This is a genomic window from Rhodopirellula sp. UH5, from assembly GCF_056839225.1.
The window spans coordinates 4381100-4438770 of sequence record NZ_CM166390.1 but is presented as its reverse complement, the minus strand read 5'-3'; the positions used below and the strand labels follow the sequence as shown (position 1 = coordinate 4438770).

Below are 57671 nucleotides of genomic sequence, written 5' to 3'. Positions count from 1 at the left end.
CACGTCGTACAAAATCGACGTGGTGGATGTGGATCATTTCCGTTTGTTGAACGCGGCGACGGACAGCGTGATCAACCTGACTGGAGCGGGAACGGCGACGTATCACGGGTTTCAACGCACAAGCTTTTTGACGAAAGCAGATTCCGCGATCAGTGGTCTGCGCAATGGCGGGACCTACTTCGTCAGTAAGATCGATGCGAATCGTTTTCGATTGACCGAAACTCAGTTGGAGGCGTTCAACGCGCAACCAGTTGCTTTTGGTGATCCTGATTCAACCAGTGATACCAAACATTACCTGGGGCAGTTTGCCGGTTCCGGCATCAGCATCACAGCCGACCTCGCAGCGAGCAACGTGGTCGATTCGGGCGCCGCTCTCGGTGGAGATGATCCCGCCTTTCGGCGTTTTTTGAGTGTGCCATCGGCAGGCGGATCAGGGATTGGTGCTGGCTTGAAGGGTTTTGCGGGAAGTTTCCTTGAAAACATGCCTTTCAAGGGAACGACAAGTGATCAGACCAACGACACGTTTTCGTTGGCTGGCACGGTGGCTGTGAACCAGGTGGATCACGATGTGATTGCTGCGACCGGCACGGGATCCACGTTGCAGTCCCCATACGACATCGTGGTGCAAGCGAGCATCGAGCAAGATGTTCAAGTGCTGTCGCGCGGCGGCACGGAATCAGCGGGTGGATCGGATACCGAAACCGGGCCATTGAAATCAAATGAGTTGCGCAAGCGTAGCTCGGACAAGAAGTTTGCCGGGAGTGCGACCGTTGGGATCGGTCTGATCGATAACAATGTGCAAGCCACGATTGGCAAGGACAGTCAGTTGGACGCCGGCCAAGCGATCGACGTCTTGGCCAGCCTCAGCTATCCCATTCGAATCGATCCGTTGGCAGCGTTGCCATTTGGCACGTCAACCATCGCGACCATTGATGATCCGCTGAGTTTCTACCAGCAAGATTGGCTCGGCGAGGTGGAGAAGCTGCAGGAAGGCAATCTTGGGATGAGCGAAATCCTGAATGTCTGGTCGGCTTCGACGACCGGTGGTGACGGCACAACCGAAGGAGATGGCGAGGCAGCGGAATATTCCGTAGCGGGAACGGTTGCTTATGTCGACTACACCAATCGAACCATCGCCAGTGTCGGCGAAGGAGCGAAGCTGAATCAGAACAGCCTCTACAGCGGAGCGGATCGACGCGTCAACGTGGAGGCCGAAACTGAAATGACGCTGCTGAGCCTTTCAGGCATGATCAGCGTGGATGCCAGCGCCAGCAATGTGAAGGACATGGTCAAAGAAGGCAAGTTCAGCAGCCCTGTTCAGCCGATCGGGAACACCGCTGGAAAGTTGGGGATCGGCGGCAGCGCACTGATCCAGGTGTTTGATCACCAGACACAAGCGATCATTCATCCATCCGCCAGCATTGAAACGGGCGTTGATGCGCCCTTGACCGTTTCTGCCATCGAAGATGTCTTCACGATCGACATTGCGCAGGCCGGTGGTGAAAGCGGCAAGGTGGGCGTGAGTGGGACGGTCAATGTTCTGCTTCAAGAGAACCAAACTCAGGCTCACATTCGAGATGGATTGACCTACACCGGCGGCGGCATTGATGTTGATGCGGACGACCAAACCACACACATCGGAATTGGCGGGTCGGTTCAGAAGGCTGGCGTGGCTGCGATTGGCGTGACCGTCAATGTGCGAGATATCGAGAAACAAACTGCGGCAACGATTGGGGACACGCGGCGAACGATCACCGACGCAGATGTCAATTTGGGATCCAACGCGATCACATTGGATGGGCACGGTCTCAGCACCGGTGACACGCTGCGCTATGTTCCTCGATCGGGAGCCAGCATCACCGGGCTAACCGCTGGTGCGATGTACTATGTGATCCGCGATAGCGGCGACCAGTTCCGGTTGGCGAGTTCGGCTGTGAACGCGACCAACGCGGTGGCCATTAACCTCACTGCCGCCACTGGGACGATTGACTTTGATTGGGGAGCAGGCCTGTCCATTGCGGCTGGATCGTTTGGCGTCTCGGTCGATGCCAACAGCGGCGGAAACCTTTGGTCCTTCGGCGTGGCGGGCACGTTTGCGGAGAACAAGAGTGCGACGCCAACCGAACCCACCGTGCCAACCCAAGAAGAGGCGGCTGCGCAGAATTCTTTCAAAACCGGTGTCGGGCTGGCGGGTGATGCAACCTGGAATGATCTTGATTCCAGCGTGGAAGCGTATGTCAGTTCGATTGGAACGCTGACAACGACCGCAGGTGGCGATCTGATGGTTCACGCCATCGAAGCGAGCAGCGTGGTTGCGGTCTCGGCTGGGATTGCAATCGCAAATTCCGACAATGCGGGCGTGGCATTGGCCGGGTCGTTCAATCGCAATTTGTTGAATCTTCGCACGTCAGCCTGGGTGGATCGCTTGGATGCGGACATTGCCGGCGCGACCACCATCCGTGCCGAAAATGATTCGGACATCGTTGCCATCGCCGCGGGCGTCTCGGGCAGCAAAGCCGGTGGGGGAATGAACGAAAAGGCAGCCATTGGTGCGGCCGTGGCGGGGTCATTCGCGTGGAACACGATCGAATCGGAAACAACTGCTGAACTGATTGACGTTACGTTGACCACCGCGGGTGCGTTGTCGATTGCAGGCGAAGACAAGAACCGAATCATCGCTGTGACGACGTCCTTGGCAGCTTCACTGGCAACGGCAACGAGCAGCATTGGTTTGGGATTGGCTGCCAGTGGCACTGGATCTTTGAACACAATCGATCGACAGCTGGTCGCTCAAATTCGCGATGGGTCGGACGTCGTGGCTGGTTCCGTCCAAGTGGCCACCGTGGATCAAGCCATCGTGCGTTCCTATTCCGTCGGCGCCAGCCTGGCGATTGGAACCAGTTCTTCCAGCACCGGGATCGCTGTTGGAATTGGTGTTTCGGTATCGGAAAATCAACTCTCGGGACAATCCCTTGCTCAGGTCATCGATTCGACGATCGAGGCGTCGGGTGCGGTCAGCGTCACCGCTGATTCTTTTGGTGCCCACTACAAGACATTGGAACAGACTGGCGGCAATGCCATCACGGCAGCAGATCTGGATGACGCTGTCGCAAAGGATTCGGACCTGGAGAACACTCCGGCAGATGAATACACCCTCGACGAAGCCGCAGACCTTTCGATCCTGGGGCGTTTGTATCGTCAATTGGAAGGGGATGAGGCAGCCGACGCGCTGGGTGGATCCGCCGCACCGATCACGTTGACGCAATTGGGCACCGAAACATCAGTGGATCCGGATGACGCTGATTCCACGGTGCAGACAGGTACCAGTTGGTTGCTGGTCAACCAAGACAAAGGGATCAGCTATGTGATTCGTTTGGTCGACGGGGAGCTTGAATTGTATCACGGCGGTGTGACAGCGATCTCCATTGCGGCGTCCGTGTCCATCGCTGCCGGACAAAACGCAGCGGCCTTTGCTGGTGGAGGTGCGGTGACGCTGAACACGATCACCAACACCGTTGATGCGCACATCATCGATTCGGATGTCACATCCAGGGTCGCAGGTTTTGGTGTCGCCGGTGTTCAGGTCACAGCGACCAACACCACTGGAATCAGTTCCGTGGTGGTTTCGGCCACGGGATCGGTTGGAATCGGATCCAACAACGGTGGCGCCGCGGCGCTGGGTGCGGCGGTGGCCAGGAACCGGATCGGGTATGAGGGAACGACTCGTAAGGCATCCAGTGCAACCGCTACGATCAACGGCGGTTCGATCGATACCGATGGCGATGTCATTGTGGCTGCAACCAGCGGGCAAGGGATCAGCGCGGCCGTTATTTCGGCATCCGTCGCGGTCAGTGCCACGGGATCCAACGGGTTGGGGCTTTCCGGTTCGGGAGCCTACGCCGAAAACAAAATCGCGGCGGATGCCATTGCCACGATTCGCAACATTGACGCGCCGACCAGCACGATCGATCACAACTTCTCGGCTCGTGATGTGAGCGTTCTGGCGTCAGACAACTCCAGCATCTTCGCCCTCGCCGGTGCCGCCAGTCTGGCTGGCGCGGCCGCCGGCAGCAACGCTGTCGCCGTGTCTGTCGGTGTCGGGTTGGCAAACAATGCGATCGATACTCAGACGGAAGCCACGATCGAAGATGCCTACTTCGAACAAATCGTCAATGGCGCGGTTGCCTTCGAATCCATCGGGGAACACGCGGGCAGCACTGAGACGATCAACTACCGAAGCATCGGCGTTGACGACGTCTTGGTGCGTGCGGTCTCGAACGGTTCAATCGATGCGATCGCGTTTGCGGCGTCGGCCAGTGTCGCCCTTTCCGGTTCCAACTCGGTCGCGCTGGGCGGTGCGGGCGCCGATGCTCGCAATCAAATCACTTCGGACACGTTGGCGACAATCGTTGACAGTCGGATCGTGGCAACGGGCGATGTGGATGTGCTGGCAACCAGTTCCGCCGACATCGACGCGATCGTGCTGGCTCTTTCGGTCAGCCTGGCGATTGGTGGCAGCAACGGCGTCGGGGCTTCGGTTGGTGTGGCGGTGACCAGCAACTTGATTGGCATCAAGACGGACGATGCGGTCACGGCGAATTATTCCACCGCGAGCGCCGAGACGATCACGATTTCGCAGAACCAGACCGTTGAAATCGTCGCCGGACCGCGTGCGGGTTACATCTATCAGTACTTGGGTGCCACGCCTTTGTCGGATCCCAACGCCAGTGATCCAGCCAATTGGCTCACGCAGCAGGATTACGGCAATTCGGAGCTTTGGAAGTGGGTTGGTTTGTCGAGTGACGGTGGTCAAACGCATGCGACTGTGATCGACAGTGGCATCGCCGCTCAAGGTGCGTTGCAGGTGCAGGCCAACTCGACCAACGAAATTCAGTCGATTGTTGAATCCGCGTCCATGGCCGCCAGTGGTGGCGGAACCGCTGGCGTGGCCTTGTCCGGTGCGGGTGTCGGCGTGACCAACCGCATTGAAATGGATGTTCGATCCACCATGGATGGCGATGGGCCCGTCGCGAGCGTGCCAGCGTACGTTGGACCTGCGGGGACTGTGATTGCCACGTTTGCCCGCACCAGTCCGGTCGCCACGGCGCAATCTTCCAATAGCCACTTGGACGCCTTCACCGGCAGTGACCTGCCAAGCATTCATGCCCAGTCGATTCGTGTCGCCGCCACTGACAACAGCGCCATTGAAGCTGTTGCTGGTGCCACATCATTGGCAGCGTCTTTCGCGGGAACCGCTGCCGTTTCGCTGGCAGTGAGTGCTTCGGTTGCTCGGAACCAGATCAACAACGACGTCCTTGCCACGATCTCTGATTCCGGCGTCTTCTCCACCGGCAGCAGCACGGTCACCGAAGATTTGCCGGCAACTCCGCCATACCAGATCACATCCACAGCGGGAAACATTGACGTCCTCGCGACCGAGAATGCCCGGATCGATGCGGTTTCGCACGCCGCCGCGATGGCGATCAGTGGCGGTCTCGTGGGCGTGGCGTTGTCGGGGGCAGGGGCATCGGCGTTCAACGACATCGATTCCAAATCGCTGGCCAGTATCGAAGACTCCAGCGTCGCCTCTTTGGGATTGTTGGCAACGTATCAAGACGCGGCGGTTGGGGTCACGCCTGCGAATCTGTCGGTCTTGGCCAGCAATGTGTCTGACATCGACGCCACCGTGGTCGCCATTTCGGCGGCGGTTGCAGGAGGCAAGTTTGCGGGAGCAGGGTCGATCGGTGTGGCCATCGCACGCAATCGCATCGGCAGTCTAGCGAGTGGTACTGCACATCAGACTCACGCGTCGATCACGGATTCGAATGTCAGCAGCGGCGACACCGCGACGATCAAGGCGACTTCTGCTGAAACCGTGGCTTCCACGTCGGCCGCGGGAAGTGTGGCCATTGCGATTGGAATCGGTGCTGGCGTTTCCGCCAGTGGAACCAGCACGCTCAACGTGGTTCAAGGATCCGTCCGTGCCATGGTCGAAGATTCTGACTTGGTTGCTCGCGACGCAATCATCCAGGCCGAAAGCGCCACCCAGATTGAACGGGCGACTGCGGTTGGGGCGTCGTTGTCGGCGGGTGTGGGTGCAGTCAGCGTGGCGATCACGGTCGTTGACAACTCGATCGCGAAAAGCGTTTACGCTGGGATCGAAGGCGAACGCACTGACCAAGTCACTGCGCTCAATGACATCACCATTGAAGCGACGACCAACGACCGCATCGAAGACGTTGCCGGTGTCACGACCAGTGTCTCGGCGGGACTCGGTGTTGCTGTTGCGGGCGGTGGTTTGGGGATCACGAACAAGATCGCCAATTCGGTGGAAGCCAAAATCGACGGTGGTTTGACCGTCACGGCGGGAGGGGATGTGAGCGTCGAAGCGATGGAGACATCTTACGTGGAAGCCACCGCCGCCAACGCCAGTCTGGCGTACAGTCCCACGGGAATTGGCGCCGCACTCGGTGTCTCGGTGATCAAAAATGAAATCAGCAGTGCCGTTCGCAGCACCATCATGGATGCCAATGTCTACGCCGCGAACGTGGACGTGCTGGCAGACACGGATGCGACCATCGAGGAGACATTCAGTGTCGCGATTTCAGCCGGTTCGAGTTATGCGGCGAGCACCAACTTGGCAACGGCCGTGCTGAAAACGCTGACTGCGGTGAGTGTCGATGCGGCAACCATCCAAGCGACGGAAAGCGTGCAGATTGTAGCGGACAGCAAAACCAAGGCTCGCAGCCAAGCGGACGGTGGTGCGCTCAGTCTCGGTGCCGCGGTGGGCATCATGAAATCCCAACTGACGGCAGGGCGGGGCACTGGTGTTGACGAAGTGGCTGCGTTGATTGAATCGGGAACGACGATCACGGCACCCAACGTCACGATTGCTGCGCGTTCGTATGACGATCTGCTTAGTAAAACGATTGCCGCTGGTGGCGGCGTTGTGGCCATCAACGCATCCCTGGCCAAGTTGGACACGGATCAGTCCGTGTCGACGTTGTTGGCCAATGGAGCCACGATCGACGGAGGCAACGTTCGCATGGAAGCGACTGCCAATCAACATGGTGATATCTCCTCGGATTCCTTCACGGTCGGTCTGGGGACCGGGGCGGGCGCGGTGGGAGATCTGAATTTTTGGGGTGACGCCAAGCTGCAAGTTGCGGGCGGTGCCGAGGTCTACGGCGACAAAGTTGTTTTGGAATCAAACAACTCGGTGACCAAGAATGGAATCAATGGAGGCCAGAACTTGCTCAGTGGTTCAGCGGGGTTGGGGTCGGCGGTGATCTTGGCGTCGACGACGAGCATCGGTTCGGGATCGGACCAAACGGGAGCCTACCTGGACATTGCCGATGGGGCCCTGATCGATGTTGCCGGCAGTGCGTCGTCCCCGGGCGTGTTGCAGATTTCTTCGAGCATGTCGACGGACGCTCGTGACCGAGTTCGGATTGAATCTGTGGCGGGTTTCGCCGCAACGACTGGCGTCAGCACGATCCATTCCAACACCGATTCGAATGTCACCATTGGTCAGGCCAAGCTGATCAATCGCAGTGGCGACATTGATATCAACACGTTCAGCGACATTGGATTGTTGCCAAGCAGCAATCTGTTTGTTGCCGCGGCCGGTCATGCGGCCGCAGGTGCGGGAGCGAGTGCCATTTCGTACGTTGACAATTCGATTGAAATCAGCGGTTCCGACATTCGTGGCGGCGAAGTGCGTGTTCAGTCCGGACGCAACTCCGACCAAGTGCCCAACCTGCTCAGCAATTCTGCGAATATCGAAGTCACGACCATTTCGCTTGGACCTTCCGTGGCGATTGGTGTTCCAGTTTCGGAAATGCACTTCACCAATGACGTGACCATCCATGAGAGCGCCAATGTCGCTGGTTTTCAAGACGTCATTTTGCTGTCCGAACGCAGTGAAGATATCCCTGCCCGCGCCGAAACGGACGGCACTGTCATTTCGCTTTCGGGCGTTCCTTATGGGTACAGCGTCTCGGACGCTGGGGAAGAGACCAGTGGAACGTCTCGTGTGAACGTGGCGTCTGGTTCCAGCGTGATCGCGGGTCTCTACAACCAAACGGCTGTGTTGGTGCGAAGCGTCAGTCTCGATGAGCTGGATGTCAGTCGATTGGCTCTGACGGATCCGAGTTTGGCAGGGTCCAGCAGCGATCCTGGGCTCTTTAAAACGGCTGACTACACGTGGTTGAAAAATCAAAGTGCTGGCGGAGTGGAGTTGGACACCGATGTTCCGTACCACTTTTCGCCGCTGAACATCGCTGGCATTCCGGTCGATTTGACCTATGGAACCTATGTGGAAGTTGCCAGCGACCACAGTGCGGGTGGAACGCAGGGAAGCACCTATCAGTTCAAACCGTCGGGCGACCGAGATCAAACGCACTCGGTCGTGATGCAGAACGAGGACTACACGGATTCCTCACGTTGGACACTGGTCGCCGGAAGTGTTGATTCGGATGCGGATGACACAATCGTTTATCAAAGCGATTTTACGAAGGCATTCGAAAGCAATCTGAACAACAAATTCTATGTCGTGAAGAATCCCAATCTTCCCAGTCCAACCATTGCGTATCGGGACGTCGGGAACTTGCTGGTGCAGCAACGGGAGACGATTTTGGGTTGGATGGGAGCTCACTCCAACAACAAAGAAGCCCTCGCCCGCTATCAGGTGCAGTTGGATGAAATCGATCGCACGATGAGTGACTTGGGACTGACCGAGACGATCGAAATCGATGGCAACACGATCACGGTGGCTCGGCAAGATCTTGATGCGTTCTTCGTTGAAATTCCTGATCTGATTGCTGCGCCGGGTTCCATCTTCATCGAAGGGGACTCAAGTGAGGTTTCGCTTGATGGGGAATTGAATGCGCGTGCGGGAGCCAACATCACCGTCCACAACATGACGCCCTTCATTCCAATCGTGAATGACGTCGAAATCCGTGACAATCGGCGTGTGGCGGTGGTGGATGGTGAGTTGACACAGTTCACGCCGGGGAATGTGTTTGTCAATTGGACGCAGCGGGCTGGCGGTAACAACAGCAGTTCCCAGGGCGACGCATCGGTCAACATCACTTCGGATGCACTTCCCAACAGTCAGTTCTCGCAGTACGGGTTGTCGGCGTCGCCGTCCAGCGCGCCGCAAGACCTGTACATCAATGGCGACGTGATCAATGAAAATGGAAGCATCACGATTTCCAATCCCGATGGAAGTGTCAGTGTCAGCGGTCAAATCCGTGGGGCGACGGTCACGATCAACGCCGGGCGTGATTTCAACCTGAACGCGCCTGACTGGCTGCACGTGAACCGTGATCCGCGTCAATACGTCAACTACCAATATCTCCGCAGCCAAGTGTTCAATGACGAAGGCAACACGACATTGCAGGAATATGACAACGCCTCCGACGTCAGTGTTCAAGACGCTGTGTATGTGAGGGTCGGGGGAACGGGGATATGGATTCCAACCGGCGCAACAGTGAATCTCGAAGAGTCGATTGAAGATGATCTTTCAGAAATTGTTGCTCAAGGAACCATCTCGGTCACGGCACGCTATCTCAATGTCAACGGGTTGATTCAGTCCGGCGTTCAAACCGTCCGGGTTTCCATTGACGAAAATTTCCGGCCTTCTGGGACAACGACCTCATTGGTAGATGCCAACGGCACGCCTTTGCAAGGAGTGAGTTTTGATCTGGCGGGGCAACCTTCGATTCCGGTCAGTGGCTACTTTGACGCTGAAAAGAAAGCGATCGTGATCGATGAGCTGGAACCTGCCGGTGGGCGAATCACTTTGGCGGGGCAGATCTTCTCGACGGGCAATGGTCGTTTGGTGGCTGCCTATGGTGTGGCAAACGTCGACATTGACAACACCAGTGAATACCCGGTCATCATCAGCGGCATTGATACCACGACGAATCGCGAAGGCATCATCACGGTGGTCGATACCGTGGCGGTCACCAAAACGGTTTACACACGCACATCCAGTGGAGTGCAAGAAAAGTTCTATGTGGAGAACACCGATGACGGCGATGCCAATCGCATCTCCTACACGGAAGCCGATACGGAAACGGACGATGAGTATCACCCTGGCGCGGGGGATCAAACCGACGCGGAGGATGGTGATGGGCAGTTGCACTATGTTTGGGTGGAAGGTCAGGAAAAGACCAAGGTCGAAGTCAAGAAATTTGAAAAGAAGAGCTTCAACCTGTTCGGTGACAATGGGCTCGCCGACGCGCTGGTCAAGGACAATTCCTACAAATGGAAGTCGGTGAATTACCGTGACTCTCAGCCGATCCTGGAATCGGAGTTCCTCTATCGCTTGGACGCTAGTGCATCGAGTGAGGGGTTGGATTACCTCGGAGATTCGCCGGAGGTCAATCCTGAATATAGCATTCGCTATCATCAGGCGAATGACACCGATGTGGAGTTGGACACAGGCGATATCATTGAACTGGTCAACGATTTTCCGGCCGCGCGTGGTGCCGGCGGTCATTTCTATCGATACACCGGAACTGCAACGCTGACGGTCGTGCTCAGCGATGCGGACTACACCGACACGGATCGTTGGCAGGACCTGGGTAGTTCGGGGCAGACCGCGCGCTATCGCAGCGACTTTGAAAACTACAGCTATCGGATCAAACAATGGTCCAGCGGCGGTGGTTGGTTGCGCAAAAAGACGCAGCACACTGAGATCACAATCACTCAAGGGATCACGGACTACTACACGCACACGCTTCGTGCGGACTATCCGATTTCAATTGAGTTCGTTGGACATGACACCGGAGTGTCAACGGTCGACGTGGATAGCAAGGCCGGCATTCTGATCAACGGAGACATTTCCGTTCCAGCCAACAGTTCAGTCAACTTCGATTCCAGTGCCGGGGACGTCAACGCGTCTGGAACAGCCGGTTTCTATGGTGTTACCCCAGCCCTGGTGGTTTCTGGTGACATCAACATCAATGTTGAAACGGGCAATGAGCCGATCAACATCACCGCGGGCGGAACCGTGACGATTGATGGGATCACGAACAACACCAGTGCTGCTCCTGCAGTCGCTGCGATGTTCTTCGGTCCCATGCTGGCATCCGTTGAATCTCCTTCCATCATTGAAGTGGAGCAAATTGATGCCGATGGGGACGTCTTCATCAATGCCGGCGATGGAATTGTTGCTGTCGATGCGAATTCGTTCATTCGCGGCAATCGGATTGAGCTTTCGACACGGCGGGGATCCATTGGAACGGCGTTGTTGCCAATCAAAGTGGACAGTGCCTACAACGCCGCGGGCGGTTTGTCTGCCTACGCGCCCGGCGACATTTATGTCACCGAAACCGCTGGCAATCTGAATCTGCTGGCCCCACTCAACTATTCCAGCGTCTCGGACGAACTGGACACCACTTCCATCGATGTGGCGGTGCACTCGGTGACAGGCGATGTGTACCTCACAACCATCGATGGTGACATCATCGATGGCACGCAGGAAAGCACGTCCGCGCCGACTCCTGAAGAAGTGGAAGAGCTGAATCAGCAGCTTGGGTTGTATGGCGAAGAGGCGACGCGGGCGGCGGAAACTTCGATGCGCAGCGAAGAGTCCGTCGCGACGAAGAAGTATCACGACTACTGGAACGAAGTCCGCAACGCGACGCGTGATTCCGTGACAAGCACATTGGCACTGGATGAGATCAATTTCGCCAGTGACACCATCACGACCACCTCGGCTCATGGTTTGGTTGGTGGTGAAGAACTGTTTCTGACGGCTGGTCAAATCGGTTTGGCGGAAGATTTTCGCTACTTCGTCGTCAAGGTCAGTTCGACGGAGTTTCAATTGCTGACCGATCAGCGTGACGCTGCTTTCGCGTCTCAAGACACGGATCGTCTGGCGGATGTCACGCCCGTGGATTTGGTCGCCGGGTTCGACTTTAGTCTGGCAGCCGTTGAGGTGCAGCGATTCACCTACACCGTCGATGATTCCACGCCAGGTGAAGACACGATGGATCTGAGCGAGACGCTGCGGAGCGGATCGTATGACCCTGATTATGCGTTCTTGTATACCTCCGTCGAACGCCAAGCTCGGATCGACCAACGGGTCCAGCAGGCGTCGTCGTTGGCTAGCCCCATCTCGGAGAACCTACGACGTTACCTGTATCCCGAAACCTTCTCGGTGAATCCTGAGCCGGCTGATACGCAAGAAAGGCTGAACATCATTGGAAGTGATGTGACGCTGATCGCGGGTGACACAAATACAGAGGTCAACCCTCCCAGCGGACGCATCGGTTCCATCGGCGAACGATTGACGATCGACATGGAATCGGGGTTGGATGGATTGTCACCCACTCAGCAAGCGACGCTTTCGCAGGCAACGGTGAACGACGTGCTGGGGATTCACTACGCGACGTACCGTTATGTGGGTGTGGACGCCGAAGCCGCGTTCAATTTTCAAACGACCGATTTGTCGGACACGTCGCTATGGACGCGTGTTTCGGCTGATTTCAACACCACCGACGACACAGCAAGCTTCGCGATCGCGACCGGGCAATCCGTGTTGGTGGAATACGACGCGGATCAATTCGGATGGTTTGAATACGTCGGAAGCAACGAAACGATCACGTTGTCGGCTCAAGACTTTTCCGACGGGTCGCGATGGTTGGAAATCACCGTGGATCATGACACGAAGGACACGGTCGATCCATCCGGCAACGGTTCCCATGACCGGACGGTCGACTTGCAGTCCGGACAATTGGTTGCGGACACCACGACGCCAAGCCGCGTGGCGATTCAAGTGGTCGAGGACGTGAACATTCGCGTGACGGGAACCTTGCAAGGAACCGCCAAGGATGACATCGCCATTCGCAGCGAAGGGGCCTTGGCGGTCAAGAGATTGGTGACTCCTGGTGAAGCACGTTTGATTTCGACGGGTGTGCTCTCGGATGCCGCTGCGACCGGCGCGAGTGCGGAAGCGGCAATCGTCGCTCTCGCGGGAGCTCATTTGGAAGGGACCGTGGTTCAGGGAGCGTCCAATGGAACACCGTTCCGGATCATGATCCATGCGGACGCGCCGTTGACGGGGGCCGCCACAGGCGACTTCCGCGTGCAGCAGTTCGGCGGCACTGTTGACCTGGGCGGAACGCAAACGATTGATGACTTGAACGTTCTGCGTTTGTCCTCGGGTGGGACTTTGGCGTTGGATGTCACCGCCGGCAACTTGACGGTCGGGCGTTTGCAGTCATCGACGAGCATTGAGCTTCATGCCTCCGCGAATATCGTGGACGGTTTGTCCGGATCGGCAGCAGAAGATTGGAACTTGAACGCGCCCGCTCTGCGAATTGATGCGGGTGGTTCGGTCGGGACTTTGGCCAACCCGATGGACTTGCTGTCCGTCGGTCCAGTCAGTGGCACGATCGAAGGCGATTTGTTTGCCAAGAGCCAAACAGGCACGTCGGTTGGCGAGTGGACTGTCAACGGAACAACAGTCAATTTTGATGTCCAAGGCGGTTTGTCGTTGGAGCGATTCTTCGCGAACAACGCCACCGTCACCATCAACACGACGGACGACATTGTTGATGGTCGCGAAACAACGACGGATGGATCCGTGGATGCATTCGCGAATTTGTCCGCCCAAGATCTGCGACTGAACGCCATCAGTGAAACCGGCGATCAGGCGCGGATTGGTACCGCACTGAATCCTTTGGAAATCAATGTTGGGGCGTCGGACAGCAGCACGGGAACTCTGACCGTGAAGGCTGACTTGTCGGTTTGGTTGGCGGAAACCAGTGCGGACATGTTGCTTGGGAAAGTGGACTCTTGGCGGGGCGATGTGACCTTGTTCGCCGATCGCAGCATCTTGGATGTGTCGCCGGATGAGGAGACTCTGGTCTTCGGTCGGCATGTCGTGTTGCGTGCTGGCTTGGGACAGCAACCGGCGTCGATCGGGACGGCTAGCAATCCGTTGGAAATCAACACCGGCAGCAGCGTGGGGGATGGTGCGGATCTGTCTTCCGGGAACCCGATTCGCGGAGCATCGGTGCCCGTTGGCCGTTTGTCAGCCGTGGCACCTGGTGCCATCGAGATCATTGAAACGGAAGGCAGTGTGACGGTTGGCGAAATCGGATCCAACGCCGATGGCCGCATTCGCATCAGCCTGCCTGACACGTGGGCGGGAACCGAGGACTTGATCATTGACGCGACCTCCGTGATCACCAACAGTTCTGGGACCACGGTCCTGCGAGTCGGCGACAATGTGCAGGTGTTGGCGGGAGCGACCGTTTCAGCGTCGGTGGAAATGCAGTTTGAACTGGATTGGGGCAACGCTGACCCAGACGTCGGTGCCACATTCACGCTTTCCCAGGACATCCTTGCTCCGATCACTCGCGTGTTAGGCGAAGCCGATCGCGACACGATGCTGTTGAGCAATCTTGCCAGCGGTCACTACTTCTTGGACGGTGCGGGCGCCACCGACTTGACCGAGATTGATCTCGATGGGATTGGCGATGAACGTGTCACGATCACTGACACCGGGGCGGCCGATGACGGCGTCGACCAAGTCACGGTGCTTGGCACGACGGCGGACGATCTGTTTCTGATTCGCAAGCACTTCTTGGCTCGATTGCAAACCGCGGTGGAGCCTGAGGGTGAAGACGGCTTGGCCGATACCTTGGAACGCATCGACTATGACGCGACGCTGAACGGTGGAATCCTGATTCGATCTGGCAACGGCAATGACCAATTCCTGACCGATGATTCTTCCACGCCGATCACGATTGAATCGGGCGATGGCGATGATGTTTTCCAGATCGGTCAAGTGTATTCGACTGATCCGAATCCCACGGGATCGGCTGATGGAGTCACGCAGACTTATGCCAGTGGCGTGGCGGTTGGCGATGAAATTCAAACCACCCAGATCACAGAAGGCTACCTGAGTGCGGGGATCCACTCGCCGTTGACCATCCGTGCTGGCGAAGGATCGGATTCGTTTCATGTGTTCGCGAACGCGGCCAGTTTGACGATCGATGGCCAAGCCGGCGACGACTCCTTCCAGCTCCGCAGCTTTGTCAAGGCCGTCGACGATACCGCCTCGGACAACTACGTGGTTCATCGTCCGATGCAATTGAGCGGCGGAGCCGGATCGGACTACGTCACCGTTGTCGGATCGCATGCGGATGACAACCTGCGTTTGACGCCAGCTTCGATTGACGGTGGCGGTCTGACCACGGTCCTCGACGGCAGCCAAGAATTGGTGACCGTTAGCACTTTGGCGGGCGACGATCACGTGTTTGTCGAAGGCACCGCGGCAGGCGTGGGCTATCGCGTCGAAGGCAATTCGGGCAGCGACGAGTTCACGCTGGGCGGCGACGTGACCGAACGGATCATCTCGGCAGCAGGGCCTGGCCAGGCGGCGACGATCCAGCACACGGTCGATGCCATCAGCGATCCGGCTTATGATGGTTTGTTGGTCCCGGCGATGTCGGCCAACGTGATTGATGCACGCAGTCGCCTCGGGGTGGCAGGAGATGTGGTCGTGATTCGTCAGACCGATGGCGAAACACGTGTGGCCGAGCAAGTTGCCGGTTACGCAGCAACCGACCAATACAGCGTCGCGATGGCGGTGGACCGTGCTAGCTACACAGGGCACATGGCTCATCTGACGTTGTCAGGTTTGGGGACGGGGTTGGAGCTGTCAGTTGATGGAGGCTTGACTTGGGCATCCGCTGCGACGATCGCCTTTGATCCGTCCAGCAACGCCACTTGGTACGAGGCCAGAACCGTCCAGTTGCGAGCCATTGGGGACACCGTTGCCTCCGGCGACCTTGTCTCAGGGATCCAACACAGCCTTGTCTCCACACACGCGGGTTTGGATGGAGCCTTCGTTCCTGGTGTGGATGTGCAGGTGGTGGATGACGATCAGGCCGGGCTCATCATCGAACGCGCTCCTGGTCAAGATTTGCTGATCGAAGGACGCAGCGATTCGCTTGACCCGACCGAAAACGGAAACGCTTCAGCCAGCTACAGCGTCCGTCTCAATCGAGCGCCCACGTCGAACGTCACAGTCATGCTCACGCACGACGCGCAAGTCAGCTTGTCACAAACGACTCTGACCTTCACCCCTGCCAACTGGGATCAAGTTCAAGCCGTCACGGTGTCAGCGGTCAACGATGTTGCTTTGGAAAGCGAAATGTCCAGCGTCGTGGGGCATACGCTCAGCAGTGCCGACGTGGACTTTCAGTCTGCTCAGCCAATGCAGTTGAGCTTCACGGTGGTCGACGACGACACGCCGCAGGTGGTTGTGCAGGCGAGTGTTACCGGCAATGCGGTGTTTGCAGGGATTGGTGGTGCCGGAGCCTTCGAGGATACCTACACGGTTCGTTTGAGCCAGCAGCCCACGGGCACCGTCGAAGTCGGCTTGAAGACCGATGGTGCGACCTCGTTCTCGGGTGGTCGCGTGATGTCAGCAGGCGGTGACCATGCGACGCCCTATGTGGTTTTTGATGCATCGAATTGGAATCAGCCGGTGACGATCACGCTGTCAGCGGTGGCTGAGTTCACGACCTCGGAAGACATTTCTGTTTCGTCACACCAAGTGGCTGGTTTTGATGGACCGCTTCAGATCGATGCGTCGGCGGTCGCGGACACGGGCCTGATCAGTTTCACCGAAGCAGTGATGTTGCCAGCGGAACAGACGCAGGCCGCTTCGCCGGTTGCCGACACAGCGGATGAAAGTCAGCAGACCGATCGGATCGAAGTCTTCCAAGACGGTAGCCAAGCGGATGACTCTCTGTGGCTGACCGCCAGCCAAATGACTGGCTTGGGAATGACCAGCGACAGCCTGAGCGTTCCGGGCCAAGGGAGCGATCCGGCGATCAGTTTCAACGCCGGTGTGGCGTACGCTGGTGCTGAGATTTTGGAGACCTTCTTGGGGTCAGGAAATGACTCGATTCAAATCGCGGGCACCGCTGTGGGAGCGATCACCGTGATCCATGGTGGCGGCAACCGGGAAATCTCCCCGGGCGTGATGGGCGGCGATCACTTTGTTGTCACCGGCGGTGGAGTCGATGGTGATTTGGATGCTGAAACCGACCAGGATGCACCGTTGATCTTGTTGGGTGACACGTTCCAAGATGGTCGTGATTTCGCCGGGCAAACCGGCAACACCGCGGGACTGGCTTTGCGTTACGACCATGATGGGAACGATGTTTTCGACATCACTTCGAGCCAAGGCGTGACTGCCTATGGCGGCGGTGCAAATGACACGATCCGTGGCGGTAGCGGCAATGATTTGTTGTTGGGCGGTGGTGGCCAAGACAGCATCGAAGGACGCGATGGTCATGATCAACTGTTTGGCGATTCCGCAATCAACGCGGACCTTCGCACCCGCTTCGATCTTGCCACGGATGTTCTGACCATCACGACCGTCACGGATGTGGCGAACACCGCGCCCAATCGCGACTTGCTGGGCGGGCACGACGATGATCTGTTGGGTGGCGCTGGCAACGACCTTCTGTTTGGTGATCATGGCAGCGTCACGCTGGCTGTGATTCGTCCGTTCGATGATGGCGGCAATGCTGATCCGGCCGACGATGTGGCGGTTTCCACTCGCCTGCGTTTGCTGACGAATCGCGCGGTGCTCAGTGCGGTCACGGTCGAGAATTCGATCGGCGGTTCCGACACGCTGTCTGGCGAAGACGGCAACGACCGCGTCTTTGGCGGTTTCGGGTCTGACTTTGTGAACTTTGACCGCAATGGAGTTTCGCTGACGCCAGAATCGGGCAATGACATTCTGATCGGTGACGGCGGACGACTGACGTTCTCACACACTGACAACGTTGTTGAGACCGATGGTTTTGGAATCCTCACGCAAGCGAGCACCGAAGCGAGTGGCGTCGGTGCAGCGGACTTGATGACGGCCGGAGTTGGCCGGATGGTGATCCTTGGCGGTGCAGGAGCCGACCAGTTGTTGGCAGGAGCCGACAGCCTGGAAGACGTCATCATCGGTGACGAAGGTTCTGCGTTGTTCGACGACCAAACGGGCGTGCTGACGAGCGTTCAATCGACCAACTATTCGATCGGCAGCGATGATGTGATCACCGCTGGCAATGCACGCAATGTGCTGGTTGGCGGTGCGGGTGCCGATACGATCACCGGCGGCAGTTCGCTCGATGGCGATATCATCATTGGCGACAATGGTCAGGCGTTGTTCACCGCGGGTGTTCTCACCTCGATCGCATCATTGGAACCCAGCGTCGGCGGTGTCGACACGATCGTTGCTGCGGCAGGTCCAGACGTGGTTCTGGGCGGAGCGGCCAGTGACCAAATCAACGCGGGCAGTGATGCTGACGGTGACGTTTCGATCGATGTCGTGTTGGGCGACAACGGCCAAGCGACGTTCACCACCTCGGGCGTGTTGATTGAAATTGAAACCACGGCCCCGGGCATCGGTGGCGCGGACACGATTTCGACTGGTCAGGGCAGTGACATCATCCTCGGCGGAGCGGACGCGGATCAGATCACCGGTGGTTTGGCGGGTGAGACTGGCAACGATGACGATGTGATTCTGGGCGATGAAGGTGCAGCTTACTTCGACGCCATCACCGCACTTGCCACACGCGTTGTTTCGACTTCGCCGTCGATCGGTGGCAATGATGTCATCGACGCGGGCGATGGACGCAACATTCTGTTGGGCGGCCAAGCGGATGACACGATCACCGGCGGCAGCAGCTTGTCAGGCGATGTGATCTTGGGTGACTCAGGGGAAGCCTTGTTCACCGCGGGCGTTCTCACCTCGATCGTTTCACTGGAACCCAGCGTCGGCGGTGTCGATACGATCGTTGCTGCGGCAGGACCGGACGTGGTCCTGGGCGGAGCGGAAGGCGACCAGATCAACGCGGGCAGCGATGCGGACGGCGACGTCTCGATCGATGTCGTGTTGGGCGACAACGGCCAAGCGACGTTCACCACCTCGGGCGTGTTGATTGAAATTGAAACCACGGCCCCGGGCATCGGTGGTGCGGACACGATCTCGACTGGCCAAGGCAGCGACATCATTCTCGGCGGAGCGGACGCGGATCAGATCACCGGCGGCGTGGCCGGTGAGATCGGCAACGACGACGATGTGATTCTGGGGGATGAAGGTGCAGCGTACTTCGACGCCATCACCGCACTTGCCACACGCGTTGTTTCGACTTCGCCGTCGATCGGTGGCAATGATGTCATCGACGCGGGCGATGGACGCAACATTCTGTTGGGTGGCCAAGCAGATGACACGATCACTGGCGGCAGCAGCTTGTCAGGCGATGTGATCTTGGGTGACTCAGGGGAAGCCTTGTTCACCGCGGGCGTTCTCACCTCGATCGTTTCATTGGAACCCAGCGTCGGCGGTGTCGACACGATCGTTGCTGCGGCAGGACCGGATGTGGTCCTGGGCGGAGCGGAAGGCGACCAGATCAACGCGGGCAGCGATGCGGACGGCGACGTTTCGATCGATGTTGTGTTGGGCGACAACGGCCAAGCGACCTTCACCACCGCGGGTGTGCTGATTGAAATTGAAACCACGGCGCCGGGCATCGGTGGCGCGGACACGATTTCGACTGGCCAAGGCAGTGACATCGTCCTCGGCGGAGCGGATGCGGATCAGATCATCGGCGGCGTGGCCGGTGAGATCGGCAACGATGACGATGTGATTCTGGGCGATGAAGGTGCAGCGTACTTCGACGCCATCACCGCACTTGCCACACGCGTTGTTTCGACTTCGCCGTCGATCGGTGGCAATGATGTCATCGACGCGGGCGATGGACGCAACATTCTGTTGGGTGGCCAAGCGGATGACACGATCACTGGCGGCAGCAGCTTGTCAGGCGATGTGATCTTGGGTGACTCAGGGGAAGCCTTGTTCACCGCGGGCGTTCTCACCTCGATCGTTTCACTGGAACCCAGCGTCGGCGGTGTCGACACGATCGTTGCTGCGGCAGGACCGGACGTGGTCCTGGGCGGAGCGGAAGGCGACCAGATCAACGCGGGCAGCGATGCGGACGGCGACGTTTCGATCGATGTCGTGTTGGGCGACAACGGCCAAGCGACGTTCACCACAGCGGGTGTGCTGATCGAAATTGAAACCACGGCGCCGGGCATCGGTGGCGCGGACACGATTTCGACTGGCCAAGGCAGTGACATTATCCTCGGCGGAGCGGACGCGGATCAGATCATCGGCGGCGTGGCCGGTGAGATCGGCAATGACGACGACGTGATTCTGGGCGATGAAGGTGCGGCGTACTTCGATGCGATCACCGCACTTGCCACACGTGTTGTTTCGACTTCGCCGTCGATCGGTGGCAACGATGTCATCGACGCGGGTGATGGTCGCAACATTCTGTTGGGTGGCCAAGCAGATGACACGATCACTGGCGGCAGCAGCTTGTCAGGCGATGTGATCTTGGGTGACTCAGGGGAAGCCTTGTTCACCGCGGGCGTTCTCACCTCGATCGTTTCATTGGAACCCAGCGTCGGCGGTGTCGACACGATCGTTGCTGCGGCAGGACCGGACGTGGTCCTGGGTGGAGCGGAAGGTGACCAGATCAACGCGGGCAGCGATGCGGACGGCGACGTCTCGATCGATGTCGTGTTGGGTGACAACGGCCAAGCGACGTTCACGACGACTGGCGTGTTGATCGAGATCGAAACCACGGCCCCGGGCATTGGTGGCGCGGACACGATTTCGACTGGCCAAGGCAGTGACATCATCCTCGGCGGAGCGGACGCGGACCAGATCATCGGCGGTTTGGCCGGTGAGATCGGCAACGATGACGATGTGATTCTGGGCGATGAAGGTGCGGCGTACTTCGACGCGACCACCGCACTTGCCACACGCGTTGTTTCGACTTCGCCATCGATCGGTGGCAACGATGTCATCGACGCGGGCGATGGACGCAACATTCTATTGGGTGGCCAAGCGGATGACACGATCACTGGCGGCAACAGTTTGTCAGGCGATGTGATCTTGGGTGACTCAGGGGAAGCCTTGTTCACGTTTGGTGTGTTGACCACGATCACGACCATTGCTTCCGATCAGGGCGGGGCCGATATCATTGATGCTGCCAACGGGCCGGACATTGTTCTTGGCGGCGGCGGAAACGATTTCGTCAACGCCGGAACCGATGCTGCGGCGGATGTCGTGATCGGTGATAGCGGCGTGGCTCACTTCACGAATGATGGGCGATTGACCGACCTGACGACGATCGATCCAATTCTTGGTGGCGACGATGATATTTTCGTCGGTCCTGGTCCGGATGTGGTTTTGGGCGGGGCCGGTTCGGATGCGGTCGACGTGGACCGAAACACAGGCGTCCAAAGTGTGGGCGACGCTGACCGAGACATCGTCCTGGGTGACAACGGCAACGCGTTGTTTTACACAGATGGTGGTGGGCAAGTCCTGACGCAGATTCAGACTTCGGATCCGGCTGTCGGCGATGACGACTTCATCAGCACGGGTGCTGGTGCGGACATTGTCTTTGGCGGTGCGGCGGACGACTTCATCGACGCTGGCAATGACGCCAACGGAGACGCTTCGCCGGACATCGCTCTGGGCGATAACGGGATCGCGACGTTCAACGATGCTGGGCAATTGCTGGTTGTTCGCACGACATCTCCAGCGATTGGTGGCAACGACACGATCTCCACCGGCGGGGAGAATGACATTTTGCTGGGCGGAGCGGCGGACGACGTGGCCGATGGCGGTGCGGGACGTGACGTGTTGCTGGGCGACAACGGTGTGGTCGATTTTGTGATCGCGGACGAAGACCCGACCACGGTCGACAACATCATCACGTCGGATCCGACGATTGGTGGCAATGACACGCTGCACGGTGGGGCTGGCAACGACATCATTATCGGGGGCACAGCCGACGACACGGTGTACGGTGGCGAGGGGCATGACATCATCTTGGGTGACCACGGCGAAGTGGACTACACCTTGCCGGTGGATGAGCAGGTCATCAGCCGCTTCATCAGTAACGCGGACGGAGGTGGTGCGGACACGATCTACGGCGAAGACGGCGATGACTTTGTCTGGGCAGGGCAGGGTGATGACACTGTGTATGGCGGCGACGGCCAGGATGATCTTTTGGGTGGGCACAACGTTCCGTTCGGCGACGATGGCGACGATTTGTTGTCTGGTGATGCGGGCGAGGATGTCATCCTGGGTGACAACGGGATCGTTCGTCGCGAACTGTTGAGTGAGCAGTTGGGGACGTGGACCACTTATCTGGCACCTTTTGATTCAATCGTGATTCGCGAAGTGGTTCCGTTTGACGATCAGGACAAGATCGGCGGCGATGACACGCTGTTGGGTGGTGACGGGCAAGACATCGCCATCGGTCAGCGGGGCAACGACACGATTCGTGGTGGCGAAGGCAGCGACGAAATCACGGGTGGCTTGGGCGCTGACCAGATCTACGGCGATGAGGGGCAAGACTTTATCCTGGCAGATGCAGGGAAGATCTTGCGTGACTTCCTTGCCGATGGATCTCCACAACTGAATTCGGATGGCGTTTGGCATCGTGATCTGATCACGGAAGAAATTGGAACGATCACAGGCATCTTGGAAATGGATCCAACGCAGGTCGGCCTCGATCCTGAGTTGGCTGAGCAACTGTTGGCGGCGGATCAAATCGTGTTGGCCAACGTGGTGCTTCCCAATGGATTGCAACATCGCAACGCAACGACAGGGCAAGTCGTCAATGCAGTGATCTTGATTGACCTGGAACCAAGCGATGACGACTTTGTGGATGGTGGCGACGATCGCGACATCATCCTTGGGCAGCGAGGCGACGATGACTTGCGTGGCGGCGCTGGCGATGACACCATCGTCGGCGACGGAGCAATCAATGCCGTTCCAGTCGAAACGGACATGCCTCAGATTGCTGCGTCGACGCGTTTGATCGGGATTCTGTCCGGTGCGGACCTTTCAAACTACCAAGTGCAATTGGACGTGCTGGGCAACGTGATCGTCCCCGAGTTGCTGGCTCAACCTGGCGACTTGGTTGCTCAAGAACCGGTGTGGCAGCGTTTTGCTGGGGTCAACTCGGAGCTGGCCCAGATCGCGGCGGAAGATTGGCTGACAACTTCCGGGGGGCTGGAACTGATTCCTGCGATTGCCTTGACCCCGACCGTGATCGGCCACGCGGATCAATTGGCAGGGAACGATCGTTTGGACGGCGATGGTGGCGATGACCTTCTCATTGGCGACAATTGGTACGTGGAGACTCCCGTTCGCACTGGGTTCGATCCGATTGCGGATGCCCAGCAGGCAGCAGCCGACAGTTTTGTGGGCGTGATGCATTCCTTGGAAGACCTGGCATTGGATGTCGATGTTGTCCGGTACAAAGTTCACGGGCAATCGCTGCCCATGCGGAACATCGAGATCGGCAACGACACGATCAACGCTGGCGATGGGAACGACACGGTCTTTGGCGACGATGCGCAATACGACCTTGTTTCAACCGCAGTGCTGCCCGGTAGCGAAGCCATCCCAGAACGGGCTGCTGAGCTGCTGAAGTACTATGGTCGCATTGAAATCCTTGGCTCCGATGCAACGCACCTCGTTTCGGTGGCGCACGTTGGCGTGATTGACACGTTGTTGGAGGATGCGTCCGTCCAACGGCCTGGTCTGCCAAGTCTCAGTGCCAGCGACGTGGAGTTCCTGAGATACCACACGTTGGTTCTGGGGGAGGATGAGATTTCAGGCGGTGCCGGCGACGACACGCTGGTCGGAGGCGACGGTTGGTGGGTCGCCCCCTTGGTGACGGGCGCAACAGGGGACTTGCCCAACTCGGTCAGCCCCACGGGGATCTCCGGAGAGCCATTGGCGCAATTGCGTGTTGCCTTGGATGACCAGTATGAACAGCAGAAGGATGCTCTGGCGCAACGACGTGCGCTACGAACATTCAATGTGGCGACGGAACTGGAACATCGTGATTCGGTCAGCAAGATTGCGTACGTTCCGGCACTGGACCGGGAGCTCGACAACGATGATATCAACGCCGGGGCGGGCGCCGACATCCTGATCGGTGACCGCGGCGTGATTGCCATGCCATTGGTTCTGAACACGCCGGCCAACGCGACGGAACTGCAAGCCCTCGACATTCACGTTGAACGGGTGATGGACCAGATTTCTCGCAATGCGCGTGATCGATCCCCGTTCCACTTTGAAGACTATGTCGGGCGCGAACGCCAATTGCTGGAAGCAGGAGCGGCATTGGGACCAGGAGATCGCCAAGGTCAGATTTATGCCAAGTGGAAGATTGGCGAGGATGACCTGGAAGGGGAAGCGGGCAACGATGTCGTGATGGGTGACAACGGAGTGTCGATCACCACCTTGGGTGTCGATGACACGAGTGCTCCGATCCCGTTGACACGGACGACCTTCGAAGCCGGTTACATGGACGATTCGATGGAGGCGTTTGTGAAATCGCCAGCATTGAAACGTGTTCAAATGGATCTGTACGGAGACCACATCAGTGGCGGCGACGGGAATGACGAACTGCTGGGCAGCTTCGGAGAAGACTTGCTCGATGGGGACGAAGGCGACGATGTTCTACGCGGCGGCAGTGAGTCTGACCGATTGCAACGCAGCAGCGTTGGCGATTCGTTGCACAATGACGGGGGCGATTATCTGCGTTTCGAAATCGCTGACCAGATTGGCGATCAAACGTTCAACACGCTGTCCGCGCCTGCTCTGAAATGGATGGTCGATGTTGCTCAAGGCAGCGGACTGCCTGCGAGCGGCGGAGCGGATGGCGGATCAGGCGGAGAGTCTGGGGGCGGTGGGGAAACCGTCGAACCGGACACGCGTCTCGTCAGTGTGCAAGGCGATGGCGTTGCCGCCGTTGGCCAGCCGACGACGTTCACTGCCGTCGTCGAGGATTTGCCCGAAGACGCGGTTGCGATCTTTGCTTGGACGGTTCTCAATTCGACTGGAGCGACGATCGACGGTGGCACGGGTGCCACCTTCACCTTCACCCCTCAATCGAATTCCGTCTTCACGATTCAGGTGCGTACGACGGACAATGCCAATGGTGCCGGCGCCGCAGAGGTGATCTTGCAGGCTGACTCATTGATCAGCCAAGTGGATCCAACCGATCCCGGGAAATCGATTGTCACCATTGGCGGCACTGCCGATTCGGACAATATTCGTCTGTTCGGCATCTCTGGCCAACCCGATGCCATTGAAGTTCGGGTCTACGATCCAACCGCGCGACGCTGGGACACCCAGACCTACACGAATGTCAGCCGCGTGGTGGTTTATGGTGGGGCCGGCGATGACGACATCACCGCGGAGCGTGGTCTAAGTGTTCCTGTCAGTTTGTTTGGCGGTGAAGGCGACGACAAACTGCGAGGTGGTGACGGCAGCGATTTGATCGTCGGTGGAGCAGGCGAAGACCGGATCTACGGCGGCGATGGACGCGACATTCTGATTGGCGGTTTTGGTGCCGATCGATTGGACGGTGACGGTGGAGAAGACTTGCTGATCGCGGACCATGTTCCGCTGCTCTCGGGAAGCCTGGACGCCGATCGCTTGATCCAAGCCTGGATCGATTCCGATCAAGACGTGGAAGACCGCGTGGAGACCATTGTCGCTGAACTTGCCGACAACTTGATCTCCGACGGTGCTCGCGATTCCTTGAATGGTGGCGTTGATTCGGACGCTTACTTTGCTCAGCTGTCGGATCGAACTCGGGTCGCTCGAGACGACTATTCGCATCTCTATCGGGCTGGCTAAGCAGGTGTCTTCGGGTATGTGAGCCGTTTGGCGCTCGCCACGGTTCCCACGAACAACCGGGGCGAACGCCCAAACGGCTCACAGGATGAAACCCAAACATTCCTGCCGACCTGCTCAGCACGATCGGGCCGGTGGTCGGTGATGGTTGACGTATTCTCGGTGGAGGATCGTCGCCAAACGGGCCTGTCGGGCTTGGTTTTTCGCGGTTTTGACACGCATTCGTTTGCTCTTCCATCAACGCGGTGTGTGCTACACCCGAGCGTGAATCAGGTAAACTGCTACCCATGAGCAACGCACCCGCCTCGTCGACGACCGATCCTACGCCCGCTGCCAGCACCCCGGCCGATGCCAAGCGGCAAGCGTCCGGGCCGTTGTTGACCCCTGCCTTGTTGGGTCGACTGGAACGGTTGGAGCTGGTTTCTCGGAAGATCTTTCGAGGGCGGATGAAAGGCGAACGCATCAGTCGCCGGAAAGGTCAGAGCGTTGAGTTCGCGGACTTTCGAAATTACGTGCCGGGCGACGACCTTCGATTGATCGATTGGAATTTGTACGCTCGCTTGGATCAGCTGTTTCTGAAGCTGTTCCAGGAAGAAGAGGACCTGCACTTCCATGCCTTGATCGACACCAGCGCGTCGATGAACTTTGGCACGCCGAACAAACTGCATGTCGCCAAGCAACTCGCCGCCGCGCTCGGGTATGTCGGGCTTTGTCATGGTGACCGGGTTTGTGTTCGAGCCATGGGGCAATCCGGTCACAATGCTCCCGTGCTTCGGTCACGTGGTTCGTTTTGGAAAATGTTGAACTACTTGGACGGTTTGTCGGGAGGCGAAAATGTTTCACTGCATGACGGCGTCAAGGACTTTGTGACGCGAGGTGGCGGCAGCGGCGTGGTCGTGCTGATCACGGACATGATGGACAAGGAAGGCTACGAATCGGCGCTGCGGATGTTGGTCGGTCGGCAAATCGATGTGTTTGTGCTGCAGGTGTTGTCGCAAGAGGAAATCGACCCTCCGCTACGAGGTGACCGGCGATTGATCGATGTCGAAGACGGCGATGCGGCCGAAATCACGGTCAACCAATTTGTGTTGGACAAGTACCAAGCCAACCTCAAAGCCTTTCTCAATGAGATCCGGCAATACTGTGCCAAGCGGTCGATTGTGCACGTGATGGTTCCCACCGACACGCCGATTGAAACCGTGATCACCCAGTACCTGCGAACTCGTGGGGTGGTGCGATGAATGATGGTGCCATGAGTTGGATCCCCGCCCTGTCGGGAGTGTGGCCGTGGGTGGTGTTGGCGTGCGTGCCTGTGGGCATCGTGCTGCTTTACTTTTTGAAGTTGCGACGCGAACCGGTCGAGGTTCCGAGCACCTACTTGTGGTCTCGAACGATCGAGGATCTGCACGTCAACAGTTTGCTGCAACGGCTTCGCAACAGCCTGCTGTTGTTGCTTCAATTGTTGGCGGTGTTGTTGGCCGCGTTCGCCTTGTTCCGACCGGGCATTCGGGGCGAAGCCAATTCGCTGGGCCGGATGGTGTTTCTGCTGGATACTTCGGCCAGCATGCAAGCACCGGCGGGAGACGCCAAGGGGCCATCCTTGAGCAGTCCAGGGGAGGGCGGTCGCAGTCGGTTCGAAGAAGCTCGCCGCCAAATCGGTGACCGCATCGACACCATGACGGACTCGGAATCCGCGATGCTGGTGACGTTCAGTGACCGCGCCGAGGTGATGCAGGCTTTCACGTCCGATCGCAATCGTTTGCGAGATGCACTGGATCGATGTGAGGTCACCAATCGACCGACGGATATTCTGGGGGCGCTGCGGGCCGCGGATGGTTTGGCCAACCCACGCCGGACCAGCGAGATTGGGGACGTCAACGATGTCCAGGTGGCCGATGCGATGCCCGCTGAGTTGATCCTGTACAGCGATGGGAACTTTGGCGATGTGACGCAGTTCAGTTTAGGGAACTTGCAGCCGACCTATGTTGCAATTGGATCCGATGCGGTCCGCAATTTGGCAATCGTTTCGTTCTCCGCTCAGCGTGATTTGCAGAACCCCGATCAGATCCAGGTTTTCGCGACCGTGCTGAACACGGGCACGTCGGATGAGTCTACCGAAGCATCCTTGTACATCGATCAAAACTTGGTGGATGCGGCTACGGTTGATTTGGAACCGGAGGCTCAGACCGGTTTGTCGTTCACGATTGAATCTTCCGATGCGGTTGCATTGAGATTGCAATTGGACGGCGAGGATGATTTGAAAGTGGACAATGAAGCCTTCGCAGCGTTGACTCCCTCCGGGTTGGTCTCGGTGTTGGTGGTCACACCTGGCAACCGAGCTTTGGAACTGGGCCTGACAACGCCGAAGAGTCAGCAGATCTCAGCCTGCGAATTTGTGACGCCGGACTACATGGAAACCGACGCGTATCAAAAACGGGCGTCATCGGGTCGCGATGATTTGATCGTCTTCGATCGTTGTCGACCCAAGGCACCTCCGCTGACCAACACGTTCACGATGGGGGCCTTGCCCAATGACGGTTGGAAGTGGAAGACGGAGTCAGGAGCGTTGACGTTGATCGACATCGACCGAACGCATCCGGTGCTGCGGTACTTGGAGTTGTATTCGTTGCTGGTGTTTTCCGGTCGAGCCGTGGAAGGGCCGGCGGGCTCGTTGACCTTGGTGGAATCGGACGTCGGTCCGGTGATGGCGATCGCTTCGCGCGATGGATACCAGGATTTGGTGTTGGGGTTCCCGCTGGTCAGCGAAGACGAATCGGGGGAGATGCAGGCCAACACCAACTGGTACGCCGAACGGTCTTGGCCGGTGTTTCTGTTCAACGTTCTGAGGAATCTGGCCGGTGCGGCTCAGTCTTCCGGGGCGCCGAGTTACCAGCCTGGGCAGACCGTGATGGCCCGCTTGGAAAACGTTCTGGAATCGGTCGAAGTGGTTCGGACAGTGGGGCAGGGCAGGGCGGAATCGTTGGGCAAGCAACCAGTCGGTGCGGGGGGCGTGGTCGAAATCGTTTCCACGTCCCAGCCCGGCAATTATCAACTGATCGCCGCCGAAACCGACCAGGTGGTGGATCGGTTTGCGGTCAATTTGTTCGATGCTCGCGAGAGTCGATTGGCAACGCAGCCGACCGTTGAACTGGGGTACGAGTCGGTGGAGGCGACCGAGGCCGGGATCGAGGTGCGACGCGAATTTTGGCGACCCTTGTTGATCGCGGTGTTGCTGTTGATGGCATTGGAGTGGTGGTTCTATACGAGGCGTTTGGCGTAGGATTGACGGACTTCCATGATTCCATTGGTTGTTTGTTTCCACGCACACTGTTGTTAGATGCCGAGTTCGCCCAGTCGCCGTCGTTTTGAAGCTTATCGTCAAGCGGTTCGCGATCGTCATCGCCGAGGGAATCAGGACACCGAAAAAGACTTGTCCAGCGGCCGTGGCGGGCATCATCATGGTGGCGGTCCTGGCGGGAAAAAAATTGGGACCCGAGACCGATCGTTTCGTGAGTTGTTCCTCGCTTTTTGGCAACTGATTGCGGGGCAAAGAGGGGCCATTGTGACCGCCCTGGCGTTGTTGACGGTCAGCATTGGGTTGCGATTGATCCCGCCCTTGGGGACCAAGTTGGCCATCGACTCAGTGCTGACTCGCCCGCCCAAACCGCTGCCGGATTGGGTGGATGCGATCCCCAATCTGACCGCGATCCTTGGCGACCCCATGTCGTCTCCGATGCGAGTGTTGGTCGCGATCGGATTGATCGTGACGATCCTGACCGCGATCGGAACCGCGGTGAACCTGGTGGGACGTTGGATCGCCACCAAGGCATCCAACAAAACGCAAGTGTCCATCCGAGCGACGGTGTTTGATCACGCGGTTCATTTGCCGCTGCACCACGTGCATTCGATGAAAAGCGGCGGCGTCGCGAGTTTGATTCGGGAAGACGCGGGCGGTGTCGCGGAACTGATTTTCAGCATGCTGTACAACCCTTGGCGGGCGATCGTGCAGTTCATCGGCAGTCTGATCATTTTGATGCTGGTGGATTGGAAGTTGATGCTGGGAGGGATGTTTCTGTTGCCGACCGTGTGGCTGACGCACCGCACCTACATCAACCGCATCCGTCCTCTGTTTCGTGATGTCCGCAAGCAACGGCAGAAGATCGACAGCGGTGCGACAGAAACCTTTGGCGGCATTCGCGTCGTACGAACGTTCTCGCGATCCCGCAGCGAGTCGAGTCGTTACGTGCGGGAAGGTGACTTCCTGGTTCGACAACAGTTGTTCACTTGGTGGTGGATGCGGATCATTGAGACGATCTGGGAAGTGCTGATCCCGCTCGCTTCGACCGGATTGTTGTTGTACGGCGGCTATCAAATCATCGAAGGCAATTTGACGCTCGGTGATCTGATGATGTTCTTGGTGTACCTGACAATGTTGCTGGACCCATTGGCGACGATCGCGGGCAGTGCGGTCGCGTTCCAAAACAATCTGGCTGGCTTGGATCGTGTCCTTGACGTCTTGGAGGTGGAAGACGAACTTCCCAGTCGTGAGGGAGCGATCTCGTTGCCGTCGAAGCAACTCGTTGGAGACCTGTCCCTTCAAAACGTATCGTTTTGTTATCCAGGAACCGAAACACCGGTGCTGAAAGACGTCAGTTTTGAAGTGGCCTCGGGGCAAACGATCGCGTTGGTGGGTCGCAGTGGAGCGGGCAAGACGACGCTGACCAACTTGATCGCTCGGTTCTACGACCCCAGCGAAGGAGCGATTTGTTTCAACGGTCGTGATTTGCGTGACATCCAATTGTCGAGCTATCGATCGTTGCTGGGGATTGTGGAACAGGATGTGTTTTTGTTCGACGGTTCCATCCACGAAAACATCGCCTACGCACGTCGACGGGCATCTCGCGAGGACGTGATCTCAGCGGCAAGTGCGGCGGCCGCGGATGAGTTCATTCGCAAGTTCCCCGAGGGATACGACACGGTGATCGGCGAACGCGGCGTCAAGTTGTCCGGCGGTCAACGCCAGCGACTGGCCATCGCACGAGCGATCTTGGCTGACCCTCAAATCCTGATCTTGGATGAAGCGACCAGCAACCTCGATAGCGAAAGCGAGCGTCTGATCCAGGACAGCCTGAGCGAGTTGTTGCAGGACCGAACCGCGTTCGTGATCGCTCACCGATTGAGCACGATCATGAACGCTGACAAAATCGTGGTTTTGGAAGACGGGGAAGTGCTTGAGGTGGGGACGCACAACGAGTTGGTTGCCAGGGGAGGACGTTACCGCGACATGGTGATGCTGCAAATGGACCAAGGCATGCAGGCAAATAGGTGAGACAGGAGGCGGGGGATCCCGTATGATTTGGCAGAAGGGTTTTGGCTTGCAATCAGCGATTCATTCCTAGTGACGCAGGTATTTTGCAGCCGATGACGCATTCGAACTCAGTACCGATTCTCGGCCGAACGATCGATCGTTTGCGAGAATTTGCGGCAGTTCGCAGTTCGGGGCTGGCATGGGGGATCCTCGCCATTTCTCTGGCCGTGACCGCCATCGCCTGGTGGTTGTCGAGCCAGTACATCCGCGATCGCGCTTCCGATCGCTTCCTGTTTCGCGTCAGTGAGATGGAGGTTTCGATCGAGCAGCGAATGATGGAGTACGAGCAGGTGCTTCGCGGTGGCGTTGGTTTGCTTGAGTCTTCGGAGGCCGTCTCCCGCGATGAGTGGCGGACCTACTTTGAGAACTCTCGATTTCAAGAGTATTACCCTGGCATTCAAGGGGTTGGATTCAGCCGGGTGGTGGACGCAGATGAAAAGGACGCGTTCGTTCAATCCATTCGCGCGGAGGGCTTTCCGGACTTTGACATCCGCCCTGCTGGAAAACGCAACCGATACACGGCAATCGACTACCTCGAACCCTTTGATTGGCGAAATCAAAGAGCCTTTGGTTTTGACATGTATTCGGAGGAAACCCGCCGCGCGGCAATGGATGCTGCCATCGCGTCGGGGGAGCCCACGATCTCAGGGATTGTCAAGCTCGTTCAAGAAACAGAGAACGATGTCCAGCGAGGTTTCCTGCTGTATTTGCCTCTCTTTGAACGTGATCAACCGATTGAAACGAGTGCCCAGCGAACGGCTGCCGTCACGGGATTTGTCTACGCTCCGTTCCGGACGCGAGATTTGATGACCGGAATTCGGAGGTCGAATTTGTCGGACATTGAGTTCCGTGTTTATGACGGCGTGGATCGGACCGAAGCCGCATTGCTCTACGACAGCAACCAACCATTGTCAAAGCAGCCCAAGGCAAACGACGCTGATTTTGTGCTGGTCAAGCCGCTTCATCTCCGCGGACGCGATTGGACGATCCACTTCGAATCCCAGCCCGGTTTTATCAGCGGTGGCGAGTCGGCGATCAGTTTAGCGGTGGCAAGTGTCGGTTTGTTCGTCGATATGTTGCTGTTCCTGGTCATCGGTTCCATTGGTCGCCAGCAACGCCATGCGGAGACCCTCGCCAAACGAATGACCAGTGAGTTTCGCAAGGCTCAGCAACAGTTCCAAGCGGTATGCGACACCGCTCATGATCCGATCGTGTTGCTAGATCAATCCAGGCAGGTGATCTACGGGAATCCGGCGACCATGGACGCCTTTGGGTATTCGGCAAGCGAGCTGATTGGGACCTCGGCGAGCTGTCTTTTCGAGAGCTCGCTTCGCACCAAGCCCGCAGCGTCTTCCTCGACAACGGATGATGAGCTGATGTGCATTCGAGAAGATGGGGGGACCTTTCCGGCTCGAATCTCTATCTCCTACTGGAATGATGGCGAACAACAGCTCGCGGCAATCATCATTCGCGATGTGACCGAGCAACGACGTGTGGATGCGTTGATTCGCCAGCACATCCGGGAACTAAGTCGTAGCAACCGGGACTTGGATGCGTTCGCCTATGTCGCATCGCATGATTTGCGTTCTCCCCTACGAAACATCAAGCACTTGGCAGATTGGGTGATGGAGGACACTGGCGACCAGTTGCCAGCCGAGAGTGCCGAACACCTGCGGACCTTGAAGCAGTGCATCAGCCGGATGGAGCAATTGCTCGATGACCTGCTTCAGTACTCTCGCGCTGGACGCGTTCATGATCGGGTGACGCAGGTTGATACAGCTGGATTGGTCACAAATATTTTCGGCATGTTGGCGAAGCCTGCTGCGATGCAGGTTGGCATGGAGGGCGAGTTTCCAACGCTTCGGACACTCAAGACACCGCTCGAAACCTGCCTCCGGAACTTGATCAACAATGCGATCAACCACCATGACCGAGAGGACGGGAAGGTGATTGTTTCCGCACTCGATGGTGGCGAGTGGATTCGATTTGTGGTGGAAGACGATGGGCCGGGGATTGCTTCTCGATTTCAAAAGAAGGTGTTCGAGATCTTCCGGACGCTGGGGCCACTGGATTCGAAAAGCTCAAGCGGCATGGGGTTGTCGATCATTAAAAAGACCGTCGAAACTTACGGCGGAAAGATCGAGTTGCAATCCGAATTGGGGCAGGGCACACGATTCATTCTGCATTGGCCAAGAGAGATCGTGATGCCACTCGAAAGTGTTGACGAAGCAGTGGCAGCGGAGTCGGCTGTTCTGCCTTGAACCGCTGGGGCGTTTGCTCCGGCGGAGAAGTCCAGGAAGCAGCCACGACGTGGCGACAGGTTGTCGCCTTCGGCGTCAGCCGATAGGAAGGGAGTTCGACGCATGCGGCAAGTCCTGAAGGGACGACAGGTCGCGCGCCCGTTTGGAAGCACCTGCCGCCCCTCCAGGGCTTCCTCATTTTGCGTTGTTGCTCATCCACGGGCTGACGCCCAATGCCATCCACTTTAGAACCAACCGAGGGGATTTTGTTAGCGGAACGGCGCAAGCCGTCCGGTAAATCGTGGGTGTTTTCCGGCGCGTCACCGGACGGCTCGCGCCGTTCCGCTACAAAGTAGATGGCATTGGGCTGACGCCCGTGGCGACAGCGAGTCGTCCCGTTGGGACTGGCCCATCCATTTCGGCGATATTGTCACGCATTCACTGGCTCGTGCCGATGGTGACAACGTGTCATCTTGTTGGGACTTTGTCTGGAAAAGCGGTCAGGCTTTTCGGATGAAGTCGGCGGCGTAGCTTCGGACTTCGCCGCCGTTGAGGACGTGGACCATGCGGAGTTGTTGAATCTCTTGGTCACTGAAGGAGGACATCGGCACGTGAACCGGGTGCGGTGCGTAAAAGGGGACGGGGGTCAATTAGGGGCGTTTCTTTGATCGGGGCCTTCCTCTTGATCGGAGTGTTGACCACAGGTCGTGTTTGTCAGCGAGTTTTTCGACCCATTCGATGTCGCCGAAGGGGCGGCCTCGCTGGACGCTCGTTCGAATCATCCCGATCTCCTTTTCGCTGAGTGCTTGATTGACGCGCTTACTCCAGTTTGCCGTGCGACGGATTGGCCAGGTCGACAAGAGTTTTGGATCTCGGTCGGAATGGTTCGCCCAACGGTGGAATGAACCGTGCTGCCACAGTTCGGCTCGTTTGACCAAATTTGCGCGCACTGGATTGCGTTCCACATATCGGCACACTGTCAGGAAGTGCTCATCGTCTTTGATGGGAAAGCTCTTGAAGCGGGACTGGTACAGATGTCCTTCGCCTGCGGTGCGGTAGTGAGCGTGATAGCGTTGCGTATGCGTGGCGGTGACCCAACGCAGCATCTTTCCCATTTGCCCGTCGCGGTCGGGGCGAATTACGAGATGCCAGTGGTTGGGCATCAAGACGTAGGAGTAGATTTGCACTTCGTAGCGTTCCAGTCCTTGGCCCAACACACGCTCGAAGGCCGCGTAGTCTTCGGGCTTGTGGAAAATCTTTTGCTTGGCATTCCCGCGATTCAATGCATGGTAGATTCCGCCGGCCACATCCAGACGTTTTTGTCGAGGCATCACGCACACCTGTAGGGAAAAAGTGATCCTGGAGTCATTGGTTCAGTGACAGTTTACCAGAAAAGACCCCCGTCCCCTTTTTACTGCCGTCCCCTTTTTGCTGCGTCGTCCGCATTTTTCTCCGAGCAATTGCTCCAGTAGTGGAAGGAGCATGTCGAAGTACTTTAGGCCTTGAATGTTTTTGCCTTGGATCGTTGACGCTTGCTCTTTGCCTCTGCCTTGTGCGTCAGACTCGCCCGTCGTCAACGCAATCGATTCACGTCGCCGAGGTAAGGGTTTTGAATTCGGATTTGACTTAGGCACGCTAAAACCATCGACAGTGACAACATGGCAGCCCCAAATGATGTCTGCTGCTCGGCGTAAATCTCGTGCCAAGCTCGAGTGCACTTCGCAAGTCTTGTGTCGAACACCATTGCCCTGTCCCCTTTTGAGGGTTGATTGTCTTTCTGCTCAAAAAACAGCTTTGGCGGTTGATTCTCGACTGCCATGTCTCTACCTTTGAATCGAGCATGTTTTCTTAGGCGGGAACTTCACGATCAACTCCAGAAGGTGTTTCGATGAAAATCTCAAGCCCCGGTGTCTCTCAAGCCCCGCTGTCTCTCACAGTTCCGGTGTCTCTCACAGTTCCGGTGTCTCTCACAGTTCCGGTGTCTCTCACAGTTCCGGTGTCTCTCACAGTTCCGGTGTCTCTCACAGTTCCGGTGTCGGTTGCAAGCGGTTTTTGCGTTGGCGCTATACGGTGGTGCATTGCTGCTCGCTCCGGTGTCGCTTGCGGATGATCTCGTAGAACACCCCGGTGATTGTTGTCAGCCGATCTCGGAATGCTATGCCCCGCAGATTGTCTGCAGCAGTTACGGTGCTGGAGCTTGCGGTGCTTCTGAGCAGCAGGATCCCGTGGCGGCGAGCAACCGGCAAATGTGTGACAGTCCAGGTCCCGGTGAAACGCCGCCTGGCAGTCCTTGCTTGGAGTCGGACACTGAGTTAGTTAATTGCATGAAATACACTTTTTGCATTTACGACAATGAGCTCGGCCAGTGTGTGATCGTGGATGGGGTGACGACCTACAAGAAAGCACCGGCGGTTTGCGAAGGGATTTGTCAGGAGGCGCCACCAACAGGTGGTCCAGGTTGACATTGGATTGAGTGCAGGTCGATTCCTTGAAAGACCTGGCCCGTGGTTCTTGGGGGATCTGATGGCCTCACTGCACTCATCTGTGTGACGCGCGTGGTGAGTCGATTTGGCTTTGGATCCGGATTTCGAGCCATGTCTGAGAACGAGCGGGATTGTTGTGGAGAGTTGCGAAACATATTCACTGGCGATTCAGTCGAGCTCGCTTCCCCGCGGATGTCTCTTGCCTTTCCATTAAGGAGTCTTCTGATGCAACGATTCATGGTGTGGTGTGTTTTCGGGATCAGCTTGATTGGTGTCTCGAATCCAATCCAACGGAACCACGTTTTTGCGGAAACGATGGACGGTTCAAACAGACAGTTGATTCAGTCATTGATCGCCGTGAATCTATCGGCAAAGCAAGCAGCGGGGCGAGGTGAGTTTCGACTTCAATGCATCGGAAATGATGGTGCCACCGTCAGGGTCTGTGATGCTGAATTGCGTTGCGGTGAAGATGCCTTTGCAATGACGTATGAGGTTCGGGAAGGGGCAACGCTAGAAGAGGCCGAGAAAGCGGAGGAAAGAACTGGCCGAATCATTCGGTGGAAAACGACTCTAGTTTTTGTTGATGATACCCGGAAGACAGCATTCATTTCCTACAACACGGATCATACCCTTCTCGACTGCTACCTGGTGCAACCCTCGCAGTGTTACTTCACCTATATGTCTGAAATCTCGATGGAGGACATTTTGACCTCGAAAGGGACTTGGGATTTCGGTGAGCGGTCCTTCGACTTCGTTGAGAGCGACGAGACGATCCAAGTTCAACTGCTTCACCCGACATCGGACGAGCCGGCGACCATTGAGTTTTCAAAATCACATGGAGGGTTGTTCACGAAGTTTGATCACCCTTCTTCCAAGGCCGCGGCGAGGAGAATCATTTGCGAATGGGATGAAGTTGGCGGCGTAGCCTATGCCAAGAATCTCGAGTATCGCAATCTCGGCGGCGGTGATGTGTCGCCGAGAACGGCGTTTTTATTGAAAGTGCTTGAATTCCAGCCGAATTGTGGGTTGCAAAAATCGGAGTGTCGCTTGGCGTCACTGAATCTCGGAAGCGAGTACACGCAGACCATCGCCTACCAGAACGGACGTTCGAAGGTGATTGCTGCGGAGCTGAATCCAGAAGATGAATTGAAGAATCTTGTCGATCGAATCAAAGTGAAAATTGGGAGAAAGGTTCGATGAGCCGATGGATGCTTGCTGTTGTTTTGGTAGCCCTGCAGGGGTGGTTCGCCATGTTCGCGGCGACGGCTGCAACGGGGGCATCGACCGTTGGATTGCTGAATCGGTCTGGGTTGAGTCGATTGTTGAGCGTGACATGTCTGGTTTTTGATGTCGAGCATTCGACATCCGAAATCGAGCAATTCAGCAATGAGATTGCTTCGCAACCCGCCGCGAGGACGCGTCAAGAAGTTTCGGAATGGTTGACAACGGTGGGCCTCTCGGCGGTTTGGTTGCCGTTTGAGAAAGCGAGGCTGTCAGAACGTTGGTCCGATGGTCAGTCTTTCATTGCACTCGCACACAGTCGAGAATCCGGCGGCGCCCGATCGATTGAATTTGTGTTGTTGACTGGAACGTCCGGTGAGGGGCTGGTTGAAGTGGTTACCGGCGATGTGGTTACTGGCCGCGGCGAGGCCAACTTGGACGAATCGGTCGCAGCGTATGTCTATCCCCAAGTCTGTTTGGTTTCTGAAATGCCTCTTCGAGAAGTTTCGAGCGTGAGCCTTGGGTGGGTCGTCCTGATCGGTTTCTTGGTCGCAATCGCGGTTCTTCGTTATCGAAGCTCAAGCCGGCTACTTTTGCCGGCGATGCTGTTGTTGACTGCGTCGACGGCGACCAAGGTTCATGGTGAAGGTGGGGACCTGCTGTTCGAACCCGCGGTGGTGAGTTTCGGGACTCACGAAGTCAACCCGAACAAGAGTTTGTCGACGAAGGTCACGGTTATTAATCAATCCGACCGAAAGATTGAGGTGGATGCTTTGCGGGTCAGTTGTGGGTGTCTGGATGCGAATCCCGATTTTAGCGAGCTTGCTCCCGGCGAAGCTGGGATCATCGACGTTGAACTGAAGCGTCTGGATGACTTCGTGGGCGACAAGGCGATCGATTTGGTCTATGAAAAAGAGGGGCTGAAACGGCTTCACAAGCTCAGCGTTCGATGGACGCTCGTCCATCCGGTTCAGATTGAGGTCCTGAGTGAAAATGTCGATCGCCGAGTGGCTCAAAGCGGACGAAACGTGATCGATTTTGGCAGGCTACGCAGCGACGAGGTGAAGTCTTGCAGGTTGAGGGTTTCGGGTTCGCGTGACGGCGAGCGGGTTGAAGATTTTGAGATCATCGATGTCACCTCCGGTTCTGGTTTTGTCTCGTCTGAATTGGAAGCCGGTGAACCTGTGATTGAAGTCTCCGTTCGGGGGCCGCTCAGCGACATTAGTTCACGGCGGGCGCAAATGGTTGTGCGGACAAGGTGCGATCGGGGACCGATGCCTGATTTAGTGGTTGACTTGCAGCGAATGCCAATTCTGAAGGATGTCTTCGCTGCCAAGCAGCATATTCTTATTTTTCACGGCAAGTCTTTTGGCAGTGCTAGCAACGCTAGTCGGCCGGTGTGTGTGCGTGTTGTTTCACGGTCGCGACGCGAATTGCAGGTGGAGGAGGTGGTTTGGGTCAAAGGCGAAGAGCGGGACATCGAATCAATTGAATCAGAGTTGAAGGCATCCGCCGGTGCAGTTTCGGCCTGTGTGAAGATCCCAGAGTCTTTGGAAGAAAAGCAATGGCTTCGGATTCGTCTGAGCAAACCAGAGCTATTGGTGTTTGACATTCCCATCACACAGCGGTTGTTCAATGAGGCAAAGTAGCCGCCCTGCACCACATCGACGCGTCGATGTGGCATTCACCCTTCTGGAGTTGATTGTTGTGATGGCTGTCATTGGGCTGTTGCTTGGCCTGGCCACGACGGCGATCCAGGCTGCTCGTGAATCAAGCCGGCGGACTACCTGCGTGAATCGGCTTCGGCAACTCGATCTCGCCTTGCAACACTTTGAAGGAGTCACAAACGACTTGCCGGGGTTCTGGAATCATCCTTCTCAGCAATCAAAGGCGAGTTTGAGTGGATTTTTTCATCTGCTACCGTTTTTGGAACGCGAGGCTTTGTTTCAAGCGTGGAAAGCGAAGCCCGGTTTCCCATGGAAGCTGGATAGTATGCTTGAGCGGCGCGATACCCCACCACTTTCTGACCCGATCTTCGTTTGTCCGTCCGACGATCAAATGGGTGGTGGAAATTACCGATTCAACGGTGGATCGACGATCAGCTTGTTCAGCACCCATCGAGTTCCATCTCGAAACGGCGACGCTCCTTTTGCTGCCTACGTCGGTGGAAGCAATCGATTGCTGGATGGGCGAAGCAGCACCGCAGCGTTCTCTGAACGATTGAAAAGTCGTCGCGATGGAAGCTACCACCATCATCGAGATATCTTTTTGTCGGGAGCCTATGGCCTTTTTCCTGATGGTTCGCTCACAGACGAATTGATGATTGGAATGGCCCGAGAATTGGGAACACGTCGCCCCGCAAAATTTGAAGATTTTGCCGGATTCACTCCTTTTGCGGGGGGCAAACATCAGTCGGTTTATGACCATGTCTTTGTTCCCAATGAACCGGTGGCATCGATTTCTGCCTATGAAGTTCGGCGTTTGTCCAGTGGCGTCCGTGACGGAGCGATCATGGCTACCAGCAATCATCCCGGTGGTGTCCACGTTGCCCAGTTCGATGGGGCCGTTCGATTCGTTGTCGATACGGTTGACCGAGAGGTCTACCACCAACTGGGAAGCCGTTTGGTTGATCGTGTGGACTCGACGAAGACCAGGCAGTAGCCGGCTTGAATCACACGCGGCGGATGAAGTCGGCGGCGTAGCTTCGGACTTCGCCGCCGTTGAGGACGTGGACCATGCGGAGTTGTTGGATCTCTTGGTCGCTGAAGGAGGACATCGGCACGTGAACCAAGTGTTTCTTGAACCGGCGGGCCAAGCGTTTCCATCCGCCGCCGGGCGGCAGGGGGCTCATGATCGCGACGTGTTTGCTGCGTGAATGCATGCAGGCAGCGGCAATCAAGCGTTCTTCCAGTGTCGACGAAGAAAAGGGGACGGGGGTCAATTAGGGGCGTTTCTTTGATCGGGGCCTTCCTCTTGATCGGAGTGTTGACCACAGGTCGTGTTTGTCAGCGAGTTTTTCGACCCATTCGATGTCGCCGAAGGGGCGGCCTCGCTGGACGCTCGTTCGAATCATCCCGATCTCCTTTTCGCTGAGTGCTTGATTGACGCGCTTACTCCAGTTTGCCGTGCGACGGATTGGCCAGGTCGACAAGAGTTTTGGATCTCGGTCGGAATGGTTCGCCCAACGGTGGAATGAACCGTGCTGCCACAGTTCGGCTCGTTTGACCAAATTTGCGCGCACTGGATTGCGTTCCACATATCGGCACACTGTCAGGAAGTGCTCATCGTCTTTGATGGGAAAGCTCTTGAAACGGGACTGGTACAGATGTCCTTCGCCTGCGGTGCGGTAGTGAGCGTGATAGCGTTGCGTATGGGTAGCGGTGACCCAACGCAGCATCTTTCCCATTTGCCCGTCGCGGTCTGGGCGAAGTACGAGATGCCAGTGGTTTGGCATCAAGACGTAGGAATAGATTTGCACTTCGTAGCGTTCCAGTCCTTGGCCCAACACACGCTTGAAGGCCGCGTAGTCTTCGGGCTTGTGAAAAATCTGTTGCTTGGCATTCCCGCGATTCAACGCATGGTAGATTCCGCCGGCCACATCCAGACGTTTTTGTCGAGGCATCACGCACACCTGTAGAAAAAAGTGATCTTGGAGTCGTTGGTTCAGTGACAGTTTACCAAAAAAGACCCCCGTCCCCTTTTGAGTGTCCGAAGCACCTGCCGCCCCTCCAGGGCTTCCTCATTGTGCGTTGTTGCTCATCCACGGGCTGACGCCCGTGGCGACAGCGTGTCGTCCCGTTGGGACTGGCCCATCCATTTCGGCGATGTTGTCACGCATTCACTGGCTCTTGCCGATGGTGACAACGTGTCGTCTTGCTGGGACTTTGTCTGGAAAAGCGGTCAAGCTTTTCGGATGAAGTCGGCGGCGTAGCTTCGGACTTCGCCGCCGTTGAGGACGTGGACCATGCGGAGTTGTTGGATCTCTTGGTCGCTGAAGGAAGACATTGGCACGTGAACCAGGTGCTTTTTGAACCGGCGGGCCAATCGTTTCCATCCGCCGCCGGGCGGCAGGGGGCTCATGATCGCGACGTGTTTGCTGCGTGAGTGCATGCAGGCAGCGGCAATCAAACGTTCTTCCAGTGTCGCGGTGAAATTCAAGCGTCGGTCACGCCAGATGTCGCGAATCGGTACGGGCGGATACAGGAACATCGCACCGCCATAGATCCCCAGTCCAATGCCTGGGCCGACCATCTCTTGCTGGAAGTCACTGGCGAAGAACGCGAGCGTGGATTCCCATTCGTGCTCGGCGAACCAAGTCGTGCGCCAGGGGTAGTCTCGCGGGTCGGCGGGGGAGTCAAACAGCATCAGGCAGGCGTCGAGTTGCCCGCGACTGGGTGGCATGACTTTGACGTAGATCTCTTTTTCGTACCAATGTCGAATTGTGTCCCGGATGTCGATTCCGTCTTTGACGCTGGTGGTGAACTTCTCGGTGCGAGCCAAGTCTTGGCCCATGATCGCCTGGGCTCGTTCGCTGACCCGGTTTCTCAGCAGTTCAATGCGTTCGTCTTCGGGTGGGTAGCTGCACTGGGAATAGGGGTTCCAATTGTGTTGCCATTCATGGCGTTCTTTGTCGTTGGGCCGTCGCTGGAGCTGGATCGTTTGCCACGAGATCGGTGGTCCTGGCAAACGATTTACCAGCGACACGACATCTTGATTGGGCAAGCGAGCTTGGTCGATTCCCAGCGTGATCGGTTGATCGGATTCAGGGATCCATTGGTCGGAGTTGGCACCCGGTTCGTCCGCGTAGGCGTACTTGGTCGCGACCTCGGCGACGTGCAACGCGAATTGGTCGCCGAGGACTTGTTTGCAGGCGGTGATGATCGTGACCATGTCCGGTGTCATCCGGCGGTTGATCAACGACAAATTGCGGATGTATTGCAAGCACTTCGAAAGCAGCAACGGCGTGATCTTGCGGGCTCGGTTGCCCAGGTCGTCGAGGTAGCTTTGGCGGCCGGCGATCAACAGTTCTTTGACGCCGTCGATCTGCAAATTTTCGTCGTCTTCCAGTTCGGCTCGCGCACGTTCGTGGAGCGACGTGATGAAAGGCAACTCGCCAAACAAAAACAACAACGTTTTGGGGTTGATCCTGTGCCGGGTCGGCGTGGAGACCTCTTCGTTTTCGATGTCGCCGAAGGAGTGACCGGGGTTGGTTCGGAGTTGTCGATGAGCGTCTCGAATCCAGGGCCAATGCAGGATGCTGGTGACCAGCAGAATTCGCTCGTAGCTCCTCTCCAGTTCCAAGAGCTGGGCGGCCATGTAATGCATTCGGTCGCGAGTCAGCTCATCGCTCGGTGGTGGAATGCTAGGCAGGATCGCGGCGGCGAACTTTTCAATCGCAACGTGCCGGACCGCATGCGCGTCGGGCATGACGGTCGAGAAAGGCTGGAAGTGGTTCGTTTCCAGATCGATGAAATGCCGGGGGATGTGTTCGCCCATCGCGGCGCGGATTGCCATGATCACGCTTTGGCACGGATCGATCGGCACGTAGCTGCTTGGCAGGGGATCAGCGTCTTCGTCGGCTGACTCGCCGTATTCTTCCGCTGACAATTCAGGGTTGAAGGGCAGCGGCGGTTCGAACGTCGATTGTGATGCGGGGTGTTGCAACACGATCGAAGGACGTGGGAGTTCCAAGACCGCTTCTTCGACCGGTTGTTGGAAGGACGGCGGCAGCGGAACGGCCAGGCAATCGAAGTTGTGTTCGAGCATGAACCGACGGGTCAGCCAGGCGAACTGGCCACTGCCGTGGATGATGGGCAGCAGTGTGACGCGATCGTTCAGGCGTAACAGCTCGGGGACCGTGTCACTCATCTTTTAATCAACCAACCAAATTGGATTGAGGTTCAGCGGAGGAGGCAACGACTTCGGTTGCCGATTGGCCCAGGTAGGTTTGGGCGGCTTCGGCAACGCTTTCGATTGTCACACCACGGTAGGCGTCCAGCAACTCATCGAGCGACAGGTAATCGCCACAGCACAACCAGCGACTGCCCAATCCGAACAAGCGGTTTGACGGGCGTTCGGATTGCATGATGCAGCCGGCGACGGTTTTGTTGATGATTTGATCCAGTTCCGATTGTTCGACGCCGTCACGGGCGACTCGGCCGAGGACTTCGTTCATCAAGCGAACGTTGGAATCCATGTCGTCGGCGGCGCAGACCAAGTAGGTGAACAAGGCACCCGTGTCGGTGAACTCTTGCGGCCAAAGGGTGGCGACTTCGGCCCGGCCGGTGTCGATCAAATCCCAAAACAGCCGACTGCCGCCATCATCGCCGACGATGGAAGCCAGCAACCTCATTGCGTAGCGTAATTCGGATTGCATCGAGGGGCCATCGCCCAATGTCACTCGGTAGCTTTGTGCTGCATCGGGGACACTCAAGTGCTGTGTCAGTTCGATGCCTTCGGGGGTGGTGCTGAGATCATCACCGGCCAAATCCGACGGGGCAGGGCGGTCGAGCCAATGCTGGGTCATCTTTTCGGCTTGAGCGACCAAGCCATCAAAGTCGACGTTGCCGCTGGCGGCCAGCACGATGTTCTCGGGCCGATAACGGCGATTGAAATAGGCTCGCATCGATTCGACTTGCATCGATTCGATCGAGTGAGTTGTGCCGAGAACGCGTCGTCCCAACCCGCGAGGTCCGTAAGCACATTCCATCACTCGTTCGAAGGCTCCAAACGGAGGCTGGTCTTCGTACTTGGCGATTTCTTCCAGGATCACGTTTCGTTCGGTCGCGAAATCGTCGGCGTCCAGCGACGGGCTGAGCATGTCGGTCAGCAAGTCGACCATGCGGTCTTGGTACTTGGGCAGCACGGACGAATAGTAAACCGTTTGTTCTTCGGATGTGTAAGCGTTGGATTGACCGCCCAGTTCATCCAGTTCGCGGTTCACATCGGCGGCCGAGCGACGAGCGGTCCCTTTGAACATCATGTGTTCGAGGAAGTGGCTGAGTCCCGATTCGATGTCGGTTTCGTCACGAGCCCCGGCACGCACGAAGTAACCGACCGCGGCGGAGTAACCACGCAGGTCGATGTCGGCGACGATTCGCAACCCATTGGCCAGAGTAGTGGATTTCAGGGTCGTTGATTTGAGTTCGTTCATGCGAGCGGTTCGCCTCCTTGCAGGGCTTCCGGTCCGACGGTCACGATTCGGAATTGACGCGGACCGTGTTGGCGAAAATAGGATGCGACTTGGTCGAGGGTGATGGATTCGATTTTGGCTTCGAGTTCCTCGGTCGGGATGACACGTCCGAGTTGATATTGGTCGGATGCGAGTGAGCTGGCTCGCGAACCGGCGGATTCTTGTTCCATGATCAGTCCGCTTTCGATGCGAACTTTCCAACGCGAGAGTTCTTCTTGTTCGAGGTCGTCGGCCAAGTTCTGGATTTCGCGAAGGCTGACGTCGAGCGTTTCTTGGGCTCGTGCGGGCGTGGTGCCAGCGTAACCGAACACGGCACCGTGCTGACCGATGGTGTGGGTGCTGGCCCAGACGCTGTAGCACAGCCCACGTTGTTCGCGAACGCGGTCAAACAAGCGGCTGCTCATGCCATCGCTGAGGATTCCAATTCCCGCTCGCATGACGAAGTAGTCATCGCTGCCATACGGGATCGAATCGAATGAAAATCCGATGTGCGTTTGGCTGCTGGGCAGTTCGATGTGTTCATTGCCATCGATCGGGGCAGGGGAGGGCAGGGCAGGGCGTTTGCCTGACTTCCAATCGCCAAAGGATTGCTCGATGGAGTCAAAGATTGCGTTGGCGTCGAAGTTGCCTGCAACGGCCAGCACGCTGCCGCCGGCGTGATATTGATTGGTGTAGAACTGGCGGACGTCGTCCATGCTGAGCGATTCCAGGCTCGCTTCGCTGGCGTACCCGCCTCGCCCCAGATGCGGGCCGTATTGTCGCTCGCGAAGACGACGCATCAGACGCTGGGTGGGTTCGTCTTGGAAAGCCGCGAGTTCTTGACCCAGGATCAGTTTGGCGTCCTCGAATTGCTTGCCGGGCAGGTGCGGACGCCGAACGACATCGGCGAGCAACTCAATGGCGGGGAGCAACGATTCGGCCGGCATGCGTGCGGAGTACCCCGCGATGCTGGTCGCGGCGGAGTTGCCACTGTCGATGCCCAGGTTGTCTTCCGCGGCAACCAGTTCACGGCTGTTGTAGGCACCTGCACCACGCTGGACCATTTCACAGGTCAGCGAGGCCAGTCCATCGCGACGCGCAAGGAACTCAGTGTCGGCCAGTTGGGCTTCGCTCAAGCCATGCAACTCGGTCGTGATCCCAGCGGGCAACCACAGCGTGTACGCGGCGGTTCGCAACCAAGGCATCGGTTGCACGACGACAGTCAGGCCGTTGTCGAGCGTTCGAGTTTGAATCGGGGGAGATTGAGTGCTGAGCAAGGGAGTGGCTGAGGGCTGAGGGCGAGTTGGAATCAATTGGTAGCGAAAGTCGTCAAGACTTTCGACGAATCATCGTGCAACTCGAAACTCTTGACGAGTTTCGTTACGTGGGTTGCGAGCTAGGAGCTAGGAGCTAGGCCAGGCATTCCGAGCGAGACGACTTCCACTGTTTTGACGCGGCCGATCAGCGTGTGGCAGCTGACATCATCGATTTGAATGTCCATCAATTGACCGGCTTGGCGTCGGTTGCCATCAAAGACCACGATCCGGTCACAAATGGTTCGCCCGGTCATCTGAACGATCGGCGCATCCAGATCGGATTTGTCAGCTTTCTTGCTTGGTCCTTCGACCAGAACTTCGACGGTGTCGCCGATCAGTTTTTGGTTGTCCTCTTTCGAGATTCGATCTTGGACGGCCAGCAATTCGTTGTTGCGTGCCGCTTTGACTTCACGAGGCACATCGTCGATCAGGTTGGCGGCGGCTTTGGTGCCTTCGCGAACGCTGTACTGAAAGATGAAGCTGTTCTTGAAGCGGCAGCGTTCGATCAGTTGCACGGACTTTTGGAAGTCCTCGTCGGTTTCGCCGCAGAAGCCGACGATGAAGTCACTGCTGACCGAGGCTTCGGGCAAGATTGTTTCGATGCGTTCGAACATCTCCATGTAGTCGGCGATCGTGTAGCCGCGTTTCATGCGTTTGAGAACCGAATCGCTGCCGCTTTGGGCTGGCACATGCAGGTACGGCGAGACCTTTGGCAGATCGCGAATCGTTTCCAGCAACCGGGCGGTCATGTCCTTGGGGTAGTTGGTCACGAATTTGATGCGTTTCAAACTCTCGATTTCGTGCAGTTGTTCCAGGAGTCCTGCCATGTCCGTTTCGCCGTCCGGTCCGCGGTGGCGGTAGCTGTTGACGGTTTGGCCGAGCAGTGTGATTTCGAGGGCACCCTGGTCGGCGAGCACGCGAGCTTCGGAGACAATTTCCTCGGGTGATCGGCCTTGTTCGGGACCGCGGGTGTTGGGGACAACGCAGTAGGTGCAGAACTTATCGCAGCCGATCTGGATTCGCAGGTAGGCTTGGAAGGGCGTCGGACGCATGGTTGGATCCCGCAAAGGATCGAACGTTTCGTGACTGCGGGCGACGACGGTTTGCTTGCCATCTTTGCGGCCCAGCGAAACGGCCATCTGCCGTCCTTCGCCGCTGGTGACTTTCGTCAGCATGTCGGGAATCGCGTGCAGTTGTCCGGGGCCGACGACCATGTCGACGAAAGGGGCACGGCGAAAGATCGTCTCTTGGTCTTTCTGAGCCATGCAGCCCATCACGCCGATGGTCTTTTCGGGATGGCGGGCTTTGGTGTCTTTGAGTTTGCCGAGGGCGCTGTACGTTTTCTCTTCGGCCTGCTCGCGAATGCTGCAGGTGTTGTAGAGCAGCAGGTCGGCTTCGCCAGGTGTATCGACGACGGTGTAGCCGTGGCGTTTCAAATCGGCGATCACCATTTCGCTGTCCAGAACATTCATCTGGCAGCCAACGGTCTTGATGTAAACAGTTTTAGTCATGGAGATCACTCCGGTTCGTCTTCGGAAGGTTTTTTGCTGGCTTCGAGAGCGGCCTTTTGGGCCTCTTGGGTGCGGTTGACATGATCCCGCAAAAGTTCGGTCAGATGGGCTTGGCGTCGGTTCATAGCACTGACGACAATCCAGGCGGCAACCGCCGCTCCGGCGACCCACAGCCAGTTGATATTGGTCAGAAAAGTTTGTCCCCACAGCGCAATCATCGTTCCAGGATAACGCCCCGGGGCGGTTTCTCGGAAGGCGAGCCTTTTTCAATCGGTTGCAGACCCGTTTGACCTTTGAAAACGTTGGGAAGACGATGATTTTCGCCATCGGTCATGAAGCACGACAAAGCTGGGCACGAGCACGGTTCGCACATAAAGGGTGTCCAGCAGGACACCGAGTCCGAGTGCGAAACCGAGTTCGGTGATCCCTCGCAGTGTGGTCGGCTGGCTGGCGATTGGGGCGCCCAGTGAGGCGGCCGGGTCACTGCTCAGGGAAGCCAGGCTGTGGGTGATCCAGGGCCACCAGGATGACGCCGTCATGCTGATGAACGTGGCCGCCATCACCAAGCCGCAGGCGGTGATGATTCCACCGGTTCGAGCCACCGCGCGGCGGACCGCGGCGAGTGAACCGAGTTTGCGTTTCTCTTCCAGGATCCGAGTGACCAAATAAACGTTGTAGTCCTGCCCCACGGCCACCAGGATCACGAACAGGAAGATTGGCAGTTTCCAGTCCAACCCGGGAAATGTTGGTCCGTGCAAAAATCGAAAGAACAGGTACGTCAGTCCGAGCGTGGTGTAGTAGCTGAGCAAAACCGTGCCGATCAGATAGATCGACAATGCCACTCGGCGAATCACCAGAACCAAGACTGCGAATACCGCGGCGATCACCGCGAGTTTGATTCGGAACGTGTCCGAAAGCGTGACTTCGCGGAGGTCCACGATGGACGGGGTCGTGCCTGCATAATACGCGTCGATCTTGAGTCCAGCTTGATCGAACGCGGCGGTCTGCTCCGCGATGGTGTCTTCGATCTGTTTGAGATCGTTGCCAGCGGATTCACTGAACGGGTCCTCGTGGATGATCACATCCAGACGGATCAACCGATCGGCGTACTCCGGCATGGACGACACAAAGTGAAGCTGAGTCAAACGATGGTTTTGAAGTGCTCGACGTCGCCACGCTTCACTGCTGAGCAAACTCATTTCACGATCCGGTGGGAAGTCACCCAACGGGTCGTTGCGGTGCCGAACGGCGGAGACACCTTCGGTTTGATAGAGCGCCTGCGTGATGGTTTGCAGGGTTTCTTTCTGCTGTGCTTCCGGCATGGGTTTTTCAGACAGCATCAGCACGGAGATCGGTGCGAGTTGCCCGATGCCAAATTCACGATCGAGCACTCGCATGCCTTGTCGGGTGCTCGCGGAAGCAGGCAACTGGCCACTGATGTCGTAGGTGACGGTGCGTTCGTTTTGGAAACCAACCCAAGCCGGCGGCAGCAGCAATGCCAGACCGATCAAGAGCGTCACCATCGGTCGACGTGTGAGTTGGATCGCCATCCAGTTCCACAACCAGTCGCCGGGCGAGCTCTCTTTGTCGTTGACGCTGCGATTGCCGATCAACTGAATTCGCGGTTCCCGACTGACTTGACCCGCTGATGTGGGCCAAAAGACCTTGGGGCCCAGCAAGCTCAAGCAGGCAGGCGTCAGCGTCATGCAAACCAGCAACCCAATCGACAAACACACGGCGATGATCGGACCGGTGTGATGGAACTTCCCAAAGTCGGCAAACCAGAGCATGCCCAAGCCAACGATCGTTGTCATTGCGCTGCCGATGAGGGCACCGCTGACCTGCGTGAGTGCCTTTCGGCAGGCGACGGGCCAGGGCGATTGAGCGGCTTCCTCTCGCAAACGAGCGATCAAGAACAGGCAATAGTCCGTGCCGGCACCAAACAGGATCACGACCACAAAGATGCGGCTGGTCGTGTAGATCTGCACGTCCAGCCCGGGCACCCAGCCGGCTTGCGAGACTTGCGTCAGAAACGTGACCGCGGCGGTTGAGACCATCACCGCGACGGCGATCGAAAACAGTGGCACCGCGACCAACAACGGGGCTCGGTACACGATGGCCAGCAGCAACAGAATCATCACCACCGTGAACCACTCGGTGTACTGAATCGCGGACCGAGCGGCGGAAAGCGTTTGCCCGCCGATCGCGGCCGAGCCAGTGACAAGCAGTTCAGGCGATCCAGATTTGGCTCGTTCTTCGTCGGTCAAGTAAGCGTGGCTGTAGGCGATCGTTTGATCCACGATCTCTTGCAGTTGTTCCAACAATTCGATGTTGCCGGTGGCCGCCAGTTCGCTGGATAGAGTCAGCACCGCCAATCGGGCGCGTGGGGTTTTGAGCTGCGAACCGAGCGTGCGGTCTTCCCAGCTGTAGATGTCCAGCAGCGGTTCCCAGTCCTTCAGCGGCCGCTTGGAAATCGGCAGCACTGACATCGGCAGGTCCGAGTCCAGAACCAAGGCGGCTTCGAGGTCTTCGGCGACACGAGCCGTGTTTTCGGAGATTGAACTGGTTTCATCCTCCGGTTGGTCCGGTTTCGTTTTGGGGGTGGAGCCGGGAGGATTCGGTGCAACCGATGGTTCGTTTGCCATTTGCAACCCGAGCAGGTTGCCTCGATCCCAGTAGGCGATGGCCAGTCGTGGTTCGTAGGGAGTCGGTGAGGTTTCGGGAACGCGATCACCGAGTGATTCGTAGAACTGCGAATCGATTTCGATCGCTTGATCGAGAGCCTGAGTGGCGACGTTCCACCACCGTTCTGCGGTTTTCTCTTCGCCGTTTTCGTGAAGCTGCAGGGCGCGTTGCCAGGCGACTTCGCCCAGGCGGTGATACAGACGGCGAATCAGGTCCAGTCCGATCAGGCGATCGGTCTTGGTCAGGTCTTGGTCGGCACGTGAAAGGGTGACCACCATTTGGCTGCGAGCGCGCGTGCCCAGGAAGGCTGCGTCAAGCAATTGCCCTCCCGCGACGCTGGTCTGGGTCGCGGGGAGGTATTCAAAGTCGCCGTCGAGCGCGACTTGTTTCCAGGAAGGTGAAAACGTCTTGCAGAAAATGGCAACGACGACCCAGCCCAAAACGATCCAATGAGCATGTGCGATGACCTGTCGAGAGAATCGTTGGGTGGCGCTGGTTTTCATTAATCGCGAGAGGGACGGCGACGCGGGGAGTCATTGTTGTCGCGCCGACGATCATTGGAATCGCGATCCCTTGAAGGACGCGTTTCCGATGCAACTCCCAAAGCTGCCAGGGCTTGCTGGACGGCTTCGGCCGAGACACCTCCGCTGAGATTGATGATCTCAACGTCGCCTCCCGGTTTCGCGGCAACGTCCAACTTGTCGACCATCTCGGCGATCAAGTCAAGCAGCGACTCACCTTCGGCGCTAATCAGCAAGGTGTTGCCGATCTCATCGACCCCCATGGAAAGCTTGCCATTGAAGGAGAAATCCTGGCCTCCGCCGTCTTTCCCGCTCTCGCTGTCTTCCAAGCCCGACCCGCTTTCACGATTGCTGGCGTTTTGTGCGCCCCCCCGTTTGCCGCCACCACCACCTTGGAAGGCTTTGTCGTTGCTGCTGAGCAAATCGCGGTACGCGTCCTTGACCGTGTCGGCAATTTTTGAGGCGCTGCCGTACTGGATGTGAATCAGTTTCGTGAATCGAACTTTGCGAGGGTTGACCGGTTCCGGGACGTCCCACAACCGAATCAACTCTTCAATGGTTTGCAGTTGCTGACCAGTGGCGCCAGTGACGATCAAGGTTCCCGTGTCAGAGTTGGGAACAAACTTGAGTTTCCCCGACGCGCCCAATCCCGTCGGGCCTTTCTTGTCTGATTCGTTGTCATTGAAGAAGTAGCGATAGAAGCGATCGGCATCGTCGTCCTTGTCCTCGTCATCTTCGGCGAAGTAGTCTTCCAAATCGAGAGCCACAAAGGACACGGACGCATAGCGAATGCGGAACACATGGTAGGGCCGACGTGGTGGAGTGACCTGAAGCATCAGTTCCTCCAGTCGATCCAGTGCTTCGGTGTCGTCACTGCGGAGGATCAAATTGCCGGCTGGGTCCAGTTTGATTTCAATCTTGGGTTTGGATGAGGCGGGTTTGGTAGCAACGGTGGTTGTCGTTGCGGGCGGGGCGATTGTCCCAGGCGATGCTTCTTCGGGCTGCGTGTCATTCGTTGGGGTGTCATCCGAAACCGCATTGACCCAAGTCAATTTTTCGGTGGCTGGGTTGAGCTGCGTGAGTTCTGTTTCAGGTGGCAGGATGACAGCGGGAGCCTCTTCGGCTTCAGCTTCTGATTGATCGTCTTTGTCTTCGGACTCTCCGTCCGCTTCGCGTTCATCACCAATCACTTCGATCGGATCCTTGAATTCTTCGGCATCCGGCAGAACCAATTCGGTTCCTGAAAGTTGTTGCCAGCGTGTTTGCAAGCGTTGCAGGTACTCCAGTGTTTCGGGGGTCGCCGACGCTTCGATGACTCGCATCGTTCGTTCGCTGCCGCCGGGAGGTGGAAGTTCACCGAGTTTGATCAGCAGTGACCGGACCTCTTCCATTTCTGTTTCGTTGGCCCACAGCAAGACTTGGCGGTAGGCGACATTGGCTGTGACTCGGAATTTGTCCTTTTCTTTTTCTTTGTCATCATTATTGCCGCCCCAGCCGTAGTAGCTGTACCGCGATCGTGAATTGTCGTCTTCGTCTTCAAGTTCTTGACCCATCAGGAATGCGATGGATTCAGCAACTTCAGCGGCACCGAGGCGTCGCAGTTGCAAAACTTCCAATCGCCGTTTGCCGCCATCGAGTCGTTCAATCAATGACTTGATGATGAAGCGGTCCGCAGCGGAGCCCGAAACGATGACCGCTGCGTTTTCTTTGTCGACTCGGATTCGTGTGGTGGGTTCGAGCACGTTCATTTCCTGAGCGATTTCGATCAGTTTTTCAGGATCCAGCGAAACCAATCGAAAGACATCGACCCGCGAGGTTGCATCGGTCAGACTGCGAAGCGATCCGCCGGGGACGTCGATGCGTTTGATGAATTCAGCGGCGATGGCCACTCGGTCGAGCGGGGCACGAACGAGCACGGAGTTCTGTCGTGTGTTGGCGACGATGGAGATTTCAGCATCACCTTTTGCTTCGCCACCTTTGTTGCCCTGCTGCTGTTGCATCTGTTGCATTCGCTGCATCATCTGCATTTGTTGCTGCGACATCGGGGCGGATTCTTTCTTCTCCACGCCGAGGAATTGTTCGAGCATGCTCTTGGCTTCTTCGGCAGGGATGTGCCGCAGACGGAATTCCGGTGCCAACGCGTCTCGACTGGCCGCGTCCCGTTCTTCGGCGAGCAAGTGAGCGACTTGTCGCAGGTTCACTGCAACGTCCATCACCTCAATGCGATTGGTCGTTGCCAGCGGGATGATTTTGCCAGCGCTACTGAGCATGGCTTTGAGTTCTTCGGAAAGTTTTTCAGCTGACAGCCAACCGGCATCGAGCATGGTGCGAACGTAGCGGTGGTCTTCCAGTTGATCCAGTTCGCTGACTTCCACTCGCCGAACCATGCCAGGATTGACGGCGTCGGTTTTGACAATCGCAATGCCACCTTCCAGGTCCAGCATCGTGTAGCCGCGGGCGAGCAGGTGACGGTTGATCAAATCCGCCGTTTCGGCAACGGTCAAGCGATCGGGGCTGATCAAGTTGACCGTGTCGCCAGGGAGTTCTTGCCAGTCGATGGGTTGCTCGGAGATGTCGGATAGCCAACGCACCAAGTCGACCCAGCCTTGATTGCGGAATCGAAATCCAACTCTGCCATCGTCACCCACGGTCGCCTTGAGTTCGTTGGGGTCCGATGACTTGGCGTCGATGCTGTCACGACGAATGACTTTGGGGGCGGCTGATTCGGGCGGTTTGCCTTCACCGTCTTGGCCCTCTTTCTTCTCCCCGTCTTTGCCGCCTGGTTTGGCACCCGGAGGTGGGGCGCCGGGCGGTCGTCCGCCCGGACTTGGTTGAGGGCCACCCGTGACGATTGTTTTTCCGTCAGCGGTTCGGATCACCGTGGGGCCTTGGGCGAGCAAGGACGACGACAGAAACAGCACCAGGAGAACGCCGGTGGCGGGACGGAGAATCCTCCGGGAAGGTCCCCGACAACCGGTGAATCCCATCGGGCAATGAGGGCGTGGATACAGCACAAGTGCGATCGCTTTTGAGGGATGAGGGGAGGAGGGGCGACGTCAGGCTGCAATGAAGGCGGATGAATCACCCAAGTGGCCATTATGGACGAACCCCTCTGGCAATACAATGAAAACACCCCGGTCGGGCCAAAAGCGACTGCGAGATTCGGGGAAAATTCATCGTTGCCTCGTGGGGGTATGTCGATTGCAGTGGAAATCGCCGACAATGGGCCGCTCTCGAAATTTCAATCTGCTCGTTGATTTGTCGGGGCGATTTCGAACTGGAGTCGTTTCAAAATTGGGCAACGCAGTGTCGCTGTATTCGCTGCGATGAACATTTCGAGGTTTGGTTCACTACAGTATGCGTATTGCACTCCACCGGATGGTTCCGAATGCAGTGATCCCGCGAGAGATTGCTGCGGAGGCCGCTTTGAATCGAACGAAGTGACTGGCTTTCGACCACTGAATGTTTTTGGCCTTCACGTTGAGCACTGATCGTTTGATTCCCTTCCTTCACCAAATGAACACAAAGTTGTTTCCAATGACTCGTTTTTTAACGCTCCCCGTCTCATGGACACGTAAGGCTCTGTTGGGCGCTGCCTGTGGAGCTGCTTTCTTGGCCGGTGGCGTTGCGGCTCAAGCCGAACCAACGTTGACCATTGGATCGAAAGCACCTGCACTCGACATTGAGCATTACATTCACGAAGAACTGGGCAAATTCGGTCCGGTCACCAAATTTGAAGAAGGAAAGATTTACGTCGTCGAGTTTTGGGCGACGTGGTGTGGGCCTTGCATCCAAAGCATGCCTCACTTGGTTGAGTTGCAAGAACGTTACCGCGATCAGGGCGTTCAAATCGTCAGCATCTCCGACGAAGACCTGGAAACCGTCGAAGGCATTTTGGAACGTGACTACCCCGGCAAGGAAGGCGTCACGTTTGCTGAGCTGACCTCGGCGTACACGTTGACCGTCGATCCCGATGGTTCGTCCACCGACGACTACATGCGTGCCGCGAATCAAAACGGGATTCCTGCTGCCTTTTTGGTTGGTAAGACCGGTGTGATTGAGTGGATCGGCCACCCCATGAGCATCGACGAGCCCTTGGAACAAGTCATCGAAGGCACTTGGGACCGGGAAGCGTTCAAAGAGCAAATGGCTCGCCAGGAACGCTTGGAAGAAGCGATGCAAAAGGTCAATCGTTTGGCCGGAGAAGGAAACTTCGACGACGCGATCAAAGTCATCGACAAAGTGCTCGAAGAGTTCGAGGGTGCCGACGACGAGATGAGCCAATCGGTTCGTCAGCAACTGACCCAGTTCAAATACGGTTTGCGTTTGGATTCCGGTGACCTTTCCGAAGACGTGATGACGTACTTCCGCGGGCAACTGAAAGAAGCCAAGGGCAACCCACAGGCCATGGCACAGTTCTCCTATGGGTTGATGTCATCGATCCAGCAGGGAGCTGAGGTTGGCAAATTGGCCGATGAAACGTTGGTTGCACTGAACGCTGAAATTGAAGGTGCGGACCCGCAAATCCAACCCTTGATGCATGTTCTGGTCGCCCAGATGAACGCATCGTTGGAGCGATTCGACGCGGCGATGGAAGCCCAAAAGAAAGCCATCGAGAAATCCGAAGGCCGTCAGAAGGAACGCATGGAAGGCATGCTCGAAGAACTCCAAGAGCTTGCCGGCCAGGGTGCCACCGCTGAAGAACCAGCGGAAGAGAAAGAAGACTCGCCGGAAGAAGGTGAGTGAGTCAGGATCTGGCGGGCAGTCCCGATCAACCGTCTCGTTTACGGTTGTCGGGGATCAGTAAACGGTTTGGCTCCACCCAAGCTCTGTCGAACGTGTCGATGGAAGTGGCGGGGGGACAAGCCGTTGCGGTGATTGGTGAAAATGGTGCCGGCAAGAGTACCTTGATGAAGGTGCTGGCCGGGATCCTTCCGCCGGATCAAGGGCAGATTGAACTGGACGATCAAGTGCTCGCTTGGTCCGGTCCCCGCGACGCCATTGAAGCTGGCATCGCGTTGATTCATCAAGAGTTGAATCTGCATGACAATCTGAGTGTTGCCGAGAATCTGTTTCTCGGCCGCGAGCCCTCTCGGTTTGGTTTGCTTGACCGAGCAAAACTGCGCCGAACCGCGTCGCTTTGGCTGGAGCGTGTTGGGTTGTCGGTGTCCCCGGATGCCCCCGTGGGACCGCTTCCGATTGCTTCGAAGCAGTTGATCGAAATCGCGCGAGCTTTGTCGACCAATGCTCGCGTCGTCATCATGGATGAACCCACCAGCAGCCTCAGTGAAGAGGAATCGTTGCGGTTGTTCGAATTGATCGAGCGTCTGCGGGAAGAAGGGGTTGCGATTCTGTACATCTCGCATCGCTTGCACGAGATCATCCGCTTGGCGGATCGAGTCGAGGTGCTGCGTGATGGGGAACACGTTGAAACGCTGGCGAAGCAAGACATCACGCACGACGCGATGGTTCGTGCGATGGTGGGGCGAGATCTCACACGACGCGCTCACGGGGCCACGAAACACTGTCTTGAGCCGCGGCTGACGGTCTCTGGATTGAAGATCGGTTCGAGCGCGGCACCGCCCGTCGATCTCCAGGTTTTTGGCGGCGAGGTGGTCGCCTTGGTGGGGTTGGTCGGAGCTGGACGGACCGAGATTGTGGAAACCATCTTTGGCGTTCGCGAACGATTTGGCGGAGAGATCTTGGTGGATTCGCAACCGCTGAAAGGTGGCGTGGATGATGCGATCGCGGCTGGGTTAGCACTGGTGCCGGAGGACCGAAAGCGAACCGGGCTGTTGCTTCAGTCCAGTGTTGGAGACAACGCAACCATCGTCTGGATGTCGCAGGAAGGTGTGTTTCGCAGCCGAAAGGCGGAACGGGCGACAGCGGCGGAGTTGATCGATCGGTTGCGGGTGAAGACAGCTTCGCAAGAAATTGAAATCGCATCCTTGTCCGGTGGAAACCAGCAAAAAGTGGCTTTGGCGAAGTGGTTGGCAGGCGATGTGAAGGTCTTGATGCTCGACGAGCCAACACGAGGCGTCGACATTGGCGCAAAATCTGAGATCTACGAAGTGATCGATCAGTTGGCGAGCCAAGGGATGGGCGTGTTGGTGGTCAGCAGTGAGATGGAAGAGGTGTTCGCGATTGCCGATCGAGTGATGGTCATCTCCGATGGTTGCGTCGCGGGAGAATTGACTCGATCGGAACTGACCGAGGAGGCCATCATGCGTCTCGCCGTGGCGAAGGGGGAACCCGCCTCAGGTACCAATTCGCCCGCTCGTTCCAGTCAGCCAGCTCAAGGTTAAAAGTTAGAATGCGTGGCAAAAATTTTGGCATCTTCGCGTTGCTGATCGCGATTGTGGTCGTCGCAACTTGGTTGGAAGGCAACTTTGTTGCCGCCGCCAATTTGAAGACGCTGATCCGTGACACCAGTTTGTACGGGTTGATCTCGATTGGTGTGGCGATGGTGATCATCACCGGCGGCATCGATCTGTCGATTGGATCGTTGATCGCTCTGTGCGGGGTGATGATGGTTCAGGTCATCGACGTACGCTATGAACGATACGATTCGGTCGGGAGTATCGTGGAGATCGAGCGACCGGAGGATGGTGACACGCGTCTTCGCATGGATGCGGTCATGGATCCGATCCGCGCCGGCGACCGAATGGTTTACGCGGGTGCGTTCAGCGAGTCGCAGGTTTACCTGACGGGCGAAGTCACCCAAGACGGCAACGTGTGGTTGACGACTGGGAACCCGGTGCGTTCCTTGCAGCCCGGAACCGCGGTGTCGATGGAGCGGATCCGCTACACCAATCCATTGCTGGCGTGTGGACTGGTGTTGCTGGCGGGTGCGTTGATCGGCGCCTTGCACGGGTTGCTTGTGACTCGGGCTCACCTGCAACCGTTTGTGGTGACGCTCTGCGGTTTGTTGGTCTATCGCGGCTTGGCCCGCGTTTGGACCGGCGACGATCAAGTCGGATTGGGCAGCGCGTTGGCCGATTTCAAAGCGACGGTGACAGGCAACGTGTTCGAATTCCCGCTGCCGTTGGTCGCGAAGTTATCAGGGGCATCGGAGTCGTGGTCCGAGTGGACTTGGATCGCATTCCCGTTCACAGGAGTGCTTTTGATTTTGGTCGCGTTTGTGGCCTGGGTGTTTCTGGAACACAGCGTCGCCGGTCGCCATCTCTTGGCCGTCGGCGAAAATGAAGAGGCGGCCCGCTTCAGTGGCATTCGCACCGAGCGTTTGATCGTGATGGCGTATGTGGTCAGCGGGTTGCTGGCGGCACTCGCGGGGATCCTGTTTCTGTTGGAGTGGAACTCGGTGCAACCCGGTTCGAGCGGCAATTTCTACGAGCTTTACGCCATCGCCGCCGCGGTGCTGGGC

21 protein-coding genes and 1 pseudogene (2 of these 22 running past the window's edge) are annotated in these 57671 nt (G+C 57.3%); 11 read left to right on the top strand and 11 right to left on the bottom strand.

Annotated elements, in window-relative coordinates:
- From UH5x_RS15680 to UH5x_RS15660, 5 genes are all read left to right on the top strand, one after another.
- Positions 1–25774, top strand: partial view of a hypothetical protein gene (locus UH5x_RS15680; RefSeq protein WP_482632950.1) — the 3' portion only. 3263 nt of this gene lie to the left of the window's left edge; 25774 of the gene's 29037 nt are visible here — the last part of the coding sequence; its start codon lies off the left edge, out of view; its stop codon occupies positions 25772–25774.
- Positions 25775–26058: 284 nt separating this feature from the next.
- Positions 26059–27012 (top strand): DUF58 domain-containing protein, encoded by a 954-nt coding sequence (locus UH5x_RS15675; protein WP_482632949.1) that lies wholly within the window; start codon positions 26059–26061, stop codon positions 27010–27012.
- Entirely contained in the window at positions 27009–29051 is a 2043-nt protein-coding gene (locus UH5x_RS15670) for a vWA domain-containing protein (protein WP_047812226.1), read from the top strand. The genes UH5x_RS15675 and UH5x_RS15670 overlap by 4 nt, the downstream gene beginning before the upstream one ends.
- Before the next feature lie 57 nt (positions 29052–29108).
- A complete protein-coding gene (locus tag UH5x_RS15665) occupies positions 29109–31100 on the top strand; it encodes an ABC transporter ATP-binding protein (protein ID WP_482632948.1) in 1992 nt (663 codons plus the stop codon).
- A 92-nt stretch (positions 31101–31192) separates the two neighbouring features.
- The gene (locus UH5x_RS15660; protein WP_482632947.1) at positions 31193–33400 is read left to right on the top strand and encodes a sensor histidine kinase; all 2208 of its coding nucleotides are present in this window, start codon (positions 31193–31195) and stop codon (positions 33398–33400) included.
- A gap of 479 nt (positions 33401–33879) precedes the next feature.
- On the opposite strand, the gene UH5x_RS15655 is transcribed toward UH5x_RS15660, so the two are convergent.
- Entirely contained in the window at positions 33880–34029 is a 150-nt protein-coding gene (locus UH5x_RS15655; protein ID WP_160311380.1) for a hypothetical protein, read from the bottom strand.
- Entirely contained in the window at positions 34030–34710 is a 681-nt protein-coding gene (locus tag UH5x_RS15650; RefSeq protein WP_047812236.1) for a transposase, read from the bottom strand.
- A 1263-nt stretch (positions 34711–35973) separates the two neighbouring features.
- Here UH5x_RS15650 and UH5x_RS15645 point away from each other — a divergent pair.
- The 3 genes from UH5x_RS15645 to UH5x_RS15635 are packed head-to-tail and all read left to right on the top strand — an operon-like array spanning position 35974 to position 39744.
- Positions 35974–37062 (top strand): hypothetical protein, encoded by a 1089-nt coding sequence (locus tag UH5x_RS15645; protein WP_482632946.1) that lies wholly within the window; start codon positions 35974–35976, stop codon positions 37060–37062.
- 8 nt (positions 37063–37070) lie between these two features.
- A complete protein-coding gene (locus UH5x_RS15640; protein WP_482632945.1) occupies positions 37071–38732 on the top strand; it encodes a DUF1573 domain-containing protein in 1662 nt (553 codons plus the stop codon).
- Positions 38719–39744: a DUF1559 family PulG-like putative transporter gene (locus UH5x_RS15635; RefSeq protein WP_083434684.1), complete on the top strand. Its 1026-nt coding sequence runs from the start codon at positions 38719–38721 to the stop codon at positions 39742–39744. The genes UH5x_RS15640 and UH5x_RS15635 overlap by 14 nt, the downstream gene beginning before the upstream one ends.
- Positions 39745–39754: 10 nt before the next feature.
- Here the strand turns inward: UH5x_RS15635 and UH5x_RS15630 are convergent.
- The 9 genes and pseudogenes from UH5x_RS15630 to UH5x_RS15590 all read right to left on the bottom strand — a co-directional run.
- A pseudogene (locus UH5x_RS15630) lies at positions 39755–40003 on the bottom strand (hypothetical protein); the annotation flags it as partial.
- 21 nt (positions 40004–40024) lie between these two features.
- Positions 40025–40705 carry a transposase gene (locus UH5x_RS15625; RefSeq protein ID WP_482632944.1) on the bottom strand — a complete coding sequence of 227 codons (681 nt, stop codon included), beginning with the start codon at positions 40703–40705 and terminating at the stop codon, positions 40025–40027.
- Positions 40706–40983: 278 nt separating this feature from the next.
- Entirely contained in the window at positions 40984–42951 is a 1968-nt protein-coding gene (locus UH5x_RS15620; protein WP_482632943.1) for a hypothetical protein, read from the bottom strand.
- Positions 42952–42958: 7 nt separating this feature from the next.
- Complete coding sequence (locus tag UH5x_RS15615; protein WP_482632942.1) at positions 42959–44236, bottom strand: M16 family metallopeptidase; 1278 nt, start codon at positions 44234–44236, stop codon at positions 42959–42961.
- A complete protein-coding gene (locus tag UH5x_RS15610) occupies positions 44233–45531 on the bottom strand; it encodes a M16 family metallopeptidase (protein ID WP_482636006.1) in 1299 nt (432 codons plus the stop codon). Before UH5x_RS15610 ends, UH5x_RS15615 begins: the two co-directional genes overlap by 4 nt.
- 119 nt (positions 45532–45650) lie before the next feature.
- Positions 45651–47090, bottom strand: a complete 1440-nt coding sequence (gene miaB, locus UH5x_RS15605; protein WP_482632941.1) for a tRNA (N6-isopentenyl adenosine(37)-C2)-methylthiotransferase MiaB — start codon at positions 47088–47090, stop codon at positions 45651–45653.
- The gene (locus tag UH5x_RS15600) at positions 47087–47299 is read right to left on the bottom strand and encodes a hypothetical protein (RefSeq protein ID WP_047812241.1); all 213 of its coding nucleotides are present in this window, start codon (positions 47297–47299) and stop codon (positions 47087–47089) included. The genes miaB and UH5x_RS15600 overlap by 4 nt, the downstream gene beginning before the upstream one ends.
- Before the next feature lie 48 nt (positions 47300–47347).
- Positions 47348–50269 (bottom strand): MMPL family transporter, encoded by a 2922-nt coding sequence (locus tag UH5x_RS15595; RefSeq protein ID WP_482632940.1) that lies wholly within the window; start codon positions 50267–50269, stop codon positions 47348–47350.
- Positions 50269–53274 carry a secretin N-terminal domain-containing protein gene (locus tag UH5x_RS15590; RefSeq protein ID WP_482636005.1) on the bottom strand — a complete coding sequence of 1002 codons (3006 nt, stop codon included), beginning with the start codon at positions 53272–53274 and terminating at the stop codon, positions 50269–50271. The genes UH5x_RS15595 and UH5x_RS15590 overlap by 1 nt, the downstream gene beginning before the upstream one ends.
- 550 nt (positions 53275–53824) lie before the next feature.
- On the opposite strand from UH5x_RS15590, the gene UH5x_RS15585 reads away from it, so the two are divergent.
- The 3 genes in view from UH5x_RS15585 to UH5x_RS15575 are tightly spaced (at most 8 nt apart) and all read left to right on the top strand, a layout consistent with a single transcriptional unit that may run on beyond the window.
- The gene (locus tag UH5x_RS15585; RefSeq protein WP_047812301.1) at positions 53825–55033 is read left to right on the top strand and encodes a TlpA disulfide reductase family protein; all 1209 of its coding nucleotides are present in this window, start codon (positions 53825–53827) and stop codon (positions 55031–55033) included.
- Positions 55030–56592: a sugar ABC transporter ATP-binding protein gene (locus UH5x_RS15580; protein WP_482632939.1), complete on the top strand. Its 1563-nt coding sequence runs from the start codon at positions 55030–55032 to the stop codon at positions 56590–56592. Before UH5x_RS15585 ends, UH5x_RS15580 begins: the two co-directional genes overlap by 4 nt.
- A gap of 8 nt (positions 56593–56600) precedes the next feature.
- On the top strand, positions 56601–57671 hold the 5' portion of the coding sequence (locus UH5x_RS15575) for an ABC transporter permease (protein WP_047812244.1). 216 nt of this gene lie beyond the right edge of the window; 1071 of the gene's 1287 nt are visible here — the first part of the coding sequence; it begins with the start codon at positions 56601–56603; its stop codon lies off the right edge, out of view.

Coding starts and splice junctions, on each gene's coding strand:
- UH5x_RS15675 (WP_482632949.1), top strand. CDS start 26,059: ATGAGCAACGCACCCGCCTCGTCGACGACCGATCCTACGCCCGCTGCC.
- UH5x_RS15670 (WP_047812226.1), top strand. CDS start 27,009: ATGAATGATGGTGCCATGAGTTGGATCCCCGCCCTGTCGGGAGTGTGG.
- UH5x_RS15665 (WP_482632948.1), top strand. CDS start 29,109: ATGCCGAGTTCGCCCAGTCGCCGTCGTTTTGAAGCTTATCGTCAAGCG.
- UH5x_RS15660 (WP_482632947.1), top strand. CDS start 31,193: ATGACGCATTCGAACTCAGTACCGATTCTCGGCCGAACGATCGATCGT.
- UH5x_RS15650 (WP_047812236.1), bottom strand. CDS start 34,710: ATGCCTCGACAAAAACGTCTGGATGTGGCCGGCGGAATCTACCATGCA.
- UH5x_RS15645 (WP_482632946.1), top strand. CDS start 35,974: ATGTCTGAGAACGAGCGGGATTGTTGTGGAGAGTTGCGAAACATATTC.
- UH5x_RS15640 (WP_482632945.1), top strand. CDS start 37,071: ATGCTTGCTGTTGTTTTGGTAGCCCTGCAGGGGTGGTTCGCCATGTTC.
- UH5x_RS15635 (WP_083434684.1), top strand. CDS start 38,719: ATGAGGCAAAGTAGCCGCCCTGCACCACATCGACGCGTCGATGTGGCA.
- UH5x_RS15625 (WP_482632944.1), bottom strand. CDS start 40,705: ATGCCTCGACAAAAACGTCTGGATGTGGCCGGCGGAATCTACCATGCG.
- UH5x_RS15620 (WP_482632943.1), bottom strand. CDS start 42,951: ATGAGTGACACGGTCCCCGAGCTGTTACGCCTGAACGATCGCGTCACA.
- UH5x_RS15615 (WP_482632942.1), bottom strand. CDS start 44,236: ATGAACGAACTCAAATCAACGACCCTGAAATCCACTACTCTGGCCAAT.
- UH5x_RS15600 (WP_047812241.1), bottom strand. CDS start 47,299: ATGATTGCGCTGTGGGGACAAACTTTTCTGACCAATATCAACTGGCTG.
- UH5x_RS15595 (WP_482632940.1), bottom strand. CDS start 50,269: ATGAAAACCAGCGCCACCCAACGATTCTCTCGACAGGTCATCGCACAT.
- UH5x_RS15590 (WP_482636005.1), bottom strand. CDS start 53,274: ATGGGATTCACCGGTTGTCGGGGACCTTCCCGGAGGATTCTCCGTCCC.
- UH5x_RS15585 (WP_047812301.1), top strand. CDS start 53,825: ATGACTCGTTTTTTAACGCTCCCCGTCTCATGGACACGTAAGGCTCTG.